At 65.7% G+C, this 41,694-nt stretch carries 40 protein-coding genes (1 of these 40 only partly in view); 12 read left to right on the forward strand and 28 right to left on the reverse strand.

Translation table 11 applies throughout. The features are described from left to right. From HPA02_RS07125 to HPA02_RS07135, 3 genes are all read right to left on the reverse strand, one after another. Window positions 1-507, reverse strand: partial view of an LrgB family protein gene (locus HPA02_RS07125; protein ID WP_146802398.1) — the 5' portion only. 204 nt of this gene lie to the left of the window's left edge; the window shows 507 of its 711 coding nt (coding positions 1-507); it begins with the start codon at window positions 505-507; its stop codon lies off the left edge, out of view. Beyond that, window positions 504-881, reverse strand: coding sequence for a CidA/LrgA family protein (locus tag HPA02_RS07130; RefSeq protein WP_146802399.1), 378 nt, complete (start codon window positions 879-881; stop codon window positions 504-506). The genes HPA02_RS07125 and HPA02_RS07130 overlap by 4 nt, the downstream gene beginning before the upstream one ends. 109 nt (window positions 882-990) lie before the next feature. Further along, entirely contained in the window at window positions 991-2,160 is a 1,170-nt protein-coding gene (locus tag HPA02_RS07135) for an MFS transporter (protein ID WP_146802400.1), read from the reverse strand. 145 nt (window positions 2,161-2,305) lie between these two features. Here HPA02_RS07135 and HPA02_RS07140 point away from each other — a divergent pair, with 145 nt between their 5' ends. Then, the gene (locus HPA02_RS07140; protein WP_146802401.1) at window positions 2,306-2,575 is read left to right on the forward strand and encodes a hypothetical protein; all 270 of its coding nucleotides are present in this window, start codon (window positions 2,306-2,308) and stop codon (window positions 2,573-2,575) included. Window positions 2,576-2,666: 91 nt separating this feature from the next. Here the strand turns inward: HPA02_RS07140 and HPA02_RS07145 are convergent, their stop codons facing one another. Then, the gene (locus tag HPA02_RS07145) at window positions 2,667-3,674 is read right to left on the reverse strand and encodes a nucleoside recognition domain-containing protein (RefSeq protein ID WP_232340928.1); all 1,008 of its coding nucleotides are present in this window, start codon (window positions 3,672-3,674) and stop codon (window positions 2,667-2,669) included. Window positions 3,675-3,807: 133 nt separating this feature from the next. Here HPA02_RS07145 and HPA02_RS07150 point away from each other — a divergent pair, with 133 nt between their 5' ends. The 4 genes from HPA02_RS07150 to HPA02_RS07165 all read left to right on the forward strand — a co-directional run bounded on the left by HPA02_RS07150 (window position 3,808) and on the right by HPA02_RS07165 (window position 9,420). After that, a complete protein-coding gene (locus tag HPA02_RS07150; protein ID WP_146802402.1) occupies window positions 3,808-4,266 on the forward strand; it encodes an Lrp/AsnC family transcriptional regulator in 459 nt (152 codons plus the stop codon). A gap of 394 nt (window positions 4,267-4,660) precedes the next feature. Next, complete coding sequence (locus HPA02_RS07155) at window positions 4,661-6,076, forward strand: PhoH family protein (protein ID WP_146802403.1); 1,416 nt, start codon at window positions 4,661-4,663, stop codon at window positions 6,074-6,076. Between the two features lie 206 nt (window positions 6,077-6,282). Beyond that, window positions 6,283-7,944 carry an energy-dependent translational throttle protein EttA gene (gene ettA / locus HPA02_RS07160; protein WP_146802404.1) on the forward strand — a complete coding sequence of 554 codons (1,662 nt, stop codon included), beginning with the start codon at window positions 6,283-6,285 and terminating at the stop codon, window positions 7,942-7,944. A 144-nt stretch (window positions 7,945-8,088) separates the two neighbouring features. Beyond that, window positions 8,089-9,420, forward strand: coding sequence for a DUF2254 domain-containing protein (locus tag HPA02_RS07165; protein ID WP_146802405.1), 1,332 nt, complete (start codon window positions 8,089-8,091; stop codon window positions 9,418-9,420). A gap of 23 nt (window positions 9,421-9,443) precedes the next feature. On the opposite strand, the gene lpxL is transcribed toward HPA02_RS07165, so the two are convergent. From lpxL to gap, 21 genes are all read right to left on the reverse strand, one after another. After that, window positions 9,444-10,358 (reverse strand): LpxL/LpxP family Kdo(2)-lipid IV(A) lauroyl/palmitoleoyl acyltransferase, encoded by a 915-nt coding sequence (gene lpxL, locus HPA02_RS07170; protein WP_146802406.1) that lies wholly within the window; start codon window positions 10,356-10,358, stop codon window positions 9,444-9,446. 19 nt (window positions 10,359-10,377) lie between these two features. Further along, entirely contained in the window at window positions 10,378-11,478 is a 1,101-nt protein-coding gene (alr, locus tag HPA02_RS07175; RefSeq protein WP_146802407.1) for an alanine racemase, read from the reverse strand. A gap of 240 nt (window positions 11,479-11,718) precedes the next feature. After that, window positions 11,719-12,696 (reverse strand): RNA polymerase sigma factor RpoS, encoded by a 978-nt coding sequence (gene rpoS / locus HPA02_RS07180; protein ID WP_146802408.1) that lies wholly within the window; start codon window positions 12,694-12,696, stop codon window positions 11,719-11,721. Window positions 12,697-12,784: 88 nt separating this feature from the next. Next, window positions 12,785-13,945, reverse strand: a complete 1,161-nt coding sequence (locus HPA02_RS07185; RefSeq protein WP_146802409.1) for a peptidoglycan DD-metalloendopeptidase family protein — start codon at window positions 13,943-13,945, stop codon at window positions 12,785-12,787. Then, the gene (locus tag HPA02_RS07190) at window positions 13,945-14,877 is read right to left on the reverse strand and encodes a DUF368 domain-containing protein (RefSeq protein ID WP_186809944.1); all 933 of its coding nucleotides are present in this window, start codon (window positions 14,875-14,877) and stop codon (window positions 13,945-13,947) included. The genes HPA02_RS07185 and HPA02_RS07190 overlap by 1 nt, the downstream gene beginning before the upstream one ends. Continuing rightward, window positions 14,874-15,539, reverse strand: coding sequence for a protein-L-isoaspartate(D-aspartate) O-methyltransferase (locus HPA02_RS07195; protein WP_146802410.1), 666 nt, complete (start codon window positions 15,537-15,539; stop codon window positions 14,874-14,876). The genes HPA02_RS07190 and HPA02_RS07195 overlap by 4 nt, the downstream gene beginning before the upstream one ends. Continuing rightward, on the reverse strand, window positions 15,526-16,272 hold the full coding sequence (gene surE / locus HPA02_RS07200) for a 5'/3'-nucleotidase SurE (protein WP_146802411.1): 747 nt from the start codon (window positions 16,270-16,272) through the stop codon (window positions 15,526-15,528). Before surE ends, HPA02_RS07195 begins: the two co-directional genes overlap by 14 nt. Before the next feature lie 68 nt (window positions 16,273-16,340). After that, complete coding sequence (truD, locus tag HPA02_RS07205) at window positions 16,341-17,390, reverse strand: tRNA pseudouridine(13) synthase TruD (protein ID WP_146802412.1); 1,050 nt, start codon at window positions 17,388-17,390, stop codon at window positions 16,341-16,343. Beyond that, entirely contained in the window at window positions 17,387-17,878 is a 492-nt protein-coding gene (gene ispF, locus HPA02_RS07210; RefSeq protein WP_186809945.1) for a 2-C-methyl-D-erythritol 2,4-cyclodiphosphate synthase, read from the reverse strand. Before ispF ends, truD begins: the two co-directional genes overlap by 4 nt. Further along, complete coding sequence (gene ispD, locus HPA02_RS07215) at window positions 17,878-18,600, reverse strand: 2-C-methyl-D-erythritol 4-phosphate cytidylyltransferase (protein ID WP_146802413.1); 723 nt, start codon at window positions 18,598-18,600, stop codon at window positions 17,878-17,880. The genes ispF and ispD overlap by 1 nt, the downstream gene beginning before the upstream one ends. After that, window positions 18,597-18,935 (reverse strand): septum formation initiator family protein, encoded by a 339-nt coding sequence (locus HPA02_RS07220; protein ID WP_146802414.1) that lies wholly within the window; start codon window positions 18,933-18,935, stop codon window positions 18,597-18,599. Before HPA02_RS07220 ends, ispD begins: the two co-directional genes overlap by 4 nt. Before the next feature lie 168 nt (window positions 18,936-19,103). Further along, window positions 19,104-20,174, reverse strand: coding sequence for a transporter (locus tag HPA02_RS07225; protein WP_244945880.1), 1,071 nt, complete (start codon window positions 20,172-20,174; stop codon window positions 19,104-19,106). Window positions 20,175-20,293: 119 nt separating this feature from the next. Continuing rightward, complete coding sequence (locus HPA02_RS07230; RefSeq protein ID WP_146802415.1) at window positions 20,294-21,115, reverse strand: hypothetical protein; 822 nt, start codon at window positions 21,113-21,115, stop codon at window positions 20,294-20,296. Between the two features lie 21 nt (window positions 21,116-21,136). Continuing rightward, entirely contained in the window at window positions 21,137-21,844 is a 708-nt protein-coding gene (locus HPA02_RS07235; RefSeq protein WP_146802416.1) for a C39 family peptidase, read from the reverse strand. A gap of 88 nt (window positions 21,845-21,932) precedes the next feature. Beyond that, window positions 21,933-23,153 (reverse strand): FapB/FapC family functional amyloid domain-containing protein, encoded by a 1,221-nt coding sequence (locus HPA02_RS07240; protein WP_146802417.1) that lies wholly within the window; start codon window positions 23,151-23,153, stop codon window positions 21,933-21,935. 49 nt (window positions 23,154-23,202) lie between these two features. Then, window positions 23,203-23,820, reverse strand: coding sequence for a FapB/FapC family functional amyloid domain-containing protein (locus HPA02_RS07245; RefSeq protein ID WP_146802418.1), 618 nt, complete (start codon window positions 23,818-23,820; stop codon window positions 23,203-23,205). Between the two features lie 3 nt (window positions 23,821-23,823). Next, entirely contained in the window at window positions 23,824-24,378 is a 555-nt protein-coding gene (locus HPA02_RS18615; protein WP_503560440.1) for a FapA family amyloid fibril periplasmic chaperone, read from the reverse strand. Between the two features lie 838 nt (window positions 24,379-25,216). Continuing rightward, window positions 25,217-26,575: a sigma-54 dependent transcriptional regulator gene (locus HPA02_RS07250; protein ID WP_146802419.1), complete on the reverse strand. Its 1,359-nt coding sequence runs from the start codon at window positions 26,573-26,575 to the stop codon at window positions 25,217-25,219. A 177-nt stretch (window positions 26,576-26,752) separates the two neighbouring features. Then, entirely contained in the window at window positions 26,753-27,901 is a 1,149-nt protein-coding gene (locus tag HPA02_RS07255) for a GNAT family N-acetyltransferase (RefSeq protein WP_146802420.1), read from the reverse strand. A 107-nt stretch (window positions 27,902-28,008) separates the two neighbouring features. Then, a complete protein-coding gene (locus tag HPA02_RS07260; RefSeq protein ID WP_146802421.1) occupies window positions 28,009-28,305 on the reverse strand; it encodes a hypothetical protein in 297 nt (98 codons plus the stop codon). 244 nt (window positions 28,306-28,549) lie between these two features. Beyond that, complete coding sequence (gene gap / locus HPA02_RS07265; protein WP_146802422.1) at window positions 28,550-29,551, reverse strand: type I glyceraldehyde-3-phosphate dehydrogenase; 1,002 nt, start codon at window positions 29,549-29,551, stop codon at window positions 28,550-28,552. A gap of 206 nt (window positions 29,552-29,757) precedes the next feature. Here gap and edd point away from each other — a divergent pair, with 206 nt between their 5' ends. Genes edd through HPA02_RS07295 form a run of 6 tightly spaced genes read left to right on the forward strand, consistent with a single transcriptional unit; the run spans window position 29,758 to window position 37,102 of the window. Then, window positions 29,758-31,644, forward strand: coding sequence for a phosphogluconate dehydratase (gene edd, locus HPA02_RS07270; RefSeq protein ID WP_146802423.1), 1,887 nt, complete (start codon window positions 29,758-29,760; stop codon window positions 31,642-31,644). A gap of 13 nt (window positions 31,645-31,657) precedes the next feature. After that, window positions 31,658-32,623, forward strand: a complete 966-nt coding sequence (glk, locus tag HPA02_RS07275) for a glucokinase (protein WP_186809946.1) — start codon at window positions 31,658-31,660, stop codon at window positions 32,621-32,623. A 29-nt stretch (window positions 32,624-32,652) separates the two neighbouring features. Then, entirely contained in the window at window positions 32,653-33,543 is an 891-nt protein-coding gene (locus tag HPA02_RS07280) for a D-hexose-6-phosphate mutarotase (RefSeq protein WP_146802424.1), read from the forward strand. Next, a complete protein-coding gene (locus HPA02_RS07285) occupies window positions 33,540-34,400 on the forward strand; it encodes an aldo/keto reductase (protein ID WP_146802425.1) in 861 nt (286 codons plus the stop codon). Before HPA02_RS07280 ends, HPA02_RS07285 begins: the two co-directional genes overlap by 4 nt. Window positions 34,401-34,439: 39 nt before the next feature. Next, on the forward strand, window positions 34,440-36,137 hold the full coding sequence (gene pgi / locus HPA02_RS07290; protein ID WP_146802426.1) for a glucose-6-phosphate isomerase: 1,698 nt from the start codon (window positions 34,440-34,442) through the stop codon (window positions 36,135-36,137). After that, complete coding sequence (locus HPA02_RS07295) at window positions 36,134-37,102, forward strand: carbohydrate kinase family protein (protein WP_146802427.1); 969 nt, start codon at window positions 36,134-36,136, stop codon at window positions 37,100-37,102. Before pgi ends, HPA02_RS07295 begins: the two co-directional genes overlap by 4 nt. 149 nt (window positions 37,103-37,251) lie before the next feature. On the opposite strand, the gene HPA02_RS07300 is transcribed toward HPA02_RS07295, so the two are convergent. The 3 genes from HPA02_RS07300 to zwf form a co-directional block, all read right to left on the reverse strand. Next, on the reverse strand, window positions 37,252-37,914 hold the full coding sequence (locus HPA02_RS07300) for a bifunctional 4-hydroxy-2-oxoglutarate aldolase/2-dehydro-3-deoxy-phosphogluconate aldolase (RefSeq protein WP_146802428.1): 663 nt from the start codon (window positions 37,912-37,914) through the stop codon (window positions 37,252-37,254). A 56-nt stretch (window positions 37,915-37,970) separates the two neighbouring features. Beyond that, window positions 37,971-38,639, reverse strand: a complete 669-nt coding sequence (pgl, locus tag HPA02_RS07305; protein ID WP_146802429.1) for a 6-phosphogluconolactonase — start codon at window positions 38,637-38,639, stop codon at window positions 37,971-37,973. 118 nt (window positions 38,640-38,757) lie between these two features. Then, window positions 38,758-40,257, reverse strand: coding sequence for a glucose-6-phosphate dehydrogenase (gene zwf / locus HPA02_RS07310; protein ID WP_146802430.1), 1,500 nt, complete (start codon window positions 40,255-40,257; stop codon window positions 38,758-38,760). A gap of 270 nt (window positions 40,258-40,527) precedes the next feature. On the opposite strand from zwf, the gene HPA02_RS07315 reads away from it, so the two are divergent. Continuing rightward, window positions 40,528-41,382 carry a MurR/RpiR family transcriptional regulator gene (locus HPA02_RS07315; RefSeq protein ID WP_146802431.1) on the forward strand — a complete coding sequence of 285 codons (855 nt, stop codon included), beginning with the start codon at window positions 40,528-40,530 and terminating at the stop codon, window positions 41,380-41,382. Window positions 41,383-41,694 lie beyond the last annotated feature (312 nt).

Genomic DNA, 41,694 nt, shown 5'->3' on the forward strand with positions numbered 1-41,694 from the left:
GAAGAGGGTCGCCATGACCCCGGTGATCAGCAGGCCGCCCAGCATCAGCGATAGCGAGCCGCCGATCTGCTCCTGGATGCCGATGGCCAGGGGCGCGGTGACCGACTTCGGCGCCAGGGAGGCCAGCACCGCGGGCGGCGCCCCCAGCAGCCAGGCGATCGCCACGGCATAGCACGCCGCCAGCGCGGCGGCGAGCGGCAGGCAGCAGAGGATCGGCTTCCACAGGGCGAAGATCGACTGGCGCTGCTGGTAGAGGGGCACTGCCAAGGCCACGGTGGCAGGCCCCAGCAGCAGGGTCAGCCAGACGATATCGCGCTGGTAATCACGGTACGGGATGCCCAGCAGCCAGAGGCCGGTGGCGATCAGCAGCGCCCCGATCAGCACCGCCGGACACCAGCTTGGCCGGCCGAGCCGCTCGAACAGCCGGACGCCGCCGAGATAGGCGGCCAGGGTCAGGGCAATGGCCAGGATGGGGCCATTCGGTATCGACGCCTGCCAGCCGCTCATGGCCGTGGCTCCTGCGTCTCGCTACTCACCAGATCCCCCGGCATAAAGCGCTGCATCAGCCAGAGGGTAGTCAACACGCTGAGAAAGGTGCCCAGAACCAGGGCGAGCATCACCGCCGTCCAGTGGCCGGCGAACTCGTCGATCACGAAGAACACCCCCACCACCCCGGGCATGATCAGCATGGCGAGCTGCCCGATCAATGCCTGACTCGCCGTGGCCACGCTCTCGTTGAGTCGCCGCGTCACCAGCAGCCAGACCAGCAGCAACAGCAGCCCGGCCATGGCGTGGGAGACCGGCAGCGACAGCCACTCGACGGCCGCTTGCCCCAGCAGTTGGAACCCGAGTAGCCACAGGAACCCGCGTAACAGTGTCATGCCATCTCCAGAATACGACGATAGAGGGAGCCTGCTGCGGGGTGACGACAGCAGGCCGTGACGCCAATCGCCACTAAGGTTACCACGCTATCATTATCGCGAGACGACGCTATCCGCTCAGGACACGCTCCTCCTGGCCGGCCCGAGATCGGGGCCCCTGGAGGCGCCAAGCCGCAATCAGCGCACTCACCAACACCGCCGCCCCGAAGAGCGTCAGCGCCAGCGCGTGCCCGAGAGCATCGATCAGGGCCCCGGTGGCGATCACGGGAAGACTGAAGCCGAGATAGGCCATCAGGAAATAGCCGGCACTGGCCCGGGGCTTGTCTTCCCCGGCCGCCTCGAGCACCCCGCTCAGGCCGCCGAGATAGACGAAGCCATAACAGGCGCTGCTCGCCACGACGGTGCCCAGTAGCACGGCACTCAGCCTCCCCTGCACGGCGCCCCAGGCGATCAGCGCATAGCCCAGGGGCAGGATAAGCAGGCCGACCCGGGTCGCGACCCGCGGCGACAGCCTGCGCGCCAGCGGCTGGAACAGCACGCCACAGCTACAGATACCGAAGGTCGCGAAGCCGGTCCAGCCCGACAGCCCATGTCCGGCCAGGGCCGACGGCAGGATCGCGATCACCAGCCCCACGGTGGCCCAGGCCGTGAGGATCGCCAACCCATAGCCGAAGGCACCGGGCGGATAGGCCGGCAGGCGCAGCATCCCGCCTCCATCGCCCCTGGGCGCCTCATCCTTCAGCGATAACACCAGCGCCAGTGCCAGGGTGGCCGCTCCCAGATACCAGCCCAGGCTGGGTGGCGTCAGGCTCGGCGAATGCAGTACGAACAGGCTGGTAAAGGCCGCACCGAGGCCGAAGCCGAGCGCCGTGCTCGCCGTTACCCAGGTGGTCGGCCTCCGGCTATCCTCACCCGCGAAGAAGGTGAGCATGTATGCCGGCGCCACGGCCGAGGTCAGCGCCGTACCGATCCCCAGCAGGAAGCGGGCGATGCCCAGGGAGAGGAGTCCCGGGGCGACGAGCGTCAGGGTCGTGGCCACCAGGCACAGCAACAGCGCGAGGAGGATCGGCAGACGCCTCCCCAAGCGTTCGACGAGCCCGCTCAAGGCCAGCAGCACCGGCAAGACGCCGAGCACATAACAGGCGAAGGCCAGGGTCGTGGCGCCGACGCCGACCCCATCCCGGGTCGCCAGGGCGGCATAGAGTGGGGCCTGAAGATTCACCGCCGTGGTGATCATGCACAGGGCGAAGGCGAGACGGAGGGCGGGAATTCGATGCATGGAGACGCTTCCTGTCGGGCGGTCATCGGTGATCATGCCTGATGGCATGGCGTCTCAAGCTCGCATCGCCAGCGAGCCGCGGTAAGGTACACTTCCCAGGATTAACACGGCACTGTTCCGGCGTTTTCCCGAACGGTTGGATGCAATGGAGACTTTCCTGCCAATGAAGCTTTGCCTCGACAGGCACTCGAGCACCCCCATCGTCCAGCAACTGGTGGATGGCATTCGTGACTGGATCGAGCGCCACGGTGCCGCGGATGGCCGGCGGCTGCCCTCGATCCGACGCCTGTCGCCGGGCGATGTCTTCTTTCCCCAAGGCGCCGCCTCCCCCTGGTTACGCCTCAACGTGGCCTATACCAACGATCCCCGGGCTATCAGGTTCCTCACCGACCCAACGAGTGCATGCCTTGATTGATGTGACCGCCAGGCCACCGACCTGGCACTGGCCATCGGACGATGCGACAGCCGCCTACCGATACCGTCACTCTGGGCCCCCTCTCGCCGGCTCACCCGCGACGAGGCCTGGATGCCGCCTCAGGTAACGAACGCTCGACGAAGACCCAGGCCGGCAGTGGCGCGCGCTTCAGCCAGGGCAGTCGGGCCAGCAGGGCGATGACCAGCAGCGCGAAGCCAAGGCGTGCCCACAGCAGGCCGGAGAGGTCCGCCCCCATCAGCATGATCAACAGCGTGTCCTCGATCAGGCTGTGGCAAAGCCCCAGAAAGCAGAGAGTAAGCACGATGTCACGGGGCGCCAGGCGGCCCGAATGTGCCTCGCGCAGCAGCAGGCCGGCACCGAAGCTGAGCCCCAGTGTCATGCCGATCACGGTGATATTCGCCGCCGCCGGACCGATCCCCAGCAGCCGCAGTAGCGGGTAGAGGAGCCTGTGAACCAGGCGCTCGATACCCAGCCAGCGCAGCAGGTTCAACAGCGCCATCAGCACCAGGATCACCACGAAGATCATGGCCAACGTCATGGCCTGATCCTGTAGCCAGGCTACCAGGGTGGCGTCCCGCGGCGATGGCGCCCAGACGACATGGTTGGCATGTTGCAGCCAATCGCCGAGTGTATGGCTGATGTGCAGTACCCAGCCGAGCACCCAGGCACCACCAACCCGCAGCAGCAACGTCAGCCACCAGGGCACGCCGGCCTTGCGAGCCACGGCGCCCTCCACCGGCAGCGAGTGGCCCACGGCCATCAGCGCCCCCAGCACCGTGACCTGCGCCACGGTGAGCGGCGTGTCTCGCGTGATCTCGAAGAAGATGACCAGGCCGGTATAGATATTGGTCAGCAGAGTCGCGGCCCATACCATACTCAGCGGCTCCGGTAGCCCAAGTGGCGACATCAAGGGCGATAACCATGCGCCCAGCCATTCGGTCATGCCTAGCATCTCGAGCGCCTTGACCGTCACCAACGCTGGCACCATCACCTTGAGCAGGGCCAGATAGGCGCCCCAGGCCTCACGCAGGAGTCGAACCGTCGATCTGGTGTAGCGCGAGTCAAAATGTCCTGCCATACCCTGCCCCTGTGTTCCCGTGGAAGCTCACAGTGCTTTACTTTACCCAGGGGCCGGACAAGGCGATGGCGTTCTCGGACCGGAGCGAGAAGAATGTGGCCTTTCACGTTAGCTGAGGGAAATTTCCTGCACCATGGACAGACTCGACTTGAGGATCCTCGATCAGTTGCAGCGCGACGCCAGCCTGACCAACCAAGCGCTGGCGGAGCGAGTCGGACTCTCCCCATCGGCCTGCCTCAAGCGTGTACGCCGCTTGAAGGCGCGGGGCGTCATTCAACGCGAAGTGGCGATCCTCGCCCCCGAGGCGCTCGGTACGAGCCTGCACATGGTGGTGGAAGTCATCATGGCGCGAGACGATAGGGCGCTCTATCGCGATTTCGTCCGGCGGGTAGAAGCGGCCCCCGAAGTCACCCAGTGCTACCAGGTGACGGGAGAAGTCGATTTCGTGTTGATCGTCAGTGTGCCCGATATGCGAGGCTACGATCGCTTCTGTGAAAGCGTGCTCTATGCGGGTGGGGGCATGCACAAGTTCCGCACGCTGATCTCACGCAAGCGCAACAAGTTCGAGACACGCTTGCCATTGAGCGGTTAGTGCCGGCCCTCCTCCCTGGCCTCGAGAACCTCTTCCCGTCGCACCTGAAAGCGTTCCCTCCGCCTGGACGAAAGCGCGGGTATCACAGCGACCGCACGATCCTCGTCGGGCGGACTGTGAGCCCCCCTCACGCGAAGGGCCTAGCTTCCGGGTAAGCGAACACGGCTGCCATCGGCACGTATCGAGAGGCGCTAAATAACGTTGAACCCGGGTGCTGGAACTCATGAATCGGCCGGCGCATTCTAGGGTCAAAGGGGTATTCCCCGGTCATAGAGGAGGCACGTCATACCAGGGAAGCGGCATTGGCGCGGTGCCCTTATGACAGGCTGTCATATGACCGTAAGGTGTCACTGCCAATGTCGATCATGCCGTCAACCAAGGAGCGCTTCCAACGATGGTGCGAATCGACAAGAAGCCCACTCGGCTCTACGTGCTGGATACCAATGTCCTGCTGCATGACCCCACGGCCATCTATCAGTTCGAGGAACACGACGTCGCCATTCCCATGACGGTCCTCGAGGAGCTCGACAAGCACAAGAACGGCATTCGTGAAATTGCCCGTACCGCCCGCCAGGTCAGCCGTACCCTCTCGGAGCTGACCAACCAGGTCGACTTCGACGAGATCCCCCACGGCATCCCGATCCCCCGGGCCAACGACGCCCCCAGCGGACGACTGCGTTTTCTCTGCTATTCGGACCTCGCCCCCCTGGACCACCTGGAGGAGAGCCCCGACAACCAGATCCTCGCCGAGACCTGCCGGCTACGCGATGAGTACCCGGACGCCTCGGTGGTCCTGATCACCAAGGACATCAACCTGCGGGTCAAGGCCGCGGCCCTCAAGGTACCGGTGGAGGACTACCTTACCGACCGCGCCTTCGACGACAGCGACGCCATGACCGAGGGTGCCCAGATCGTCGCCAGTGCCGGCCATGACGGCAGTGCCCTCTGGGAATCCCTGGCCGTCGAGGTGGAGGTGGAGCGCGCCGATCATCACACCTTCTATGCCCTGCGCGGCGAGCTGCCCGACGACTGGCACGTGGGTATGCTGGTCTCCGATGATGAGAACGGCGCCCATTTCGAGGCCATCGTCCGCGAGCTGGAGCCGGGACGGGCGCGCCTGCAGCTGCTCACCAACTATCGCCACAACGCCAGCGTCTGGGGCGTGCACGCCCACGACAGCCGCCAGAACTTCGCCCTGAACCTGCTGATGGACCCCGAGGTGGACCTGGTGACCATCGCCGGCGGCGCCGGCACCGGCAAGACCTACATGACCCTGGCGGCGGCCTTCCAGCAGACCCTGGACACCAAGCAGTTCGAGCGCATCGTCTTCACCCGGGCACCGATCTCCATGAGCGAGGACATCGGTTTCCTGCCGGGCACCGAGGAGGAGAAGATGTCGCCCTGGATGGGCGCCTTCCACGACAACATGGACAACCTGCTGCGCGACGAGAAGGACGGTTCCACCAGTTGGAGCGAGGATGCCACCCGCTCGCTGATTGGCTCCCGGGTGCAGATTCGCTCGCCAGGCTTCATGCGCGGGCGGACCCTCAACGACACCTTCCTGATCATCGACGAGGCGCAGAACTTCACGCCCAAGCAGCTCAAGTCGCTGGTCACCCGGGCCGGGCGCAATACCAAGATCGTCTGCTTGGGCAACGTGGGGCAGATCGACACCCCCTACCTCACCCCCAACACCTGCGGCATGGCGGCGCTGGTGCAGCGCTTCCGCCACTGGCCCCATGCCGGCCATATCACCCTGCGCAGCATCGAGCGCTCGCGGCTGGCCCTGGCCGCCGAAGAGCTGCTCTAACCCCCATCCCAACCCATCCGGCGGGGCGCCCCAAGGCGCCCCGCTACGTATGTTACCCAGCTAGCAATGAGGCCCGGGGCTAGCCTGGGGGTAGGCACCCCTATCGATCCGAGACTACCAGCCGAACTTGCCGCCGGCTGGCCTTTCCGGGCCCCGGGCACTATCATCGTGCCAGCGAAAAAACCCCTCAACCGAAGTGGCTTTCCATGGCGCAATACGTCTACACCATGAACCGGGTGGGCAAGATCGTGCCCCCCAAGAAGCAGATCCTCAAGGACATCTCCCTGTCCTTCTTCCCCGGTGCCAAGATCGGCGTGCTGGGCCTCAATGGCGCGGGCAAGTCGACCCTGCTGCGCATCATGGCCGGCGTCGATACCGAGTTCGAGGGCGAGGCGCGCCCCATGCCGGGCATCAACGTCGGCTACCTGCCCCAGGAACCCGAGCTCGACGACGCCAAGAACGTCCGCGAGACCGTGGAAGAGGCCCTGGGCGAAATCAAGGAGGCCCAGGCCAAGCTCGACGCCGTCTACGCCGCCTATGCCGAGCCGGACGCCGATTTCGACGCCCTGGCCGCCGAGCAGGCGCGTCTCGAGAACATCATCGAGGCCGCCGACGCCCATAACCTGGAGCGCAAGCTCGAGGTCGCCGCCGACGCCCTGCGCCTGCCGCCCTGGGACGCCAAGGTCGGCAACCTCTCCGGGGGCGAGCGCCGCCGCGTGGCGCTGTGCCGCCTGCTGCTCTCCGGTCCCGACATGCTGCTGCTGGACGAGCCCACCAACCACCTGGACGCCGAGTCCGTGGCCTGGCTGGAGCGCTTCCTCCACGACTACAACGGCACCGTGGTGGCGATCACCCACGACCGTTACTTCCTCGACAACGTGGCCGGCTGGATCCTCGAGCTCGACCGCGGCCAGGGCATCCCCTTCGAGGGCAACTACTCCCAGTGGCTCGAATCCAAGGAGAAACGCCTCGAGCAGGAGGCCAAGCAGGAGGCCTCGCGCCAGAAGGCCATCAAACACGAGCTGGAGTGGGTGCGCTCCAATGCCAAGGGTCGCCAGGCCAAGAGCAAGGCGCGCCTCAACCGCTTCGAGGAGATGCAGTCCGGCGACTTCCAGAAGCGCAACGAGACCAACGAGATCTATATTCCGCCCGGCAAGCGCCTGGGCGACAAGGTCATCGAGTTCCACGGCGTCTCCAAGCGCTTCGATGACAAGCTGCTCTACGAGGACCTCTCCTTCACCGTGCCGCCAGGGGCCATCGTCGGCATCGTCGGCGGCAACGGCGCCGGCAAGTCGACGCTGTTCAAGCTGGTCAAGGGCACCGAGCAGCCCGATGCCGGCGAGGTGGTGATCGGCGAGACCGTCGACATCGCCTATGTGGAGCAGCTGCGCGACGCCCTCGACAACAAGCAGACGGTCTGGGAAGCGGTCTCCGACGGCCAGGACATCCTCAATATCAACGGCTACGAGGTCTCCTCGCGGGCCTATGTGGGGCGTTTCAACTTCAAGGGCAACGACCAGCAGAAGCGCCTGTCGGACCTCTCCGGGGGTGAGCGCGGTCGCCTGCAGCTGGCCCAGACCCTGAAGCAGGGCGCCAACGTACTGCTCCTCGACGAGCCCTCCAACGACCTGGATATCGAGACCCTGCGCGCCCTGGAAGAGGCCCTGCTGGCCTTCCCCGGCTGCGCCATGGTGATCTCCCACGATCGCTGGTTCCTCGACCGCATCGCCACCCATGTGCTCGCCTTCGAGGGCGATTCTCAGGTGGTGTTCTTCGAGGGCAACTACACCGAGTACGAGGCGGATCACAAGAAGCGGGTCGGTAACGACACCCCGCACCGCATGAAATACAAGCGCATCGACGCCTGAGTTCAGGCCCGCGGAACACGGCCCCCAGGCAACGCAAGCGCCCCCGACGAGCCTCTCGTCGGGGGCGCTTGCGTTGGGAACCCTCCTTGCAGCACGCCGAGGAAGGGCTCATAAGTCAGAAGGCCTGTCAGGGAAGGAATCGTCATGTCGATGACTCAACTGCTTCACCCGGTCGAGCTGTTCAAGCGCTTCACCACCAGCATCGCCTACCTGCCGACACTGGCCGCCCTGGCCTACGTCTCCCTGGGCCTTCTAGCCTTACTGCCACCCGTCGCCGACGATGTCCTGCCCCTGACCCTTCGACGACTGAGCCTGTCCTCGCCAAGCGATACCCAGTCGCTGCTCGCCGCCCTGCTCGGCGGGATGATCTCGCTGATGGTATTCAGCTTCTCGATGGTGATGTCGGTGCTCTCCCAGGCCGGCGGCAACTTCTCTCACAAGCTGGTCTTTGGGCTGATCTCCGAGCGTCGCCACCAGTGGGTACTGGGTCATTACCTCGGCACCATTCTTTTCATTCTGATGCTCTTGATCGTGCCCACCGTGGCCGATGACGAGGCGACCTGGCGCTCCCTCGCGATCTACGCCGCCTGCGCCATGGTCACCCACTGCCTGGCGCTGTTCGTCTTCTTTATCCACAACGCTTCCCAGTCGATCCAGGTCGATGCCGTGATCAGCAACCTGCATGAGGCCACCCTCGACTCCATGAATCGGGCCAAGGCCAGGGAACAGTCCCCCCGCTGGCGCTTCGTTCCCGCCTCGGCGGTACCCTTGAGGCGCTGCCACGAGATCCACGCCACCCGGGCAGGCTACCTGCAGAATGCCGATCTGGAGAAGCTGGGCAGGCTCGCCGGCCGTATCGGTGGCGTTATCCATCTGACCTTCCGCTTCGGCGATTACGTAGTGGAAGGACTGCCCATCATCATCCTTGAGTGCGAGGATGCCCCCAACGAGGAGTGGTGCCAGGCGGTGTGCGAGACCATGACCTACTTGAGCGGCGAATCCATCGACGAACACTTCGTCCACGGCATGACTCAACTGATGGAAGTGGCGATCAAGGCGCTCTCGCCGGGCATCAATGACCCCGGTACCGCACGGCTATGTTTGCACCGATTGACCGACCTGCTCGGGCAATACCAAACCTGGCAACCCGCCAATACCCTGGTGGACGACGACGGTCGGCGCCTCGTGACCTGGCCGGTGGAGCGCTTCGACAGCCTGCTGCACCGCCTGTTCGTGCCACTGCTGCACTACGGCGCCGAGGATCAGAGCACCCTGCTTGGCCTGCTCAAGGCCATCAAGTCCTTGTCGCTGCTGGCTAATGAGGCACAACTGGCCGGCCTCCAGGCCATGGCGGATCGCATCGTCGAGGCACTGGATGGCCACAGCCGGCATCCCATGGATCGCGCCTTCATCACCGAACGCCTGCAGCGCGGCCAGCATCGCCTCAGTCTGCCTGCAAGCCTGGGCGACGCCTGAGCGGAGGGTGCCGGTGGCGCGGATCAATAGAACCCGGGCTCGCCTTCGGGGCGGGTCTTGAAGCGCCGATGCAGCCACAGGTACTGCTCCGGGTGCTTGCGGATCGCCTGCTCGATAACGGCGTTGACGCGGGTGGCATCGGCCACCTCATCGCCACCGGGAAAGTCCTCCAGCGGCGGCAGATACTCCAGGGTATAGGTGCGGTTGTCCGGGTTACGATGGAAGATCAGCGGGATGACCGGGGCCCCGGTCAGGCGTGCGATGCGCGAGGTCATCCGCACCGTGGCGGCTTCGATGCCGAAGAAGGGGGCGAAGACGCTGGCCTCGCGGCCGAAGTCCTGGTCCGGTGAGTACCAGACGTTATGGCCCGCCTTGAGGCGCCTGACCACGCCGCGTAGGTCATGGCGGTCGAGGACCGCATCGAAGTAGGGTGCCCGGGCTCGCGCCATGAAACGGTTGAAGAGCACATTGTCATGGGGGCGCTGCACGGCATCGGCACGAAAGAACAACGAATGCAGCGCCCCGCCCAGGTCCAGGGTCGAGAAGTGAATGCCGAGGATCAGCGCGCCCTTGCCCTGGGCCTGGACTCGCGCCATCTGCTCCTGGCCCTTGAAGGTGACCCGGTGGCGCAGATGTTCGGGGTCACGACACCAGCCGGTGGCGGTCTCCAGCAGGCCGATGCCGTTGGCGATAAAGGTCTCGCGCACCAGCTCAGCACGCCGCGCCTCGGAGAGCTCGGGAAAGCACAACCGCAGGTTGGTCTCGGTGATATGCCGCCGGCGCCTGGCCAGGCGCCAGGCCAGCAGGCCGATCCCCTTGCCCACCCCCATCTTCAGGCGCCAGGGCAACCAGGCCCCGAGACGCATGGCGCCGATGCCCAGCCAGGTGGGCCAGTAGCGAGGATGGGCGAAGGAGGTCTGGGAAGCGTCCTTGGACATAGCGGCAACCTACGGAGAATCAGCCGCGATTATAGCGCCTCGGGGCCCTCGGCAGCACCCCGGTGAGCAGGGTGTAGCTGATGGTGTCGCAGTGTCGGGCCACCTCGTCCACCGAGAGCACGGTCCCATTCGCGGCACGCCCCCAGAGCACCACCTCGCTGCCGATCTCCGCCTCGGGGATCTCGGTGATATCCACGGTCAGCATGTCCATGGAGACCTTGCCGGCGATGGCGGTGCGCCGGCCATCGACCAGCACCGGGGTACCATCCACGGCGTGGCGATCGTAGCCATCGCCATAACCGCAGGCCACCACGCCGATCCGCGCCGGGCGCGGCGCCTTCCAGCGCCCGGCGTAACCCACCGGCTCGCCGGGGGCCAGGTCGCGCACGGCGATGATCTCGGAGCGCAGCGTCATCACCGGCTGCAGGCCGCGGCTCGCCTCGTTGGCCACCTCCAGGGGGTCGCTGCCGTAGAGCATCACCCCGGGGCGATTCCAGGCGCCATGGGCCTCGGGGTGGGCCAGGGTGGCCGGGGAGTTGGCCAGGCACAGGGGCGCGTCGAGCCGCTCGGCCAGGGCGCGCATGCGCAGCAACTGGGTCTCGAAATAGGCCGGATGCGCCGCATCGGCGGTGGCGAAATGGCTCATCAGCTGCATCTCGCCGACCACCTCGGGGGCCGCCGCCAGCCGTGCCCAGACTGCTTCGGCCTGCTCCGGGGCGAAGCCCAGGCGATGCATGCCGGAGTCGACCTTGAGCCACACCGGGATCGGCCGCTGGGGGCGATAGGCGAGCAGCGCCTCCAGTTGCCAGTCGCTGTGGACGGCGATCCACAGGTCATGGGCATCCACCAGCTCCAGCTCGCCGGCCTCGAAGATGCCCTCCAGCAGCACGATGGGCGTGGCGATTCCCGCCTCGCGCAGGGCGATGGCCTCCTCGATGCAGGCCACCGCGAAGGCCGGGGCCAGATCCTCCAGGGCCCGGGCACAGGCCACGGCACCATGGCCATAGGCGTCCGCCTTGAGCACCGCCACCGCCTGGCTGTCGGGCGCCAGGTCGCGGGCCAGGCAGTAGTTGTGGCGCAGGGCCTCGAGGTCGATATCGGCGATCAGGGGGCGTGCCATGAGTGTCTCCAGGGGGCTGTCGGCAAATCGTCAGGAAAGCATGATTATTTGCCAGAAAAGCCCCGATTTCACGCCATCTAACCACCAAATATGGCATGAATTACAACAACTTTATTTGCCAAAAACCACAAACTCAGAAAGAAGCTCTATCCTATCGACGATAGGCGAGTGATATCCCCCAACGCGAAGGGGCGACGCCAGGCGCCGCCCCCTCGGGAGTCTCTGATGGCCCTCGACGAGCTACTCGAAGATGGCGTTCAGGTCCAGGCCCTGCTTCTCCAGCACCCGGCGCAGTTTCTTCAGGGCCTCCACCTGGATCTGGCGCACCCGCTCACGGGTCAGGCCGATCTCCTCGCCCACTTCTTCCAGGGTCGCCGCCTCGTGGCCGCGCAGGCCGAAGCGCCGCACCACCACTTCCATCTGCTTGTCGGTGAGCTCCGCCAGCCAGTCATCGACGTGCTGCTTGACGTCCACGTCCAGCAGCCAGGATTCCGGCCCCTGCTCGTTGTCGTCGGCCAGGGTCTCGATCAGCGGCTTGTCGCTCTCGCTGCCCATGGGGTAATCCACCGAGGAGACGCGCTCGTTGAGGCCGAGCATCTTCTTGACCGTGGCCACCGGCTTGTCGAGGAAGTCGGCGATCTCCTCCGGGGTGGCCTCGTGGTCGAGCTTCTGGGTCAGTTCCCGGGCCGCCCGCAGGTAGATATTGAGTTCCTTGACCACATGAATCGGCAGACGAATGGTGCGGGTCTGGTTCATCAACGCCCGCTCGATGGTCTGGCGAATCCACCAGGTGGCATAGGTGGAGAAGCGGAAGCCCCGCTCCGGATCGAACTTCTCCACGGCGCGGATCAGGCCCAGGTTGCCCTCCTCGATCAGATCGAGCAGGGAGAGCCCCCGGTTGAGGTAACGGCGGGCGATCTTGACCACCAGGCGCAGGTTGGACTCGATCATCCGCGACCGGCCGGCGGGATCCCCGGCCTGGGCCAGGCGCCCGTAGTGGACCTCCTCCTCGGGGCTCAGCAGCGGCGAGAAGCCGATCTCGTTGAGGTAGATCTGGGTGGCGTCCAGGCTGTGGTGGTAGGTGTTCTCCTCCCGACTCAGGGCCTTCTCGAACTCATCGGACGCCTTGTCATCGTCGACCACCTCCGCGTCTTCTTGGATGGCCTCGTCGACGGACTCGATGTCCATGTCCTGCAGATCGCGTTCGAGCATGCTCATGGTACTACCCCATTCATCAGACCCTGGAACAGCGGGTGCCGGCGGCACCCGCCCTCGATCCATGCTTGTTGTTATTCGCTCTGTCGCCTCAACGCGGCGGCAGGAATGTCAGGGGATCCTGAGGCTGGCCGTTACGCCGCACCTCGAAATGCAACTTGACCCGGTCGGCGTCGGTATCGCCCATGGTAGCGATCACCTCGCCCGCCTCCACCACGTCGTTTTCGCTGACGTTGAGGCTGTCATTGTGGGCATAGGCACTGAGGAAGTCGTCGTTGTGCTTGAGCAGGATCAGGTTGCCATAGCCCCTGACGCCGCTGCCCGCGTAGACCACGATCCCCGGCCCGGCTGCCTTGACAGGTTGCCCCTTTTGTCCGGCGATATCAATGCCGGCGGTGATGTTGCCAGCGTCGCCGAAATTGCCGACCACCTCGCCATCGACCGGCCACTGCCAGGGCACCTCGGCCACCGGCGTATAGGTGCGCTGGCGACGCGTCTCGTCGGCCGGCGCGGCCGTCTCGGCAGGCGTCGCGGCGTCGGCCGCCTCGCTCTCCCCAGCCGCAGTATCCTCTGGCGTCGATGACGATTGCGTGTCGGCGACCGCCTCGGCCCCAGTATCCCGGCTGGCGGTGCTTGAGCTCTCAACGGCGGGTTCACGGGCGGCCGCTTCCTGGGCTTGTCGCGCCTCGCGGGCCTCGCGCTCCGCCAGGTCACGCTCGCTGAGGCGGCCATCGGCGCCGGGGCTGTCGGGGTTGACCACCGGCCCCGGGGCGACCAGGGCATCGTCCTCCTCGGCGACCTGGCTCGTCGCCGCGCCCGCCTCAGCGCCCAGGGGCGTGGCGGTCAGGCGACGATTGCGCTCGATGGCGGCCTCGTCCGGGGCCAACCAGTCGCGCTCGCCATCCGCCGGGGCCTCGCCCAGAGGCGTGACCCGCACGCCGGAGGAGGCGGCCACATCGGCGCCGCCGGCCGGGGCCTGCCCCCCCTCGCCGCCACCCAGGCGCAACTGCTGGCCCGGCTGCAGTTGATAGGGAGGGCCGATGGCGTTGAGCCGCGCCAGCTCGCGATAATCCATGTCGTGGCGCCAGGCGATACCATAGAGGGTATCGCCGGGCGCCACGGTATAGCTGGCCGGAGTCGTGGCCTCCCGGGCCATGGAGAGATCACGCACGGTGACCTGTCCCGTGGGTTGCTGGGCGGCACAGCCCGCCATGGCCAGGGCCACCGCCGATACCAAGAGTGCCTTACGCATCAATGTCCTCCTTGAGATGCCTGGGAACCGGCCTGTCGGCTGATCGCCAGCACCAGAATCAAGCCCGCCAGCATCAACGCCAGGACGGGAATAAGCTGTGCCGACTCGCCGGTCAGCAGCGCATAGTCATGGGGCAGCAGGTAGCGATAATCCAGGGGAATCATCTGCTGCTCGGGCCCCAGTTGATAGCTCACCAGCTCGCGCCAGGGCCACAGCAGCGGCAGGGCGCCGACGATAAAGCCGATCATCAGCTGCAGGGTGCCGGTACGGGCATGCCGGAGCAACCAAGAGAGCAGCCGCGAGAAGCAGAACAGGCCGATGGCACAGCCCACCCCGAACTGGGCGATCAAGGCCAGATCGAAGCTCTTGATGCCCTCCATCACGGTGCCATAGAGCCCCATGGTCAGCAGCAGAAAGCTCCCGGAAACCCCCGGCAGCAGCATGGCGCTGATGGCGATGGCGCCGGCCACCACCAGCATCAACGGCTCCACCCCCAGCTCCGCCACGATGGGCATCAGCCCCGGCAGGGCGCGGGCCAGCAGCAGGCCGCCGATCAACGGCAGGATATGCCAGTAGCGCCAGTAGCGCAGGCTGCGGCTGACCACCAGGGCCGAGGCGGCCACCAGGCCGAAGAAGAAGGCATCCAGCAACAGCGGCTGGGTCTCCAGCAGCCAGGTGATCAGATGCGCCACACTGACCAGGCTGATCGCGATCCCCAGCAGCAGCGGCAGCAGGAAGGCCAGGTTGAGGTGCGCCACCAGGCCGCCGCGGCGCCAGGCACCGAAGGCCTCGGGGCCGAATTGCTTGATGGTGTGAATCAGCTCCTCGTAGATGCCGGTGACGAAGGCGATGGTGCCTCCGGAGACGCCGGGAACCGCATCGGCGGCCCCCATGCCGGCGCCCTTGAGGAAGAGGGTAACCTTGGACTTCAACGAATGACTCCTTCCAGTAACGGCACGAAGCGAACCCGCTCGAGCCGCTGATATTCATAACCCTGTCCCTGGCGCTGAACCCGGGTCAACCACTGCTGGCCATCGCCATCCTCCAGCGGGGCGATCAGCACCCCGCCCTCCGTCAGTTGCTCCAGCAGCGCCTCGGGCAGCTCGCTGGCGCAGGCGGTCAGCAGGATCACGTCGAAGGGCGCTGCTTCCGGCCAGCCATGGCCGCCATCGGCCAGGCGCAGGTGAACCGGGTGAGCCGCCAGGCGCCGCAGGCGTTCCGCGGCGCGACGGTGCAAGGCAGCGATACGTTCCACCGACCAGACCTCGGGCACCAGTCGGGCCAGGATCAGGGTCTGGTAGCCGGACCCGGTGCCGATCTCCAGCACCCGCCGTGGCGCTTCTCTGACCACCAGTTCGCTCATGCGTGCCACCATCCACGGCTGGGAAAGCGTCTGGCCGTGGCCGATGGGCAGGGCGGTATCTTCGTAGGCGCGGTGGGCCAAGGCTTCGTCGAGGAAGAGGTGGCGCGGCTCGGCGGCCATCGCCTCCAGCACCCGGGGGTCGTCGATACCGGCCCGGGCCAGGCGCCGCGCCAGGCGATCCCGGGTGCGCTGGGAGGTCATGCCGATACCGCGTAATTCAAGCGAGTGCATCCAGCCAGCCTCGTACGTCGGCCAGGGCCGCCTGCCGGGTCAGGTCGGTCTGCAGCGGCGTGATGGAGACATACCCCGCCTCGACGGCAGCGAAATCGGTATCGGGGCCATCGTCGGCACTCTCCCCCACGGCGGCGATCCAGTAGCGCTCGCGGCCCCGGGGGTCCTGTACCCGCAGCGGGCGGGCGGCGGGGCCGCGAAAGCCCAGCCGCGTCACCCGAAAGCCCTGGATCTGGTCCCAGGGCAGGTCGGGGACATTGACATTGAGCAGGCTGCGCGGCGGCAGCGACAGGGTATCGGCGGCCCCTACCAGGCTCGCCGCCACCCGGCCGGCGGTCTCGAAATGGCGATGCCCTACCAGCGACATGGCGATGGCCGGCCGGCCCAGGTTGCGCCCCTCCATGGCCGCCGCCACGGTGCCGGAGTAGAGAACGTCGTCGCCCAGGTTGGCGCCGTGGTTGATGCCGGAGATCACCAGGTCCGGAGTCTCCTCCCAGAGGTCGCTGACGCCCAGGTAGACGCAGTCCGCCGGGGTGCCGTCGACGCTGTAGAAGCCGTTGTCCAGGGCATTGAGGGCCAGCGGCCGGGTCAGGGTCAGGGAGTTGCTGGCCCCGCTCTTGTCGCGGTCCGGGGCCACCACCCGCAGCCGCGCGATCCCCGTCAAGGCATCATACAGGGCCCGCAGGCCCGGGGCGTGGACGCCATCGTCATTGGAGAGCAGCAGTCGTCGCATCCTTGGTCCTCGTCTTGTCCGTCGGCCGCGCGGATGCTTCCTCGGCGCAGCGCCGTCGGATTCGGGGGCTATAGGGTCGGGTGAGTCATCAGTTCGCGAAGCACGGCGGTGGCGAAGCCGCCCCGGGGCAGGTCGAAGGCGAGCCATACCCCATGCGCATCGCGCTGCAGGCTGGGGTTGCCCAGGCGCAGGCGCAGGGCGCGCCGCCCCAGGCTGACCCCGGCGGCCTCGAGGCCGGCACACAGTGCCGGCGCTGCCGTCGTCAGGGCCTGCTCTCGCCGCGCCGCCTGGTCGCGGCTGCCCAGGCGCCCCTTGCCCCAGAGCACGCCGCTGGGGTGCAGGTCGAGGCGCTCGGCCCGGGCCAGGAGCGCCTCATCCGGCGTCTCCACCAAGAACTGGCTGGCGGTGCCATCCAGGATCACCAGCTCGCCGGGCAGCGGCGTGGCCCAGCTCCCCTCGGCGAGGCGCGTCGCCAGCAACTCATTGAAGAGGTAGCTGCGCGCCGCGGAGAGCAGCAGGCCCTCCGGGTCGGCACGCTTGCGCCAGCCCCGCGCCAGCAGGGCCTCGGCGCGCCCCAGGTTGCGCCCCTCGTGGCCGAAGCGCTGGGGGCCGAAATAGTTGGGTACGCCCTGCTCCACCAGCGCCTGCCAGCGGGCATCGAAGTCGTCGGCCTCACAGGCCTCGCCGGTAAGGCGCAGGCGGAAGCGGTTGCCCTTGTGCACCCCGCGCTTGAGCTTGCGCGGATGGCGGCACAGCTTGAGCAGCCGCACCGGGGTCTCCCCCAGGCGCGCCGCCAGGTCCTCCGGGGCCTCGCGCCCGGGCAGGTGCACCGACAGCCACTGGCGGGTCACCGCCTGGCGATCCTTGAGGCCGGCGTAGCCGATATCCCGGGGCCGTACCTCGCAGGCCCGAGCCAGGCGCTTGACCAGCTCGAGGGTGGTCAGGTCGCGCTTCTCCACCCATAGCCAGAGGTGTTCCCCTTCGCCTTGCGGGGCGAAGTCGAGCAGTTCCTCTACCAGGAAGGCCTCGGGGGTGGCGCGATACGCCCCCGGCGGCGGCGTGCCGAGGCGCGCCTCCAGGGCCCGCGGCCAGTTCGGTGGCCAGCGAATCTCGCTCATGCGTCGCCCTCATGGCGCTCCAGCAGCACCACCGCCTCGGCGGCGATGCCTTCGCCACGGCCGGTGAAGCCCAGCCGCTCGGTGGTGGTGGCCTTGAGGTTGATGGCATCCCGTGGTGCCGCCAGGTCCTCGGCCAGGTGGTCCACCATGGCCGCCAGGTGAGGCGCCATCTTGGGGGCCTGGGCGATCAGGGTGGCGTCCAGGTTGCCGAGCCGGTAGCCGGCCTGGGTCACCAGGCGATGGACATGGCGCAGCAGGTCGCGGCTATCGGCGCCGGCCCAGGCGGCATCGGTGTCGGGGAAGTGACGGCCGATATCACCTAGCGCACAGGCGCCGAGCAGGGCATCGCAGATGGCGTGCAGCAGCACATCGCCATCGGAATGGGCCACGAAGCCGCGGTCGAAGGGGATGCGTACCCCGCCCAGCATCAGGTGATCGCCCTCGCCGAAGCGATGGACATCGAAGCCGTGGCCGATTCTCAGGCGCATCAGGCAGGTTCTCCGGGGTTGCAATAAGGGGCGTCCTGGCCGGCGAGGATCCATCCCGCCAGGCTCAGGTCGTCGGGATGGGTGACCTTGAGGTTGTCGCGGCGCCCGCTCACCAGCCTGGGGGCCAGTCCCAGGGCTTCCACCGCCGAGGCCTCGTCGGTGATCGCCACGCCCCGGGCCCGGGCCGCCTCAAGGGCGCGACACAGCAGGGCATAGCCGAAGCCCTGGGGCGTCAGGGCATGCCAGAGCCCCTCCCGGGGCTCGGTGGCGCGGATATGGCCCCGGCCATCGTCGCGCTTCATGGTATCGGCCACCGGGGCGGCCAGGATGGCTCCCGCGGCTGCCTCCCGGGCGGCGTCTCTGAGCCGATGCAGGTCATCGACGGTGACACAGGGACGGGCCACGTCATGCACCAGCACCAGATCGTCGGCACCGGCCTCTTCGGCGATGGCCGCCAGGGCTCCGGCCACGCTGTCCACCCGCTCGGCACCGCCCGGCGTGCGCCGCCAGTCGGCGAAGGGCACCCACTGGGCATCGAACCAGTCGTCATCGGGGTCGAGGCAGAGGCACAGGCGCGCCTCGGGAAAGGCCTGGTGCAACCGCGTCAGGGTGCGTGCCAGGATCGGCCGCCCGGCCAGTTCCAGGTACTGCTTGGGTCGGTCCGCGCCCATGCGCTTGCCCTGCCCGGCGGCGGGCACGATCAACCAGAGGTGACGGCTCATGGGCGGCCCTCCCCGATGTCCTGGGACAGGGCATGCTGTTCGATCAGGGCCGATTCAATCACCACCCCGGGCACCCAGAAGAACTGCTCATCGCGGCGCACCATGCCCAGCTCACTGCGGCCCCGCTCCTCGACGGCATCGAGGCCAGTCTTGAGGTCGCGTACCTCGGCGGCCAGGCGCTGATTACGGGCCCGCAATGGCTCGTTGGCCGTCTCCATGGCATCGGCCCGGGCACGGGTTTCGGCGAGCTCGCGCAGGCCACCCTCGCCGAGCCAGAGGCGATACTGGAGCAAGACGATCAGCACCAGCAGCACGCCGGCCAGCCACTTGAGCATCGGGTCATCCCATCCACGAAAAGGTCGGCGCCGATTATGCCATTATCGCCGGCGTGGCGGCGAGTCGTGTCGAGGAGCCATCCCGCTCTCGAGCCATGACCTCAGGCGTCGCAAAACAGCGAGACCCCGAGGGCCTCGCTGGCGGTAGGAAGCGTTTCGTGAAGGAGCCTAGATCTGGAAGGGCATGCGGAAGGTCAGGCTGATATCGGAGGCATCGTCGGTCAGGCCAAACCCGAAACTCGTGACGACAGAAACGTCTTCACTCAAGGCATAGGTACCGCCGATATTGAATACCCCGACATTGGCCTCACTACCCACGACCTTATTGGTCACGCCATTCTGGGTGGTCTCCGACTGGCGGATATACTCATGCGAGTAGGAGAGTGACAGGCTCAGCCGCTCGTTAAGGGCGAAGGCCGTCCCCATGCCCAGGCGGATCGTATCCCCCAGCTTGACATCACCCGGCTGGGCGCCATCGCTCGCCGAGATATCGTCGAAGCTCTCCTCGAAGTTGTAGGTATACCCCAGGTTGGCGAAGACGATGGCGGGATCCAGCGTCTTGAGAACCGAAGCCCCCAGGCTGACGCCCCAGACCCCGTTACCGGTCGGTAATTCATCAGGAATGTTCAGGTTCGTATTGGGATCCTCACGCAGGGCGATACCATAGGGGTCGGTCCCGGTGGGGGCCCGTACGCCAAGGCTCACGACCACATCGGGGCGGGTCAGCGTCTCGGGCAGGAGGCGATAGGAGAGGGACAGGCTGATATCACCGATATCGGCCTCGGACACCGAGGCCTCGCTATTACGCTCGGTGGAAAACTCATCGCCGATGGACTGATAAGTGCTGGAACGATAGACGAAGGGCAACCCCAACCCCACTTCGAGACGATCCGTCAGGCCATAACGCGTATTGATATCAAAGGTGGTAATGTGACTCTGGACGGTATCGACGTTAATTTCGCCAAGGAAGATCGCATCCAGGGCCAGGAACCCTCGCAGGGCCAGTTGAGAGCGATCCGAGTAGGAGTAGTTGATACCGGGCTCGATGGTCAATCTATCGGAAAACAGGGCATGCTCCTCGCGCAGGACGTTTTCCACGCTCTGGCTCGGCCGAGCCTCGCGCACCACCTCTCCCTCGGCCCTCTCCTGAGCGGTGGCTACACCCATGCCACCCAGGGCGGCAATGGCAAGACACAGCGACGATGTTCCCTTACGAATGATCGGCTTGCATTTATCCACTGGGCTCTCCTTGGTACCAAGAGGCTAGGTTATCCATGGTGCTGCCCTTCAACGATTGACAGCCAAGCATCGCCACGGGGCAGGCTAAGTGTAGTCAAGCGCCTCGTTGAGGCCGCGCGCTAGCGCACACCAAGATGACGAACCGATTCAACGGCATGACGCATTCCGACATTGCCCGAACCAACCGGCTGCCGCTGCATATAAAGCTCCAGCCGAGCCAAGTTATGGACCTGTTGTCCGCTGCTGCTTAACTGAATCGACTGACGTACCCCTAACCTAGGAGCAATGCGCTGCTCGATGCGTCCCACTCCCGGTATGTTCAACTCGACACCGGGGCCCAGCTGTCCCTGATTCACGGCCAGGCGTATCCCGGAATCGAGGTGCCGCTCCATGCTAGCCTGCCCCGACTGACCCAACCCACTGAATTGATCAGCACTCCGCACGTCGACCTGAAAATCATTGGCCGCCGAATTGAAGTCTCCCCCGGCCTGTATCGTCTGAACGACACCATAGGCATTGTCGGTCCCGGCATTGACGACCATGGCCCCATTACTGGGCGGAAGGGCTGCGCCGCTATCCACCTCTATCATGGTCAGGTTTGGTTCGAAGGTGACCCGTGGAGCCGAGCCGCTCAGATCACCGCGAAAGTGGGTCTCGGCACGCAGATAGCCTCCTCCGCTAGTGTGCCACTCGCTACGCATTTGCACGCCGAAGTACACCAAGCGGCCGCGCTCGACGAAACGCCCCCTGAGCTGCCCCAGCTCCTGATCGCTCAGTTGGCGTCCCGACGAAAAGTCGTCGAAGCTGGTCACTTCGGCATGGGCTAGCCCGCCCAACGCAAGGCTGGAAGCCATTGCCGTCAGGGCGAGGGTTCTTACTACCCCCTGATACGTTCGATTCTCCTTGCAGTTCATGACGGTACCCTCATTACGTAGGGTCATGCCTCACTCGCTATAGGTCTGCTATAGAAGGTCAGCATGGCGAAAACCGAAATCGAGTAAGTTCTGATTGGTCAAAGGCGCGAAAACATCCTGCATGCGATGCGCCGTCAGTGGCTGCCTGGGACTCAACAAGACGGTATCGCGGTCGAAGCCTTCGCCCACCACGGCGAAGATGACGCCGTTCCAGGCCTCCAGGAACTCATCGCGACGCATCACGCGATTGCCCAGGGCCGGATCGCCCACATAGACGCGATCACCGCTGGCCCGCTTCATCACCACGAAATGCTTGTAGCCATCCAGGTCCAATAGCACGATCACCGGAATGGAGACCGACTCCAGGGTATCCTCGGCCACTTCATAGCCGCGCCCGCGAAAGCCGAGCCCCTCGACATAGTTCTTGATATCGAGCAGCGAAAAGCCCTGCACGCGCACCAGCTCGGGGTCGGCGACCTCCAGCATGCCTTCCAGGACACTCGCCTCGGTAATCTCGTCGTGCTGGTAGGCATAGCGCAGGATGGTGGCCAGCGAGGCCGCCGCGCAGGAAAAGTCGGTCTGCTGTTCGATCAGATTGGCGAAGCGTCGCTCGCGAATCGACTCGACGTTCTTGGTCACCATCGTCCCGGGTACGACGGTGCCCAGGCGCACTCCCGCCGCCTGGGCATCGAAGAACCATGCCCCCGAACAGAGCAAAGCCACCGAAACGACAGCACAGGATCTTATAAGCTCCATTACCCACTATCCTCCCTGGCACTGAGGCGCTCCCAAGATAACTCCCGACCCGCCGAAGCGGGCCGGGAGGGTCCATGGCGTCCTACTATTAATTTTCCCCACCACCACCAGCCATGGCTCCACTGGTGGAAGAGGCAATCGCCAGAGAGTTACGCTGCATATTATTGGTACCGGCGGTAATATTAACACCCACATTACCACTAGCACCACGCAGGGCATCGCCACCCAGAACAGCGGTATTGCTATGATCGACTCGCACGTCTCTCCACTCTAGGCTGGAGCCAGAAGCGGTGCCAGATAGTTCCATTCTTCCACTTTCACGGAACCAGAGCCGTCCCCGCTCATCACCCTCAAACTTCCCATCATCACCGGCAGGGGATTCGTCATCAAAATCCATATGGCCAGCATACTGGGCGCTGCTACTAGGGTGTCCCTCATTCTGATCACCACCCAACCAGATCTCTGGATAGACATCATTGGTCTGATTCCAGGTACCATCATAACCACCAGAACCCCGGACAGTGCCACCGTTATAGGTACCTTCTAAGTAAATATCCTCTTCATATTCACTACCACGATAAAGGGTAATCACACCTGAATTATCGGTATAATTGGCGTAGGCGGTCTGCTGACCAGCAGCGGTGGCCCGAGCAGAACCGGAGCTAGTATTGGAAGACGCCGCCAGGGAATTCTGCTGGACATTACCAACGCCAGCGGCAATATTAACGCCAATATTACCGGTCGCTCCGCGCAGGGCACTACCCGCCATTCGTGCATCATTGGGGCTGCCGTGATTAGTGACAGTATTGGCAGTCGTAGACTGAGCGGAGTAGGCCTCGGCCTGACCAAAGACACGATTGGCATCCGAAGCGGAAAGGGCAGCATCATTGGCCTGAGCATTATTATCACCGGCGGCCACGTTAATGCCGATATTCCCGGAAACGGCCTCACCAACGGCGCCACCTTCTCCACCTTCTCCACCAGAACCACCGAAGTCACGACCGGCATTACCACCCACACGGGCAGTGTTTTCCGAGTCAACATTCATCACTTCGTTGTAATCTACCACTTGTTTACTATCAACCAAAGCCCCGGAATAATTACCAGGATTACTCCTTACACGGACGCGAATATCAAACTCTTTATCGGTAGTTGAGTTATGCTCTAGATCCACAGAGATATCATTCTCAAACTCTGTATCTAGCGATGTATATAGATCGTGCTCATGATCCCTGTCGGCCAGTGCATAGGGGGCCACCATCAGGGCGGTAATTGCCAGAGCCAACGGAGCTTTTTGGAACGTTTTCATGATCTTTCTCCCGAATGAACCGAATCGTCCTTCCTATTGCTTATGAATGCTACGGCGACAGCGTCATATTCATGCGGAAGCTGTTGCGCGTCGCATTTCCCGTACCGGCTGATTGGCTGACCTGGATCACACCCCGGGCATCCACGAAGGTCGACGCATCGATCTCGACTCGACGTGAACTCCCCGAATTGCTCTCCTCGGTCCCGCTCAGCCCCTCCCTTCCGGCCTGGACCCGCTGCAGCGATGCATCGCTGAGGTCGCTGGCCGCGATGCCCAGAGCCACACTGAAGGTGTTGCTCTGCACATTTCCGAGACCCGCCGCCTGGTTGATGGATAGCCAGCCTTCTGCCTGGCGATAGGCGCGGTCTTCGATAACCACATCATTGATCGATTGGATTCCTCTGTTATCGAGATGAACGCGTTGAGATATCAGCTGCCCGGTCGAGGCCTGCTGTCCCAAGGCGATCACCCCACTATTGCTCTGCAGGTTATTGCTTCCTGCCGCCATATTAGTGGCACTGACCCCGTGGATATGGCTCAGGGCACTTCCCCCCAATACCGTGCCGTTATGCAACTCACCCAACTCCTGGGAATAGGCGTCTAGGGTGGTCATCACTCCGACTAAGACAAGAAGACCGGTCAGCGCCCTGTTATTTCGCTTTTTCATGGCTCAGTTCCTGCCGCTTAGCGGTGCGAGCGCCTGCCCGACCGTGCCAGAGATATTGGAAGTCGCCGTGGAGATGCCTCCCGCCACTCCACCGCCTCCTAGGCTTCCCGCTGCACGGCTCAACGCCTGGCCGGCTTGGCCCTCGGCTCCCGATCTGGTGGTGCCAAGAATCCGATGCATGGCACCCATGCCTACTACGCCACTGCTGACGCCTGCGGCCTGATCATCCGATAACGCCGTAAAACGATTAACATCCAGACCCCCTCTCTCGAGGCGTTGTTGAATCTCCATGGCGCTATCTCGAGTGTTTACCTTGGAGACGATGGGCCCGGCGTGGCGATCACCTCGACCGATAGGAGCAGGCTCGACACGACGAAGTACGACGATATCACCCGGATTGACGCCGGGGTTACGCTCGAATACTCGGGGAGTATCTGCACCAACGGGAAATGATATAAAGCTGGCGACAACTGTTGCCATAATCCAGCGGGCCGTACCTCCGACAATCGACGATCTCATGGCTGGTTTGAGACTTGGCTTAGAAGTCATGGTATTCATGGTCTACTATCCCTTTGCGTCTCGACTCGCGTGACCTGTTGATTCAGCGTTCCGGTAGACAGGTTAGAGGAACCCGGCCTGTGCCCTCCCTGCCCGGTCTGCCCCGGTCTTTCATCCCAGAGGATGACGCCATCGCCGTGGGATACTTCCGGGGCCACGAACCTGCCTCTTAATTGCTCCAGCTGGTGATCAGTTAGCGGCGCTACTGCCACTGTCGTTATCTCTTCCTGCGTCACCCCTTCCCTCCAGACCTCCGGCACTTCACCCTGCGATGAGGCGGCCCAGGCAACACAGGAAAAACCAACCACCCCTGCCGCGGTCATCAGGCCCTTACCTAGGCTTGCGACCCAGAAGCGTCCCGGCACTCCACTGCGCATCACCCGACGACTGGCGGACCAGCGGGATGCCTTATTGCGGAGGAAGTGGCGGGTTATAAGCTTCATCTCTGGATCTCACGGCTAGTGTTGTCGAGCGGGGCAATATGGCTGTCACCTTGATTCTGCCAACGGCCCCGGAATTACCTTTTGTCACACCCTACTCACAATTTAATAGAGCAATCCTCATGCCAACTTTTAAACCACTGATTTTTATGTATTTTAAAAAACCGGCTCATCTGAAAATGTAAGCCCCATGAAACAGATCAGCGCCGAGGCCGCCGACGCGCCTGAAGAAATCAGGTATTAATGTCGAAGAATCAATGTTTTGCGAATTTTACGTCACAGTGATTCGTCGCTGACATAGTGAAACGACAGGTCGAAGCATTAGCCATTGACACAGAAAAGCCCCGCCATCCCTTTGGATAGCGGGGCTTTTCTATGACTCCGGACGGTAATCCCGGCTAGGCTAACGACTCACGGCATACCCCATGCTTCTCCATCAGCCGATAGATGGTCACCCGCGAGACACCGAGTTCACTGGCCGCCGAATTGATTCTGGCCTTGTTACGCCCCAGCGCAGCGATCAAGGCATGCTTCTCGGCTCGCTCCCTGGCTTCCTCCAGCGTCATCACATGGCGTTGGATACGCCGCCGCTCGATACCCAGGTCTTCCGGCTGAATCAGCCGGTTCTCACACATCACCATGGCCCGTCGTACTCGGTTGATCAGCTCCCGGACATTCCCCGGCCAGTGGTACTGACGCATCACCGTCAGAGCTTCCTTGGAAAAGCCCTTCAGACAAACCGGTTTTTCGTGAGAGAAACGCTGGAAGAAGAAGCGCGCCAGGATCTCGATATCCTCGGAATGATCACGCAGGGCAGGCACCTCGATCTGCAAGACATTGAGTCGATGGTAGAGATCTTCTCGGAAGCGCCCCTCCTTGACCGCCCGGCCCAGATCGACATGGGTCGCCGCCAGGATGCGCACATCCACGGCGATCTCCTCGAGGCCTCCCACACGCTGAATGCGGCGCGTTTCCAGGAAGCGCAGGAGATTGACCTGGAGCTCCAGAGGAAGATCACCGATCTCATCGAGGAAGAGGGTACCACCGTCGGCAGCCTCTATTCGCCCTACCTTGCGCTGGGCCGCCCCGGTAAAGGCGCCCTTCTCATGGCCGAAGAGTTCCGACTGAATCAGGTTATCGGGCAGGGCCCCGCAATTGACCGCATGAAAGGGGCCGGAAGCCCGTGCCGAACGCTCATGGATCGCCTGCGCCGTCAGCTCCTTGCCGGTTCCCGACTCACCATGGATAAAGACCGTGGCATCCACCGCCGCGACCTTACGAATCGTCTTGAACAGCTGCCACATCACCGGCGTCGTCCCTACCATCTCATATTCACCGGACTCGGCTTCGGTGCGTATCTGATATTCGCTCTCCTGCTGTTGCAGTCTTGCCACCGCCAAGGCGTTATGAAGCAGTAACTCCAGGCAGGGTGGATCGACCGGATGACAAAGAAAACCTTGGCAGAGATCGAGCAGCAGCCGCCTTATCCCGGCCACCTCCAGCGCTTCTTCGTCCAGCAGCCCCACCCAGGGGTGCTGACTTTTAAGCATAAACGCCTCTATGTGACCAAGAGTCTCCATGGTGCAGCGGTCTAGGATAACCAGTCCGACCCGAAGACTCGGGTCGGACTCCTTAGCATTCAGTCCATGGCCCTCTTTCACCGGCTCAATCGCCCAGCCCTTCTTCTTTAACTCACGAACCGGTTCATGATAGTTGCAACTCTCTCCCAGTAGCAGCACCCGTGCCAGTGAGGCCATTCTTCCTCCCTCCACCTCGGCGCATAAACGACCCAAGTGGCTGATATTTTTGTGCGAAAAGGATGTTTCGCACAGGCGACAGACTGTTATATAAAAGAGTGACAATAAAGATAAATACAATTTGAAACAGTCGGTAACATTTCAGCATACCCTACCAACTATAGACGTCATGGCACCTTATGTCCTGAACGGCAGTGCCGCCTCGGCATCGGTACAGTAGGCGCTCAGGTGGCGGGCCTCCTCGGTGCAGAAACGCACCACGGCGTCGCGCAGCCGTGGGTCGGCGATATGGTGCAGGGAGCGCAGCTTCAGCGGTGCGAAGCCCCGGGTCAGCTTGTGTTCGCCCTGGGTGCCCGGGTCGAAGGTGCTCAGTCCCTTGGCCAGGCAGTGCTCGATACCCTGGTAGTAGCAGGCTTCGAAATGCAGGCTGTCGGCCATCACCTCACTGCCCCAGTAACGGCCATAGAGGGTACGGGCGCCCTGCAGGCTGAGTGCCGCCGCCACCGGGTGCCCCTCCAGCCGGGCTCGCACCAGCAGCAGTGCCTCGGGCATGGTCGCCCTCAGGCGCCGGAAGAACTCGAGCGGCAGGTAAGGACGCTGGCCCCGCTCCAGGTAAGTCAGGCAGTAGCAGCGGTAGAAGTGCGACAGTGCCACCTCATCGATGGCCTCGCCTTCCAGGCGCTCCAATTGCAGCCCCTGCTCGGCGACCCGGCGCCGCTCGCGACGAATCGCCTTGCGCCGCTTGGAGGTAAGGGCGGCCAGGAAGCCATTGAAGTCACCGAAGCCCGCATCCTGCCACTGGAACTGCACCCCATGGCGCACGATCAGCTCGGGCCGGGCCTCGAGCCAGGCATCGACCTCCGCGCTTTCGGCAAACAGCAGGTGCCAGCCGGACAGCGCACTGCCCTCCCACTGGGCCGCCAACTGCCGCCGCGCCTCCACCGGGTCGATATGCGAGGCCAGCAGCAGGCGTGGCCCCGGCGCCGGGGTAAAGGGAATCGCGCTCAGGGCCTTGGGATAGTAGCGCCCCCCCGCCCGCTCCCAGGCATCGGCCCAGCCCCAGTCGAAGACGTACTCGCCCCGGGAGTGGCTCTTGTGATAGAGCGGCAGGGCCCCGACCAGTTGCTCGCCCTGCCATAGGCAGAGGTGCCGCGGCGTCCAGCCGGTGGCGGTGGACACCGCCCCGCTCGCCTCCAGGGCGGCCAGGAACTCGTGGCGCAGGAAGGGATAATCGTCAGCGACCAGGGCATTCCAGTGGGGAGCGGCCACCTCGTCGATGGCGGCCAGCGACTGCACCCGCAGGGCGGGGCGGACAGGTCCAGGCATAGGGCAGAGTCTCGAGCGACGATCTCAAATGGCAAGGCTTCGACCATAGCGAAGCGGCGCCCACCGGGAAAGTGGGCGCCGCCAAACAATGCGAAGAAGACGGGAGATTAACGCCGCGCGACCTGGCGTCGGGGCTCTGTCTGAGTATCGGTGTCGGCCGTGGGTTCGGCGGCCCGGTATGACGGCTTGGGGGCCGGGGGACGGCAGGCGGCCAGCAGGGCATCGAACTGCTCGCGGGTCAGTTCCACCCGCTCGCTACCCTGGCCGGGCGCCCAGCAGACCCAGAGCACCGGCGTGGCCTGGGACTGATCGACGCCCACGATTCGCCCTTCACGGCCCTTCTGGGTATCGCGAAGCGAGAGCCCCAGCAGGGGCTGCACATCGACGGGGGGTGGGAATCTCACTCTGCCAGTCACGGCGGCTGCTCCATGTTAGTCACCATTCAGCGTCCATCGCTGATGGGCCTAAGCCTAGCAGCTTAGCGCCGGACAAGCACCGTTGGCCAGCGCCGAAGTCAAGCGTCGCGGCAAAAACGAGAACGGGTGCCCGAAGGCACCCGTGAAGCGCAGGACATGACGTCACCATGACACCGGAGCGGAGCCGTGAGTCGCCGTGGGCATGGCGACGCCATATCGTGCCGGGGGCGGATCAGCGCGCCGCGGCCATGGCCAGGGCGGTGTCCAGCATGCGGTTGGAGAAGCCCCACTCGTTGTCGTACCAGGCCATGACCTTGACCAGGCGACCATTGACGCGGGTGTGGTTGGCGTCAAAGGTGGAAGAGTGGGCGTCGTGATTGAAGTCGATGGAGACCAGCGGCTGGGCATTCACCGCCAGCACCGGGGAAGCCTCGGCGGCCTTGGCGACGATGGCGTTGATCTCTTCCTTGGTGGTATCGCGGCCGGCGGTAAACACCAGATCCACCAGGGAGACATTGATCACCGGCACCCGCACCGCCAGGCCGTCCAGCTTGCCGTCGAGCTCCGGCAACACCAGGCCCACGGCGGCGGCGGCGCCGGTCTTGGTGGGAATCATCGACTGGGTGGCGCTACGCGCCCGATAGGGGTCGCTATGGTAGACGTCGGAGAGGTTCTGGTCGTTGGTGTAGGCATGCACCGTGGTCATCAGGCCATTCTCGATGCCCACCGCATCCTGCAGGGCCTTGGCCACCGGCGCCAGGCAGTTGGTGGTGCAGGAGGCGTTGGAGACCACCCGGTGCCCGGCCTCCAGCACGTCCTCGTTGACACCGTAGACCACGGTGGCGTCGGCATCGGGGCTAGGGGCGGAGATCAGTACCTTGCCGGCACCGGCTTCCAGGTGCTTGGCGGCGGCCTCGCGCTTGGTGAACAGGCCGGTGCACTCCATCACCAGGTCGACATTGAGGGACGACCAGGGCAACTGGGCCGGGTCGCGCTGGGAGGAAATGGCGATGCGGTCGCCGTCGACGCTAAGGCTCTCCTCGTCGTGCTCGACCTTGAACGGGAAGGGGCCATGGACGCTATCGCGCTGCAGCAGCAGGGCATTGAGGGCCGGATCGCCCAGGTCGTTGATGGCGACCACCTGGACCCGGTCACGATAACCGTTTTCGTAGAGGGCCCGAAGAACATTGCGGCCGATGCGGCCAAAGCCATTGATCGCGACACGTAGGGTCATGCTGGCATCCTCGCGTTCTTGTGCTGTCGAGTCGATGACGACGGCCCGGATCGGGAGCCGACGTCCGTAACACTGAAAGATTACTATCTATGCCCCCCAATTTGGCCCAAAGTCGGGGAGCTTTCAAGGTGTTTTTTTGCTAAGTTTACAACATCGGAGATCGCCGGGCCGGCGATACCCCTCCATTTCACCCAGACGAGGTTGCCATGACCGCCCAGACGCCCCCGCTCAATGACGTCGTCAATCGTGTGACACAACGTATCGCCGAACGCTCCGCCGAACGCCGCGCCCTCTATGAGGCGCGCATGGAGGCCCAGCATCGCCGCGGCGTGCACCGGGGCGAGCTCTCCTGCGGCAACCTGGCCCACGGCTTCGCCGCCTGCGGCGAGACCGACAAGGGCCGCCTCAAGCTGATGAACAGCGCCAACCTGGGCATCGTTTCGTCTTATAACGACATGCTCTCCGCCCACCAGCCCCTGGAGAGCTACCCGGAGATCATCAAGGAGGCGGCCCGAGCCATGGGCTCCACCGCCCAGTACGCCGGCGGCGTGCCGGCCATGTGCGATGGCGTCACCCAGGGCCAACCGGGCATGGAGCTATCGCTGTTCTCCCGCGAGGTGATCGCCATGGCCACCGCCGTGGCCCTGTCCCACAACATGTTCGATGCCGCCCTCTACCTGGGCGTCTGTGACAAGATCGTCCCGGGACTGTTTATCGGCGCGGCGCGCTTCGGCCACCTGCCGACCCTCTTCGTCCCCGCCGGTCCCATGCCCAGCGGCCTGCCCAACAAGGAGAAGGCACGCATCCGCCAGCTCTATGCCGAGGGTAAGGTGGGCCGCGAGGCGCTGCTGGAGGCGGAGTCCGCCTCCTACCACAGCCCCGGCACCTGCACCTTCTATGGCACCGCCAACTCCAACCAGCTGATGATGGAGATCATGGGCCTGCACCTGCCCGGCGCCTCCTTCGTCAACCCGGGCACGCCGCTGCGCGAGGCGCTGACCCGCTACGCGGCCGAGCAGGCGGTTCGCAACAGCGAGGCCGGCGGCACCTATCGCCCCTTCTACAAGCAGGTCGATGCCCGGGCCATCGTCAATGCCATGGTCGGCCTGCTAGCCTCCGGCGGCTCCACCAACCACACCCTGCACCTGGTGGCCATGGCCGCCGCAGCGGGGCTCACCATCACCTGGGACGACTTCACCGAGCTCTCCGCGGTGACCCCCAGCCTGACCCGCATCTACCCCAACGGCCAGGCCGACGTGAACCACTTCCAGGCCGCCGGCGGCATGAGCCTGCTGATTCGCGAACTGATCCAGGCCGGCCTGATCCACGCCGATATCCCCACGGTGTTCGGCACCGACCTGACCGCCTACACCCAGGAGCCCTTCCTCGAGGACGGCGAGCTGGTGTGGCGCGAGGGCCCCACCGAGAGCCTCGACGCCGACGTGCTGCGCGGCGTCGCCGAGCCCTTCGCCCCCACCGGCGGGCTCACCGTGCTCGATGGCAACCTGGGCCGCGGCGTGATCAAGGTCTCGGCGGTGGCCGAGGAACACCGCGTCGTCGAGGCCCCGGCGCGCATCTTCGAGGACCAGAACCAGCTCAAGGCGGCCTTCGAGGCCGGCGAGCTGGACCGCGACCTGGTGGTGGTGGTGCGCTTCCAGGGCCCCAAGGCCAACGGCATGCCGGAGCTGCACAAGCTGACCCCCTTCCTGGGCGTGCTCCAGGATCGCGGCTTCAAGGTCGCGCTGATCACCGACGGGCGCATGTCCGGCGCCTCAGGCAAGGTCCCAGCGGCCATCCATATGACCCCCGAGGCGCTCGACGGCGGCCCCCTGGCACGGCTTCGCGACGGCGACGTGGTTCGCCTGGACGCCAATGCCGGCACCCTCGAGGTCAAGGTCTCCGCCCATGATCTGGCCGAGCGCGAGCTGGGCGAGCCCCACCTGGAGCACTACCACCAGGGGCTGGGCCGCGAGCTGTTCGCCGGCTTCCGCCACCTGGCCAGCGGCTCCGAACACGGCGCCTCGGTGTTCGGCGGCTTCGAGGCCGACGACCTAGCCCAGCAGGCCGGCCAGATCCACGACGAAGACGCCTAAGGGAACCGCCCCGATGATTCGACCGGCATTGATAGGTGATATCGGCGGGACCAATGCCCGCTTCGCCCTGGTGACCCTCGGCGGCTTCGAGCCCCACGATATCCTCAGCCTGCCCTGCGCCGACTACTCGGGCCTGGTGGAGGCGGTCAACGACTACCTGACGCGGGTCGGCGCCACCGGCGCCCAGGCGCCCCGGGAGGCGTGCCTGGCCTTCGCCTGCCCGATCCGCGGCGACCGGATCAAGATGACCAACAACCACTGGGCCTTCTCCCGGCGCGAGGCGCAGCAGGCCCTGGGGCTGACGCTCTTCAAGGTGATCAACGACTTCACCGCCCAGGCCCTGGGCGTGCCCCATGTGACCGAGTCGGACCTCGTCGAGGTGCAGCCCGGCGAGGCCTTGCCACACACCGCCCGGCTGGTGATCGGCCCCGGCACCGGCCTCGGTGTAGCCGGCCTCTTCCCCGGCCGCCGGGCCTGGATCCCGCTGCCCACCGAGGGCGGTCATGTCACCTTCGCCCCGACCGACGAGCGGGAGCAGAACCTGCTGCGCCACTTCCGTAACCGCTACGGGCGGGTCAGCGTGGAGCGCATCCTCTGCGGCCAGGGGCTGCTCGACCTCTACCTGGCCCACTGCTCCCTGAAGGGCGCCCCGCCCCGCTATGCCAACCCCGCCGAGGTCAGCGAGGCCGCGGGAGCGGACCCGGTGGCCCGTGATACCCTGCTGCGGTTTTTGAAGATCCTCGGCGACGTTTGCGGCGATGCGGCCCTGACGATGGGCGCCCGGGGCGGGGTCTACCTGTGTGGCGGCATCCTGCCGCGGCTGCTCGAGTGGCTGCCGCGCAGCCGCTTCCGCGAGGCCTTCGCCGCCAAGGGGCGCATGGGCGACTACACCGGGGCGATCCCGGTGCAGGTGGTCACCGCCGCCTGGCCCGGCCTGCTGGGCGCCGCCGAGGCCCTCCACAACCCCGAGGTCGACTGACCCCTGTTAACGTCCCCAGGAGAGCCCCGATGATTCCCGATTCCTTGCGCCAATTGCTGGATGCCACCCAGGGCCAACGCCGCACCCAATGGCAAGGCCGTGAGGTGTGGCTGGCCAACGAGGCCTGGGGGGAGCTGGCACTCTCCCTCCAGGGCGCCCAGGTACTCCATTTTCAGCCGGCCTGCGACCCAGCGAGCGGCGGCTGGCTCTGGGTGACCCCCACGCCTCAGGCGCTGCCCGGGGCGATCCGTGGCGGCATCCCGCTGTGCTGGCCCTGGTTCGCCGATGAGCGCTATGCGGACGAAACGGAAGACCATAGCGGCCCCTTCCATGGCACCGCCCGCAAGGCGGACTGGCGCCTGGACGCGGTGGACGAGCACGAGGGCGGCGTCGAGCTGCACCTCTCCCCGGAGACCCGCCTGCATAGCCAGCTCAGCCCGCGGCTGATGGTCCAGGCCAACGCCAACCGCCTGCACGTGGAACTGATCACCGAACACACCGGCGAGACCCCGGTGAAACTCAGCGGCGCCCTGCACAGCTACCTGGCGGTCAGCGATGCCCAGGCCTGCCGCGTCGAGGGGCTGGCCGGGGCCCGCTACCTGGACAAGCACCGCGACTTCGCCGAGGCCGAACAGCAGGGCGAGCTGGGGGTGCGTGGCGGCGTGGATCGCATCTACCACAGCAACGCCGAGCTGCTTCTCGACGACGGCCGGCGTCGCCTGCGCATCGCCCGCCAAGGCAGCGACTCGGCGGTGATCTGGCACCCCGGCGAGGCCCTGCCGGAGGACACCGCCGCCGCGGCGGCCCGGCACTTCCTCTGCGTCGAGTCCGCCAATACCCGCCTCGACCCGGTGTGGCTGGTGCCCGGCGCCCAGCACCTGCTGGGCACCACCCTCTCCCTCGCGGAGGACACCCCATGAGCGCCTTCGAGGTGCCCCTGGTACTGGGCATGATGCGCCTCCACGAGGCCCGGGAGCTGCAGCCCCCCGAGCGCCTGGCCGACTGGATCGAGGCGCGCCTCGACCAGGGCCTCGACTGGTTCGACCATGCCGATATCTACGGCGACGGCCAGGGCGAGGCGCTGTTCGGCGCCGCCCTCAGGCGCCGCCCGGGCCTGGCCTCGAGGGTGCGCATCGTCACCAAGGCGAGCATCGTCACTCCCCAGCGCGACGCCTCCGGCCATGCGGTCAAGCACTACGATGCCTCACCCGCTTATCTGGGCGCGGCCATCGACGCCGCCCTGGCGCGCCTGGGCGTGGAACGCCTCGACCACTTCCTGCTGCATCGCCCCGACCCGCTGATGGATGCCGAGGCCACCGGCCGCGCCCTGGACGACGCCGTGGCGGCCGGCAAGATCGCCGCCGCCGGGGTCTCCAACTTCCTGCCCGAGCAGTGGCGGCGCCTGCAGGGCGCCATGCACCAGAGGCTGACGGTGCACCAGTTGGAGCTCTCCCTGCGCCATAGCGCGCCGTGCTTCGACGGCAGCTACGACGCCCTGCTGCGCGATGGCCTGACGCCCCTGGCCTGGTCACCGCTGGGCGGCGGCAGCGTCTTTGAGGACCGCCTGGGCCGGGTGCTGACCGCCGAGGCCGAGTCCCACGGCTGCAGCCCCGGCGCCCTGGCCCTGGCCTGGCTGCGCCGCCTGCCCGGTCGCCCCACCCCGGTGGTGGGCACCCTCAAGCCCGAGCGCCTGGACGCCCTGCGACAGGCCCCCGAGCTGTCGCCGCCCGCCTGGTATGCCCTGCTGGAAGCGGCACGCAGCCACCGCGTGGCCTGAGTTTCCCCAAACAACGATACCGATGACCCGGAGGAACCCATGTTTCAGCTGACCCGTAGCGTCACCTGGCAAGCCCTGGAGCGGCTCTGCCGCGAGACCGCCAAGGACCGCATCCACGACTACTTCGCCGCCGACCCGGCGCGCTTCGACAAGATGAGCCTGCGGGTCGGCGGGCTGTTCCTCGACTACTCCAAGCACCTGGTCTCCGACGCGGTGCTGGAGAAACTGCTGGAGCTGGCCGACCACTCCGCCCTGGTGCAGCGCCGCGCCCAGATGTTCTCCGGCGATATCATCAACGTCACCGAGGATCGCCCGGTGCTGCACACCGCCCTGCGCCACCTGGGCGACTCCCCGGTCTTCGTGGACGGCGAAGACGTGATGCCGGAGATTCGCCGCACCCGCGAGCAGATCCAGCGCTTCTCCGAGGCGATCCGCAGCGGCGAGTGGAAGGGCTACAGCGGCAAACGCATCAAGGACGTGGTGAACATCGGCATCGGCGGCTCCGACCTGGGCCCCAACATGGCCTGCCGGGCGCTGCTCAAGTACCGCCATCCGGAACTCAGTTTCCACTTCGTCTCCAACGTCGACGGCACCCATATCCAGAAGGTGCTCAACGGCCTCGACCCCGAGACCACCCTGTTTATCGTCTCCACCAAGACCTTCTCCACCCAGGAGACCCTGCTCAACGCCAAGACGGCGCGGCGCTGGTTCCTCGACAACGCCGGCGAGGACGCCGACGTGGGCGCCCACTTCGTGGCCGCCTCCACCAACCGCAAGGCGGCCATGGCGTTCGGCATCCGCGAGGAGAACGTCTTCGAATTCTGGGCCTGGGTCGGCGGCCGCTACTCCATGTGGTCCTCCATCGGCCTGCCCATCGCCCTGTCCATCGGCTTCGACGGCTTCATGGAACTGCTGGAGGGCGCCCACGAGATGGATGAGCACTTCATCTCCGCGCCCTTCGCCGAGAACATGCCGGTGCTGATGGCGCTGATCGGCATCTGGTACATCAACTTCCAGGGCGCCGAGACCCAGGCCATCGTGCCCTACGACCAGGCGCTGCATCAGCTGCCCTCCTTCCTGCAGCAGTTGGACATGGAGTCCAACGGCAAGTCGGTGGATATCTTCGGTCACCCCGTCGACTACAAGACCGGGCCCATCGTCTGGGGCCAGACCGGCTCCAACGGCCAGCACGCCTTCTTCCAGCTGCTCCACCAGGGCACCCGCTTCGTGCCCATCGACTTCATCGCCTCGCTGAAGCCGGAGCCGGGCTTCGAGGATCATCACTTCGCCCTGCTCACCAACATGCTGGCCCAGGCCAACGCCTTTATGGAGGGCAGCCAGGAGGGCGGCCAGCTCGACCCCTACAGCTGCCCCGGCAACCGCCCCTCCAGCACCCTGCTGCTCGACGAGCTGACGCCGAAGAACCTCGGCGCCCTGATCGCCCTCTACGAGCACAAGGTGTTCGTCCAGGGGGTGATCTGGAACATCAACTCCTTCGACCAGTGGGGCGTGCAACTGGGCAAGCGCATCGCCGGCGAGATCAGCGAGCGCATCGACGAACGCACCCAGGACTTCGACGCCTCCACCCAGGGGCTGCTGGCCCTGGTGCGTCAGCACTTCCCGGGCCGCGATCCGGCCCGCGCCGCCGACCAGGCCGAGGCGGCCAAGACGGCGCCCGAGCAAGGCAGCCCCGCCAAGGGCGGCAAGGCCAAGCGCGGCAAGGAGCAGGCCCAATGATCCCGGTGATCGCCTTCGGCGAAGCCCTGGTCGATATGCTCTCCAGCCGCCTCGGCGAGGCGGCCGGCAAAGCCCCGGAGACCTTTACCCCCTACGCCGGCGGCGCCCCGGCCAATGTGGCGGTGGCCTGCGCACGGCTCGGCGTGCCCAGTCGCTTCCTCGGCATGCTCGGCGACGACCACTTCGGCGACTTCATCGCCGAGCAACTGGCCGCCCACGGCGTCGACACCGGCGGCGTGGTACGCACCCGGGCGGCGCGCACGGCGCTGGCCTTCGTCTCCCGGGACGCCCAGGGCGAGCGTACCTTCGACTTCTACCGGCCGCCCGCCGCCGACCTGCTCTACCGCCTGGAGCACCTGCCCCAGGGGGTCTTCGCCGAACCGGCCATCCTGCACCTGTGCAGCAACAGCCTCACCGAGCCGGAAATCGCCGAGACCACCCTGGCCATGGCCGAGATGGCCCGCCGGGCCGGCTGCCTGGTCAGCGTCGACGCCAACCTGCGCCACAACCTCTGGGCGGGCGGCCGGGCCGATGCGCCCCTGGTCACCCGGCTGCTGGATGGCGCCGACCTGCTCAAGCTCTCCCGGGAGGAGGTCGACGACCTGCGCGGCGACCACCCCGAAGCCGCCTGGCTGGCCGAGCGCCTGGCCGCCGGGGTCAGGGCCATCGTCATCACCGATGGCCCCGAGGCGGTGCGCCTGCTGGGCGCCGGCCGCGAGCTGAGCGTGGCCCCGCCCCGGGTCCAGGCGGTGGACACCACCGCCGGCGGCGACGCCTTTATCGGCGGCCTGCTGGCGGAGCTGGCCACCCACCTGGAGAGCGCCGGCATCGCCAGCGACTGGCACCAGGACGATGCCTTCCTGACCCGGGCGCTGACCACCGCCAGCCACTGCGGCGCCCATGCGGTGACCCGCCCCGGCGCCTATGCCGCCCTGCCCACCCGGGAGGACCTGGCGGCCCGCTGAACCGCCCCCGACTCGATCCCACGCCTCGCCCACTCAGGGCGGGGCGCTGACAGGAGCCATCGGCAAAAAAAGACCCGCCGGGTGGCGGGTCGAAGGCACAGCACTAGCTTTGCTACGAGCGGGCTGTCGAGAGAGAAGCGGTACAGAGTTCAGTGGTGGAAGCGCTCGGCGGCCTGGCGGGCCAGGTCGCGGATGCCGTCCCAATCCTCGGCCTCGATCAGGGCCTTGGGGGTCAGCCAGGAGCCGCCCACGCACATCACATTGGGTAGCGCCAGGTAGTCGGCGGCGTTGTCCAGGGTGATGCCGCCGGTGGGGCAGAAACGCGCCTCGGGAATCGGCGCGCCGAAGGCCTTAATCGCCTTGACGCCACCACTGGATTCGGCGGGGAAGAACTTGAAGCGACGGTAGCCGTACTGCCAGCCGGTCATCAGCTCGGAGACGGTGGCCACGCCGGGCAGCATGGGTACCGGGCTCTCCACGCCGTAGCGGTAGAGGGCCTCGGTGGCGCCGGGGGTAACCACGAAGTCGGCGCCGACCTTCTCGGCCTGGCGATACTGGGCCGGGGTCAGCACGGTGCCGACGCCGATGCTGGCCTTGGGCAGCGCCGCCTTCATACGCGCCACGGCGTCCAGGGCACAGTCGGTGCGCAGGGTCACCTCCAGCACCGTCAGGCCGCCCTCGACCAGCGCGCGGGCCAGGGGTACGGCGTCCTCGAGGCGCTCGATGGTGATCACCGGGATCACCTCCGCCTTGAGGCAGATGCTGTCGATCTCGGTGGTGCGGGTGGAAGGCAGCTGTTTGTCGATGGTCATATTGAAACACTCCACATCGGGGCGGGCGCGGCACACCCGGCCGGGAAATCGGAAAATCAGGGCGCCCAGTAGATCGCCAGGGGGCAGGCCAGGAAGGCGCGGATCGGCAACTCGCGGACGTCATCGCCGGCCAGGGCCCGGCCCAGGACGCTGCGCTTGTCCTCGCCGCTGAGGTGCAGGAAGTGGCGGCGGGCCTGATGCAGGCGGTCGGCGCTCAGGGTGATGCGCGGCTGGGGCTGGCTGGGGGTGCGCACCGCCACCAGGGGCTCGGCGGTGCTCAAGGCCAGCCCCAGCTCCTGACTGTCGGGGAACAGCGAGGCGGTATGGCCGTCGCCGCCCATGCCGAGGATCACCACGCTGGCCGGCCAGCTCAGCGCCATGACGCGCTCGGCGACCTCCGCCACGCCCTGCTCGGGTGTGGCGGCGTCACTGGTCAGGGGCACGAAGTTGGCCGCCTCGGCGGGGCCCCGCAGCAGGGTCTCGCGGACCAGGCGGGCATTGCTGTCGGCGGCGTCCTCGGCCACCCAGCGCTCGTCGGCCAGGGTCACGTCGACCCGTTCCCAGGGCAACTCCGCCCGGGACAGCGCGGTGAAGAAGGGCTTGGGGGTCGAGCCCCCGGAGACCACCAGCAGGGCCCGCTCCTGGCGGCCCAGATCCTCGCGCAGCGCCTCGGCCACCGCCTCGGCCAACTGGCTGGCCAGATGTTCACGGGACAGATCGCTCATCGTAGTAATCCTCATGCTTGGCGGTGGCTAATAATCTTCGTACCAGCTACGACCATCCTGGGTGATCATGGCGGTCTGGAAAGCGCCGCCACCGGCCCCAGGGGCCCATCGGCTGTCCTTAATAGTCTTCATACCAGCTACGACCATCCTGGGTAATCATCGCAATCGAGGCGACCGGCCCCCAGGAACCCGCCGGGTAGCGCCGCGGCGCGTCGTCGCGGGCCTCCCAGGCGCCGATCAGCTGATCGATCCAGCGCCAGGCATACTCCACCTCGTCGCGGCGCACGAACAGGTACTGCTGCCCCTTCATCACCTCCAGCAGCAGGCGCTCGTAGGCATCGGGAATCCGCGACTTGGGGAAGGCGCTGTTGAAGTCGAGGTCCAGGGGCCCGGGGCGCAGGCGCATGCCCTTGTCCAGGCCGCTGTCCTTGGTCAGCACCTGCAGGGCAATGCCCTCCTCCGGCTGCAGGCGGATGATCAGCTTGTTGCTGGCCAGGCCGCGCTGATCCGGGTCGAAGATATAGTGCGGCTGCTGGCGGAAGTGGATGACGATCTGCGACAGCTTCTCCGGCATGCGCTTGCCGGTGCGCAGGTAGAAGGGCACCCCCGCCCAGCGCCAGTTGGCCACCTCGGTCTTCATGGCCACGAAGGTCTCGGTGCGGCTGGTGGTATTGGCGCCCTCCTCGTCCAGGTAGCCCGGCACGCTCTGGCCATCCACCGAGCCGGCGATATACTGGCCGCGCACCACGTCCCGCTCCAGCACCTCCGGCGTAAACGGCTTGAGGGCCTTGAGCACCTTGACCTTCTCGTCGCGGATGGCGTCGGCATCCAGGTTGGAGGGGGGGTCCATGGCGATCAGGCAGAGCAGCTGCAGCAGGTGATTCTGGACCATGTCGCGCAGCTGGCCGGCCTGGTCGAAGTAGCCCCAGCGCCCCTCGATGCCGACCTTCTCGGCCACGGTGATCTCCACATGGGAGATATGGTTCTGGTTCCACTGGGTGCCGAACAGGGGGTTGGCGAAACGCAGGGCGATCAGGTTCTGCACCGTCTCCTTGCCCAGGTAGTGGTCGATGCGATAGACCCGCGACTCGGGAAAGACGGCGCCGATGGCGTCGTTGATCGCGTTGGAGGAGTCCAGGTCGTAGCCGATCGGCTTCTCCACCACCACCCGGGCGCTGTCGTCCAGGCAGTCGCCGGCCTTGAGGTTATGGCAAATGGCGCCATAGATACTCGCCGGCACCGCCAGGTAGATCATCAGCGGGCGGGCATCCGGGGCCTGCCGGCGCCAGTCGCGGATGGTCGTATAGCCCTCGGGCTTGGCGAAGTCGACACTGAGGAACTCCAGGCGCTCCAGGAAGCGGGCCAGGCAGGCCTTGTCCAGGGTCTCACCCTTGAGGTGGGTCTTCAGCGCCGCGGTGACCTTGTCGCGAAAGGCCGCGGTCTCCAGGGTCTGGCGGGCCAGGCCGAGGATGCGGGTGGTCTCGCCCAGCAGCCCCTCCCGCTCCAGGTGATAGAGCGCCGGAAACAGCTTGCGCAGGGCCAGGTCGCCGAGTGCGCCGAACATCGCCAGGTCGACGCTGGGTGTCGCCGAGGCGACGGAACGGGTCTCTTGGGTCATGCCGCACCCTCTGGAAAAATGGTTAACTTACCTAAAAAATACGTTATTCATGCCAACAAAGGCAACCATTTTAAGTAATTTTACAACCAAAGTGTCACCCTCGATCGTCTACCCGGCGCCCATGCCTAGCGTCCTAAGGAGTGACCGTCTAGGATAGTGCCAGACAATGTAGTGAAATAACTACATGATAGCGCGCCCGGGATCGAGTCACAGGGGCGCGCCTCAACGTCCCAGTCACCGCCCAAGTTAGCAGAGAGAACGCGACCCACGATGGCCAGCCATGACCTGATCGAACGCATCCGCGCCCGCCTCGACGAGCTCAACCGCTCCGAGCGCAAGGTCGCCGACGTCATCCTCCAGGACCCCGCCTCGGCGACCGGGATGAGCATCGCCGCCCTGGCCCAGGCCTCCTCGGTCAGTGAACCCACGGTCAACCGCTTCTGCCGTAACTTCGACGCCAAGGGCTACCCGGACTTCAAGATCAAGCTGGCCCAGAGCCTGGCCGGCGGCACCCCCTACGTGAGCCGCAACGTGGAGCGCAACGACGGCGCCGCCGACTACGGCGACAAGATCTTCGGCGCCACCGTGGCCGCCCTGGACGATGCCCGCCGCGCCCTGGACGCCAAGCGCATCGAGCGCGCCGTGGACTACCTGATCCAGGCCAAGCAGATCCATTTCTTCGGCCTCGGCGCCTCGGGCCCGGTGGCCCAGGACGCCCAGCACAAGTTCTTCCGTTTCAACCTGCCGGTGATGGCCTACGAAGACGTGCTGATGCAGCGCATGGTGGCCGCCGCCTGCCATACCGGCGACGTGGTGGTGATCATCTCCTATACCGGGCGCACCCGGGAACTGGTGGAGATCGCCCGCCTGGCCCGGGAGAACGGCGCCGTGGTGCTCGGCATCACCGCCCCCGATTCGCCCCTGGCCAAGGAGTGCACCGAGACCCTGGAGGTCACCACCCCGGAGGACACCGACGTCTATATGCCGATGACCTCGCGAATGATCCACCTGGCGCTGATCGACGTGCTCGCCACCGGCGTGACCCTGCGCCGCGGCGAAGACTTCCTCGGCCACCTGAAGAAGATCAAGGACTCCCTCCAGGCCACCCGCTACCCGGCTCAGTAGGGCCTCCCTGACGGGCAGGCCTAGCAACGTGAGAGGGCGCCATTAGGCGCCCTTTTTTTGCTGATCAGGAGCTCGCGCGGCGAAGCCGCGCTCCCCCGGTGGCCTGATCTTCTACCGACCGAACACCACGGTACGATTGGCGTGGAGAAAGACCCGGCGCTCCACGTGCTGGGCGACCGCGCGGGAGAGGAGCCATGGACAGCGGCATTCGATATCAGGCCCCGGCGTCACCGACTTAGCGACCGAACACCACGGTGCGATTGGCGTGGAGAAAGACCCGCCGCTCCACGTGCTGGGCGACCGCGCGGGACA

The sequence above is a fragment of the Bisbaumannia pacifica genome, from assembly GCF_007989625.1.
Taxonomy (GTDB): domain Bacteria; phylum Pseudomonadota; class Gammaproteobacteria; order Pseudomonadales; family Halomonadaceae; genus Bisbaumannia; species Bisbaumannia pacifica.

What these genes read in the sequence shown, in the direction of transcription:
- HPA02_RS07130 (WP_146802399.1), bottom strand. Translation starts at nt 881, where the DNA reads ATGACACTGTTACGCGGGTTCCTGTGGCTACTCGGGTTCCAACTGCTG.
- HPA02_RS07135 (WP_146802400.1), bottom strand. Translation starts at nt 2,160, where the DNA reads ATGCATCGAATTCCCGCCCTCCGTCTCGCCTTCGCCCTGTGCATGATC.
- HPA02_RS07140 (WP_146802401.1), top strand. Translation starts at nt 2,306, where the DNA reads ATGGAGACTTTCCTGCCAATGAAGCTTTGCCTCGACAGGCACTCGAGC.
- HPA02_RS07145 (WP_232340928.1), bottom strand. Translation starts at nt 3,674, where the DNA reads ATGGCAGGACATTTTGACTCGCGCTACACCAGATCGACGGTTCGACTC.
- HPA02_RS07150 (WP_146802402.1), top strand. Translation starts at nt 3,808, where the DNA reads ATGGACAGACTCGACTTGAGGATCCTCGATCAGTTGCAGCGCGACGCC.
- HPA02_RS07155 (WP_146802403.1), top strand. Translation starts at nt 4,661, where the DNA reads ATGGTGCGAATCGACAAGAAGCCCACTCGGCTCTACGTGCTGGATACC.
- ettA (WP_146802404.1), top strand. Translation starts at nt 6,283, where the DNA reads ATGGCGCAATACGTCTACACCATGAACCGGGTGGGCAAGATCGTGCCC.
- HPA02_RS07165 (WP_146802405.1), top strand. Translation starts at nt 8,089, where the DNA reads ATGTCGATGACTCAACTGCTTCACCCGGTCGAGCTGTTCAAGCGCTTC.
- lpxL (WP_146802406.1), bottom strand. Translation starts at nt 10,358, where the DNA reads ATGTCCAAGGACGCTTCCCAGACCTCCTTCGCCCATCCTCGCTACTGG.
- alr (WP_146802407.1), bottom strand. Translation starts at nt 11,478, where the DNA reads ATGGCACGCCCCCTGATCGCCGATATCGACCTCGAGGCCCTGCGCCAC.
- rpoS (WP_146802408.1), bottom strand. Translation starts at nt 12,696, where the DNA reads ATGAGCATGCTCGAACGCGATCTGCAGGACATGGACATCGAGTCCGTC.
- HPA02_RS07185 (WP_146802409.1), bottom strand. Translation starts at nt 13,945, where the DNA reads ATGCGTAAGGCACTCTTGGTATCGGCGGTGGCCCTGGCCATGGCGGGC.
- HPA02_RS07195 (WP_146802410.1), bottom strand. Translation starts at nt 15,539, where the DNA reads ATGCACTCGCTTGAATTACGCGGTATCGGCATGACCTCCCAGCGCACC.
- surE (WP_146802411.1), bottom strand. Translation starts at nt 16,272, where the DNA reads ATGCGACGACTGCTGCTCTCCAATGACGATGGCGTCCACGCCCCGGGC.
- truD (WP_146802412.1), bottom strand. Translation starts at nt 17,390, where the DNA reads ATGAGCGAGATTCGCTGGCCACCGAACTGGCCGCGGGCCCTGGAGGCG.
- ispF (WP_186809945.1), bottom strand. Translation starts at nt 17,878, where the DNA reads ATGCGCCTGAGAATCGGCCACGGCTTCGATGTCCATCGCTTCGGCGAG.
- ispD (WP_146802413.1), bottom strand. Translation starts at nt 18,600, where the DNA reads ATGAGCCGTCACCTCTGGTTGATCGTGCCCGCCGCCGGGCAGGGCAAG.
- HPA02_RS07220 (WP_146802414.1), bottom strand. Translation starts at nt 18,935, where the DNA reads ATGCTCAAGTGGCTGGCCGGCGTGCTGCTGGTGCTGATCGTCTTGCTC.
- HPA02_RS07230 (WP_146802415.1), bottom strand. Translation starts at nt 21,115, where the DNA reads ATGACCCTACGTAATGAGGGTACCGTCATGAACTGCAAGGAGAATCGA.
- HPA02_RS07235 (WP_146802416.1), bottom strand. Translation starts at nt 21,844, where the DNA reads ATGGAGCTTATAAGATCCTGTGCTGTCGTTTCGGTGGCTTTGCTCTGT.
- HPA02_RS07240 (WP_146802417.1), bottom strand. Translation starts at nt 23,153, where the DNA reads ATGAAAACGTTCCAAAAAGCTCCGTTGGCTCTGGCAATTACCGCCCTG.
- HPA02_RS07245 (WP_146802418.1), bottom strand. Translation starts at nt 23,820, where the DNA reads ATGAAAAAGCGAAATAACAGGGCGCTGACCGGTCTTCTTGTCTTAGTC.
- HPA02_RS18615 (WP_503560440.1), bottom strand. Translation starts at nt 24,378, where the DNA reads ATGAATACCATGACTTCTAAGCCAAGTCTCAAACCAGCCATGAGATCG.
- HPA02_RS07250 (WP_146802419.1), bottom strand. Translation starts at nt 26,575, where the DNA reads ATGGCCTCACTGGCACGGGTGCTGCTACTGGGAGAGAGTTGCAACTAT.
- HPA02_RS07255 (WP_146802420.1), bottom strand. Translation starts at nt 27,901, where the DNA reads ATGCCTGGACCTGTCCGCCCCGCCCTGCGGGTGCAGTCGCTGGCCGCC.
- gap (WP_146802422.1), bottom strand. Translation starts at nt 29,551, where the DNA reads ATGACCCTACGTGTCGCGATCAATGGCTTTGGCCGCATCGGCCGCAAT.
- edd (WP_146802423.1), top strand. Translation starts at nt 29,758, where the DNA reads ATGACCGCCCAGACGCCCCCGCTCAATGACGTCGTCAATCGTGTGACA.
- glk (WP_186809946.1), top strand. Translation starts at nt 31,658, where the DNA reads ATGATTCGACCGGCATTGATAGGTGATATCGGCGGGACCAATGCCCGC.
- HPA02_RS07280 (WP_146802424.1), top strand. Translation starts at nt 32,653, where the DNA reads ATGATTCCCGATTCCTTGCGCCAATTGCTGGATGCCACCCAGGGCCAA.
- HPA02_RS07285 (WP_146802425.1), top strand. Translation starts at nt 33,540, where the DNA reads ATGAGCGCCTTCGAGGTGCCCCTGGTACTGGGCATGATGCGCCTCCAC.
- pgi (WP_146802426.1), top strand. Translation starts at nt 34,440, where the DNA reads ATGTTTCAGCTGACCCGTAGCGTCACCTGGCAAGCCCTGGAGCGGCTC.
- HPA02_RS07295 (WP_146802427.1), top strand. Translation starts at nt 36,134, where the DNA reads ATGATCCCGGTGATCGCCTTCGGCGAAGCCCTGGTCGATATGCTCTCC.
- HPA02_RS07300 (WP_146802428.1), bottom strand. Translation starts at nt 37,914, where the DNA reads ATGACCATCGACAAACAGCTGCCTTCCACCCGCACCACCGAGATCGAC.
- pgl (WP_146802429.1), bottom strand. Translation starts at nt 38,639, where the DNA reads ATGAGCGATCTGTCCCGTGAACATCTGGCCAGCCAGTTGGCCGAGGCG.
- zwf (WP_146802430.1), bottom strand. Translation starts at nt 40,257, where the DNA reads ATGACCCAAGAGACCCGTTCCGTCGCCTCGGCGACACCCAGCGTCGAC.
- HPA02_RS07315 (WP_146802431.1), top strand. Translation starts at nt 40,528, where the DNA reads ATGGCCAGCCATGACCTGATCGAACGCATCCGCGCCCGCCTCGACGAG.